This window comes from Bacillus proteolyticus, assembly GCF_001884065.1.
Lineage (GTDB): Bacteria > Bacillota > Bacilli > Bacillales > Bacillaceae_G > Bacillus_A > Bacillus_A proteolyticus.
In genome coordinates, this window is the sequence record NZ_MACH01000092.1 from 230,687 (window position 1) to 288,357 (window position 57,671).

55 protein-coding genes, 4 pseudogenes, 2 riboswitches and 1 other annotated feature (2 of these 62 running past the window's edge) are annotated in these 57,671 nt (G+C 33.0%); of the genes and pseudogenes, 12 read left to right on the plus strand and 47 right to left on the minus strand.

What is annotated here, in order from left to right; genetic code table 11:
* Together BAQ49_RS15685 and BAQ49_RS15690 are read right to left on the minus strand one after the other, a co-directional pair.
* Positions 1–1,062, minus strand: the 5' portion of a protein-coding gene (locus tag BAQ49_RS15685; RefSeq protein WP_071746083.1) for an ABC transporter ATP-binding protein. 639 nt of this gene lie to the left of the window's left edge; 1,062 of the gene's 1,701 nt are visible here — the first part of the coding sequence; its start codon is at positions 1,060–1,062; its stop codon lies off the left edge, out of view.
* Between the two features lie 10 nt (positions 1,063–1,072).
* Positions 1,073–1,621 (minus strand): ECF-type riboflavin transporter substrate-binding protein, encoded by a 549-nt coding sequence (locus tag BAQ49_RS15690; RefSeq protein ID WP_002013166.1) that lies wholly within the window; start codon positions 1,619–1,621, stop codon positions 1,073–1,075.
* 139 nt (positions 1,622–1,760) lie between these two features.
* Positions 1,761–1,876: riboswitch (SAM riboswitch) on the minus strand.
* A 151-nt stretch (positions 1,877–2,027) separates the two neighbouring features.
* Here BAQ49_RS15690 and BAQ49_RS15695 point away from each other — a divergent pair.
* Entirely contained in the window at positions 2,028–2,711 is a 684-nt protein-coding gene (locus tag BAQ49_RS15695) for an aspartate/glutamate racemase family protein (protein ID WP_116733463.1), read from the plus strand.
* Positions 2,712–2,760: 49 nt separating this feature from the next.
* Here the strand turns inward: BAQ49_RS15695 and BAQ49_RS15700 are convergent, their stop codons facing one another.
* The 7 genes and pseudogenes from BAQ49_RS15700 to BAQ49_RS15730 form a co-directional block, all read right to left on the minus strand.
* Positions 2,761–3,939 (minus strand): macrolide family glycosyltransferase, encoded by a 1,179-nt coding sequence (locus tag BAQ49_RS15700; RefSeq protein WP_071746084.1) that lies wholly within the window; start codon positions 3,937–3,939, stop codon positions 2,761–2,763.
* 253 nt (positions 3,940–4,192) lie between these two features.
* A pseudogene (lepB, locus tag BAQ49_RS15705) lies at positions 4,193–4,723 on the minus strand (signal peptidase I).
* Positions 4,724–4,799: 76 nt separating this feature from the next.
* Positions 4,800–6,926 carry a peptidoglycan D,D-transpeptidase FtsI family protein gene (locus tag BAQ49_RS15710; RefSeq protein WP_071746085.1) on the minus strand — a complete coding sequence of 709 codons (2,127 nt, stop codon included), beginning with the start codon at positions 6,924–6,926 and terminating at the stop codon, positions 4,800–4,802.
* A 219-nt stretch (positions 6,927–7,145) separates the two neighbouring features.
* A complete protein-coding gene (locus tag BAQ49_RS15715) occupies positions 7,146–8,933 on the minus strand; it encodes a PAS domain-containing sensor histidine kinase (RefSeq protein ID WP_071746086.1) in 1,788 nt (595 codons plus the stop codon).
* A gap of 479 nt (positions 8,934–9,412) precedes the next feature.
* Positions 9,413–10,264: a Cof-type HAD-IIB family hydrolase gene (locus BAQ49_RS15720; RefSeq protein WP_071746087.1), complete on the minus strand. Its 852-nt coding sequence runs from the start codon at positions 10,262–10,264 to the stop codon at positions 9,413–9,415.
* Between the two features lie 175 nt (positions 10,265–10,439).
* Complete coding sequence (locus BAQ49_RS15725) at positions 10,440–11,018, minus strand: cysteine dioxygenase family protein (RefSeq protein WP_071746088.1); 579 nt, start codon at positions 11,016–11,018, stop codon at positions 10,440–10,442.
* Positions 11,019–11,130: 112 nt separating this feature from the next.
* The gene (locus BAQ49_RS15730) at positions 11,131–12,345 is read right to left on the minus strand and encodes a cytochrome P450 (protein ID WP_071746089.1); all 1,215 of its coding nucleotides are present in this window, start codon (positions 12,343–12,345) and stop codon (positions 11,131–11,133) included.
* A gap of 140 nt (positions 12,346–12,485) precedes the next feature.
* Here BAQ49_RS15730 and BAQ49_RS15735 point away from each other — a divergent pair, with 140 nt between their 5' ends.
* On the plus strand, positions 12,486–12,983 hold the full coding sequence (locus BAQ49_RS15735) for a PadR family transcriptional regulator (protein WP_071746090.1): 498 nt from the start codon (positions 12,486–12,488) through the stop codon (positions 12,981–12,983).
* 101 nt (positions 12,984–13,084) lie between these two features.
* Here the strand turns inward: BAQ49_RS15735 and BAQ49_RS15740 are convergent, their stop codons facing one another.
* From BAQ49_RS15740 to BAQ49_RS32990, 10 genes and pseudogenes are all read right to left on the minus strand, one after another.
* Positions 13,085–13,240, minus strand: a complete 156-nt coding sequence (locus tag BAQ49_RS15740; RefSeq protein ID WP_071746091.1) for a DUF1540 domain-containing protein — start codon at positions 13,238–13,240, stop codon at positions 13,085–13,087.
* Positions 13,241–13,321: 81 nt separating this feature from the next.
* Positions 13,322–13,942 (minus strand): Vat family streptogramin A O-acetyltransferase, encoded by a 621-nt coding sequence (locus BAQ49_RS15745; protein WP_071746092.1) that lies wholly within the window; start codon positions 13,940–13,942, stop codon positions 13,322–13,324.
* The gene (locus tag BAQ49_RS15750) at positions 13,932–15,215 is read right to left on the minus strand and encodes an MFS transporter (protein WP_071746093.1); all 1,284 of its coding nucleotides are present in this window, start codon (positions 15,213–15,215) and stop codon (positions 13,932–13,934) included. Before BAQ49_RS15750 ends, BAQ49_RS15745 begins: the two co-directional genes overlap by 11 nt.
* A gap of 267 nt (positions 15,216–15,482) precedes the next feature.
* Positions 15,483–16,718, minus strand: a complete 1,236-nt coding sequence (locus tag BAQ49_RS15760; RefSeq protein ID WP_071746094.1) for a cytochrome P450 family protein — start codon at positions 16,716–16,718, stop codon at positions 15,483–15,485.
* A 159-nt stretch (positions 16,719–16,877) separates the two neighbouring features.
* Positions 16,878–17,282 (minus strand): hypothetical protein, encoded by a 405-nt coding sequence (locus BAQ49_RS15765; RefSeq protein ID WP_071746095.1) that lies wholly within the window; start codon positions 17,280–17,282, stop codon positions 16,878–16,880.
* A gap of 151 nt (positions 17,283–17,433) precedes the next feature.
* Entirely contained in the window at positions 17,434–18,438 is a 1,005-nt protein-coding gene (locus BAQ49_RS15770; protein ID WP_071746096.1) for a DUF1835 domain-containing protein, read from the minus strand.
* Between the two features lie 55 nt (positions 18,439–18,493).
* Positions 18,494–18,891, minus strand: a pseudogene (locus BAQ49_RS15775) (DUF3995 domain-containing protein).
* Positions 18,892–19,048: 157 nt separating this feature from the next.
* Positions 19,049–19,816 carry a DUF3959 family protein gene (locus BAQ49_RS15780; protein WP_071746097.1) on the minus strand — a complete coding sequence of 256 codons (768 nt, stop codon included), beginning with the start codon at positions 19,814–19,816 and terminating at the stop codon, positions 19,049–19,051.
* 208 nt (positions 19,817–20,024) lie between these two features.
* Positions 20,025–22,412 (minus strand): RNaseH domain-containing protein, encoded by a 2,388-nt coding sequence (locus BAQ49_RS15785; protein ID WP_071746098.1) that lies wholly within the window; start codon positions 22,410–22,412, stop codon positions 20,025–20,027.
* Positions 22,413–22,755: 343 nt separating this feature from the next.
* Positions 22,756–22,929 (minus strand): hypothetical protein, encoded by a 174-nt coding sequence (locus BAQ49_RS32990; protein WP_165616051.1) that lies wholly within the window; start codon positions 22,927–22,929, stop codon positions 22,756–22,758.
* Positions 22,930–22,982: 53 nt separating this feature from the next.
* Between BAQ49_RS32990 and BAQ49_RS34300 the strand changes: the two genes are divergently transcribed.
* Positions 22,983–23,183: an NTTRR-F1 domain gene (locus BAQ49_RS34300; RefSeq protein WP_071746099.1), complete on the plus strand. Its 201-nt coding sequence runs from the start codon at positions 22,983–22,985 to the stop codon at positions 23,181–23,183.
* Between the two features lie 59 nt (positions 23,184–23,242).
* Here the strand turns inward: BAQ49_RS34300 and BAQ49_RS33920 are convergent, their stop codons facing one another.
* A complete protein-coding gene (locus BAQ49_RS33920) occupies positions 23,243–23,377 on the minus strand; it encodes a hypothetical protein (protein WP_257208431.1) in 135 nt (44 codons plus the stop codon).
* Positions 23,378–23,688: 311 nt separating this feature from the next.
* On the opposite strand from BAQ49_RS33920, the gene BAQ49_RS15795 reads away from it, so the two are divergent.
* Complete coding sequence (locus tag BAQ49_RS15795) at positions 23,689–24,165, plus strand: hypothetical protein (RefSeq protein WP_071746100.1); 477 nt, start codon at positions 23,689–23,691, stop codon at positions 24,163–24,165.
* 300 nt (positions 24,166–24,465) lie between these two features.
* On the opposite strand, the pseudogene BAQ49_RS15800 reads toward BAQ49_RS15795, so the two are convergent.
* From BAQ49_RS15800 to BAQ49_RS15825, 6 genes and pseudogenes are all read right to left on the minus strand, one after another.
* A pseudogene (locus BAQ49_RS15800) lies at positions 24,466–24,852 on the minus strand (hypothetical protein).
* A 118-nt stretch (positions 24,853–24,970) separates the two neighbouring features.
* Complete coding sequence (tenA, locus tag BAQ49_RS15805; protein WP_071746101.1) at positions 24,971–25,660, minus strand: thiaminase II; 690 nt, start codon at positions 25,658–25,660, stop codon at positions 24,971–24,973.
* Between the two features lie 126 nt (positions 25,661–25,786).
* A riboswitch (TPP riboswitch) is annotated at positions 25,787–25,891 on the minus strand.
* 73 nt (positions 25,892–25,964) lie between these two features.
* Positions 25,965–26,879 (minus strand): D-alanine--D-alanine ligase, encoded by a 915-nt coding sequence (ddlB, locus tag BAQ49_RS15810; protein WP_071746276.1) that lies wholly within the window; start codon positions 26,877–26,879, stop codon positions 25,965–25,967.
* A gap of 4 nt (positions 26,880–26,883) precedes the next feature.
* Positions 26,884–28,332 carry a MocR-like pyridoxine biosynthesis transcription factor PdxR gene (pdxR, locus tag BAQ49_RS15815; protein WP_071746102.1) on the minus strand — a complete coding sequence of 483 codons (1,449 nt, stop codon included), beginning with the start codon at positions 28,330–28,332 and terminating at the stop codon, positions 26,884–26,886.
* 231 nt (positions 28,333–28,563) lie between these two features.
* A pseudogene (locus tag BAQ49_RS15820) lies at positions 28,564–29,595 on the minus strand (homoserine dehydrogenase).
* An 87-nt stretch (positions 29,596–29,682) separates the two neighbouring features.
* A complete protein-coding gene (locus BAQ49_RS15825; RefSeq protein ID WP_071746103.1) occupies positions 29,683–30,924 on the minus strand; it encodes an esterase/lipase family protein in 1,242 nt (413 codons plus the stop codon).
* A 246-nt stretch (positions 30,925–31,170) separates the two neighbouring features.
* On the opposite strand from BAQ49_RS15825, the gene BAQ49_RS15830 reads away from it, so the two are divergent.
* A complete protein-coding gene (locus BAQ49_RS15830) occupies positions 31,171–31,512 on the plus strand; it encodes a DUF3914 domain-containing protein (protein ID WP_071746104.1) in 342 nt (113 codons plus the stop codon).
* Between the two features lie 75 nt (positions 31,513–31,587).
* On the opposite strand, the gene BAQ49_RS15835 is transcribed toward BAQ49_RS15830, so the two are convergent.
* From BAQ49_RS15835 to abc-f, 6 genes are all read right to left on the minus strand, one after another.
* Positions 31,588–32,274 (minus strand): lipoprotein BA_5634 family protein, encoded by a 687-nt coding sequence (locus BAQ49_RS15835; RefSeq protein ID WP_083596208.1) that lies wholly within the window; start codon positions 32,272–32,274, stop codon positions 31,588–31,590.
* Positions 32,275–32,326: 52 nt separating this feature from the next.
* Positions 32,327–34,258 carry an ABC transporter permease gene (locus tag BAQ49_RS15840; protein ID WP_071746106.1) on the minus strand — a complete coding sequence of 644 codons (1,932 nt, stop codon included), beginning with the start codon at positions 34,256–34,258 and terminating at the stop codon, positions 32,327–32,329.
* Positions 34,233–35,003: an ABC transporter ATP-binding protein gene (locus BAQ49_RS15845; RefSeq protein ID WP_071746107.1), complete on the minus strand. Its 771-nt coding sequence runs from the start codon at positions 35,001–35,003 to the stop codon at positions 34,233–34,235. The genes BAQ49_RS15840 and BAQ49_RS15845 overlap by 26 nt, the downstream gene beginning before the upstream one ends.
* Before the next feature lie 317 nt (positions 35,004–35,320).
* On the minus strand, positions 35,321–35,815 hold the full coding sequence (locus tag BAQ49_RS15850) for a DUF3267 domain-containing protein (protein WP_071746277.1): 495 nt from the start codon (positions 35,813–35,815) through the stop codon (positions 35,321–35,323).
* A 471-nt stretch (positions 35,816–36,286) separates the two neighbouring features.
* Entirely contained in the window at positions 36,287–36,880 is a 594-nt protein-coding gene (locus BAQ49_RS15855) for a GNAT family N-acetyltransferase (RefSeq protein WP_071746108.1), read from the minus strand.
* 20 nt (positions 36,881–36,900) lie between these two features.
* Complete coding sequence (gene abc-f / locus BAQ49_RS15860) at positions 36,901–38,529, minus strand: ribosomal protection-like ABC-F family protein (RefSeq protein ID WP_071746278.1); 1,629 nt, start codon at positions 38,527–38,529, stop codon at positions 36,901–36,903.
* 499 nt (positions 38,530–39,028) lie between these two features.
* On the opposite strand from abc-f, the gene BAQ49_RS15865 reads away from it, so the two are divergent.
* Positions 39,029–40,018, plus strand: coding sequence for an aldo/keto reductase family protein (locus BAQ49_RS15865; RefSeq protein ID WP_071746109.1), 990 nt, complete (start codon positions 39,029–39,031; stop codon positions 40,016–40,018).
* Between the two features lie 74 nt (positions 40,019–40,092).
* Here BAQ49_RS15865 and BAQ49_RS15870 read toward each other — a convergent pair whose 3' ends face one another.
* From BAQ49_RS15870 to BAQ49_RS15885, 4 genes are all read right to left on the minus strand, one after another.
* Positions 40,093–40,992, minus strand: a complete 900-nt coding sequence (locus tag BAQ49_RS15870) for a LysR substrate-binding domain-containing protein (RefSeq protein ID WP_071746110.1) — start codon at positions 40,990–40,992, stop codon at positions 40,093–40,095.
* A gap of 141 nt (positions 40,993–41,133) precedes the next feature.
* Positions 41,134–42,117 carry a sensor histidine kinase gene (locus BAQ49_RS15875; RefSeq protein WP_071746111.1) on the minus strand — a complete coding sequence of 328 codons (984 nt, stop codon included), beginning with the start codon at positions 42,115–42,117 and terminating at the stop codon, positions 41,134–41,136.
* Positions 42,114–42,821, minus strand: a complete 708-nt coding sequence (locus tag BAQ49_RS15880) for a response regulator transcription factor (RefSeq protein WP_071746112.1) — start codon at positions 42,819–42,821, stop codon at positions 42,114–42,116. The genes BAQ49_RS15875 and BAQ49_RS15880 overlap by 4 nt, the downstream gene beginning before the upstream one ends.
* A 123-nt stretch (positions 42,822–42,944) precedes the next feature.
* Positions 42,945–43,859 (minus strand): acetamidase/formamidase family protein, encoded by a 915-nt coding sequence (locus BAQ49_RS15885; protein WP_071746113.1) that lies wholly within the window; start codon positions 43,857–43,859, stop codon positions 42,945–42,947.
* 159 nt (positions 43,860–44,018) lie between these two features.
* On the opposite strand from BAQ49_RS15885, the gene BAQ49_RS15890 reads away from it, so the two are divergent.
* Positions 44,019–44,447: a cell wall hydrolase gene (locus BAQ49_RS15890; RefSeq protein WP_071746114.1), complete on the plus strand. Its 429-nt coding sequence runs from the start codon at positions 44,019–44,021 to the stop codon at positions 44,445–44,447.
* A 61-nt stretch (positions 44,448–44,508) separates the two neighbouring features.
* On the opposite strand, the gene lysS is transcribed toward BAQ49_RS15890, so the two are convergent.
* Together lysS and BAQ49_RS15900 are read right to left on the minus strand one after the other, a co-directional pair.
* On the minus strand, positions 44,509–46,062 hold the full coding sequence (gene lysS, locus BAQ49_RS15895; RefSeq protein WP_071746115.1) for a lysine--tRNA ligase: 1,554 nt from the start codon (positions 46,060–46,062) through the stop codon (positions 44,509–44,511).
* A 79-nt stretch (positions 46,063–46,141) separates the two neighbouring features.
* Positions 46,142–46,399 (minus strand) — a binding site (T-box leader).
* Positions 46,400–46,477: 78 nt separating this feature from the next.
* Positions 46,478–46,648, minus strand: a complete 171-nt coding sequence (locus BAQ49_RS15900; protein WP_071746116.1) for a DUF2197 domain-containing protein — start codon at positions 46,646–46,648, stop codon at positions 46,478–46,480.
* A gap of 149 nt (positions 46,649–46,797) precedes the next feature.
* On the opposite strand from BAQ49_RS15900, the gene BAQ49_RS15905 reads away from it, so the two are divergent.
* Together BAQ49_RS15905 and BAQ49_RS15910 are read left to right on the plus strand one after the other, a co-directional pair.
* On the plus strand, positions 46,798–47,700 hold the full coding sequence (locus BAQ49_RS15905) for an SMP-30/gluconolactonase/LRE family protein (RefSeq protein WP_071746117.1): 903 nt from the start codon (positions 46,798–46,800) through the stop codon (positions 47,698–47,700).
* Positions 47,697–48,401 carry a class I SAM-dependent methyltransferase gene (locus BAQ49_RS15910; protein ID WP_071746118.1) on the plus strand — a complete coding sequence of 235 codons (705 nt, stop codon included), beginning with the start codon at positions 47,697–47,699 and terminating at the stop codon, positions 48,399–48,401. Before BAQ49_RS15905 ends, BAQ49_RS15910 begins: the two co-directional genes overlap by 4 nt.
* Before the next feature lie 58 nt (positions 48,402–48,459).
* Here the strand turns inward: BAQ49_RS15910 and BAQ49_RS15915 are convergent, their stop codons facing one another.
* Positions 48,460–49,386 (minus strand): NADP-dependent oxidoreductase, encoded by a 927-nt coding sequence (locus tag BAQ49_RS15915; RefSeq protein ID WP_071746119.1) that lies wholly within the window; start codon positions 49,384–49,386, stop codon positions 48,460–48,462.
* Between the two features lie 220 nt (positions 49,387–49,606).
* Between BAQ49_RS15915 and mleBCA the strand changes: the two genes are divergently transcribed.
* Positions 49,607–50,464 carry a BCA family alpha/beta fold macrolide esterase gene (gene mleBCA / locus BAQ49_RS15920; RefSeq protein WP_071746120.1) on the plus strand — a complete coding sequence of 286 codons (858 nt, stop codon included), beginning with the start codon at positions 49,607–49,609 and terminating at the stop codon, positions 50,462–50,464.
* 276 nt (positions 50,465–50,740) lie between these two features.
* On the opposite strand, the gene BAQ49_RS15925 is transcribed toward mleBCA, so the two are convergent.
* Both BAQ49_RS15925 and BAQ49_RS15930 read right to left on the minus strand, forming a co-directional pair.
* The gene (locus tag BAQ49_RS15925; protein WP_071746121.1) at positions 50,741–51,076 is read right to left on the minus strand and encodes a hypothetical protein; all 336 of its coding nucleotides are present in this window, start codon (positions 51,074–51,076) and stop codon (positions 50,741–50,743) included.
* An 11-nt stretch (positions 51,077–51,087) separates the two neighbouring features.
* Entirely contained in the window at positions 51,088–52,257 is a 1,170-nt protein-coding gene (locus tag BAQ49_RS15930; protein ID WP_071746122.1) for a ParM/StbA family protein, read from the minus strand.
* Between the two features lie 209 nt (positions 52,258–52,466).
* On the opposite strand from BAQ49_RS15930, the gene BAQ49_RS15935 reads away from it, so the two are divergent.
* The gene (locus tag BAQ49_RS15935) at positions 52,467–52,868 is read left to right on the plus strand and encodes a hypothetical protein (protein WP_071746123.1); all 402 of its coding nucleotides are present in this window, start codon (positions 52,467–52,469) and stop codon (positions 52,866–52,868) included.
* Between the two features lie 35 nt (positions 52,869–52,903).
* Here BAQ49_RS15935 and BAQ49_RS15940 read toward each other — a convergent pair whose 3' ends face one another.
* The 6 genes from BAQ49_RS15940 to sleB form a co-directional block, all read right to left on the minus strand.
* On the minus strand, positions 52,904–53,443 hold the full coding sequence (locus BAQ49_RS15940) for a DUF1697 domain-containing protein (protein WP_071746124.1): 540 nt from the start codon (positions 53,441–53,443) through the stop codon (positions 52,904–52,906).
* A gap of 149 nt (positions 53,444–53,592) precedes the next feature.
* Positions 53,593–54,090 carry a GNAT family N-acetyltransferase gene (locus BAQ49_RS15945; RefSeq protein ID WP_071746125.1) on the minus strand — a complete coding sequence of 166 codons (498 nt, stop codon included), beginning with the start codon at positions 54,088–54,090 and terminating at the stop codon, positions 53,593–53,595.
* A gap of 25 nt (positions 54,091–54,115) precedes the next feature.
* Positions 54,116–54,493, minus strand: a complete 378-nt coding sequence (locus BAQ49_RS15950; protein ID WP_199639312.1) for a hypothetical protein — start codon at positions 54,491–54,493, stop codon at positions 54,116–54,118.
* 83 nt (positions 54,494–54,576) lie between these two features.
* The gene (locus BAQ49_RS15955) at positions 54,577–55,173 is read right to left on the minus strand and encodes a YhcN/YlaJ family sporulation lipoprotein (protein ID WP_071746127.1); all 597 of its coding nucleotides are present in this window, start codon (positions 55,171–55,173) and stop codon (positions 54,577–54,579) included.
* A gap of 26 nt (positions 55,174–55,199) precedes the next feature.
* Entirely contained in the window at positions 55,200–56,540 is a 1,341-nt protein-coding gene (gene ypeB / locus BAQ49_RS15960) for a germination protein YpeB (RefSeq protein WP_071746128.1), read from the minus strand.
* Positions 56,541–56,555: 15 nt separating this feature from the next.
* Complete coding sequence (gene sleB, locus BAQ49_RS15965; protein ID WP_071746129.1) at positions 56,556–57,335, minus strand: spore cortex-lytic enzyme; 780 nt, start codon at positions 57,333–57,335, stop codon at positions 56,556–56,558.
* Between the two features lie 145 nt (positions 57,336–57,480).
* On the opposite strand from sleB, the gene BAQ49_RS15970 reads away from it, so the two are divergent.
* Positions 57,481–57,671: the 5' portion of a DUF3889 domain-containing protein gene (locus BAQ49_RS15970; RefSeq protein ID WP_002119887.1), read on the plus strand. The gene runs 142 nt beyond the window's last position; only the first 191 of its 333 coding nucleotides appear in the window; it begins with the start codon at positions 57,481–57,483; its stop codon lies beyond the right edge, outside the window.

Genomic DNA, 57,671 nt, shown 5'->3' on the forward strand with positions numbered 1-57,671 from the left:
ATTCTTTGTTTTATTTATTCCTATAAGAGTATGAGCTAATGTCGATTTCCCTGCTCCATTATGACCCAATAACGCTACTATTTCTCCCTCTCCTATTGAAAGGTTGATATCTTCTAAGGCTGTATGTTTGTTATTGTACGTAAATGATAAATTTTCTATCTTGCATAAAGCTTTTTTAATATATTTGTTTTTTGATGAAACTTGCTTCTGCATCCAGTTCTTTAATAGGCTATGAACGCCTGCATTACGAAGATTTTCAATTGGAAATACCCTAACATTATTACTGTCAAAATTTAATTTCTTTAGCGCCTCTATATAAATAGGTTCTCTTAGTCCGATATTTGGTAATATATTAGAATTTAAAATACTATCCGGTGAACCAATGGCAATAACTTCCCCCTCGTCTATTAAAATAATTTTATCTAAATCAAGGTTTAAAATTTCTTCTATTCGATGTTCAATAATTACAATTGTTTTATTATATTTCTCATGTATATTTTTAATGAGTTCTATTGTATTCAAACTACATGCAGGATCCAAATTAGCTAACGGTTCATCAAATAATAATATATCTGCATTTGTCGTTAGCAGACCTGCAAGAGAGACTGTCTGTTTTTGACCTCCTGATAATTCATGTGGACTTTGTGTATGAAAGTCCTGCATGCTTACCTTGTTTAAAGAATCCGTAACAATCTTTCTCATTTCTATTTGATTTACACAATCGTTTTCTAATGCAAATGCTACATCCTCTTCGACAGTAAGACCTATAAATTGTGAATCTTGATCTTGTAATATTGTCCCTACGTGTTTACTCTGCTCAAAAACACTACCTTTTCTCGGGTCCTTTCCAGCTATTAAAATGTTACCGGTACTTATCCCTTCGTAAGAAAATGGGATTAGCCCATTTATACAATGCGCTAATGTTGACTTACCTGAACCACTTCGTCCAGCGATAAGTACCTTTTCCCCAGGATATATTTGAAATGTAATATTTTTTAAAGTAGGCTGCGTGGCATGCCTATATTGAAAGGTAAATTGTTCAAAAGAAATAATTGGTTGCATGTATTCATCCCTACTTTTCAATTTTTAAATGTGTATGTTTCTTATTTGATTTCGCTAAGCCGATCGTGATTGGTAAGCCAAGAACTAAAAATACGATAACGTCTGCAATTGTTGCGCCTAGTACTTGTATAACTATTTTGTCAAACGGTTCTCCCATCACAATAATATCGAATGCCCCAGCAAATATAATAGCAATGACAATACCAATTAACCCTGCAATTGCAAAATAAGAAATATCACGGTTATTATACGTTCCATGTTTTACACTAAAACCAACTCTTTTTTGTATGAGTCCCATTGCAAAACCAATAATACCTGAACTAATAACCCATCCCCACCAAATACCCCAACCAGCGATCGTATCTGTAACGGTATGACCGATGAGTCCTATTAAAAGTCCTGCTACCGGGCCAAATAACGCTCCAAAAACTGTTAAAATAGCCAATGCGGGTTTAATAAATGTATTCGGTGCGATAGAAAATCCCCAAAGCCCTAATACCCCGTATAAAGCTGCTCCAATTCCAATAGCTACTACTAGCTTTGTCGTTAATTTGTTCATTACAATTCCCCTCTCGTATTATTCAACTTTTAATACTCTATATTTCTTTTGAAAATAAATTATGCATCGACACTTCCTTTCTATACAACAAAAAATGACCTCTTAAATAAGAGGTCATTTTCTTTCACGTACAAGAATCCCCTTATCTTTCAAAAGACACATAATGTCCTCTGCGGAATTAGCACCTTCCTATGTAATTACATAGGGGTTGCTGAGGCTTCATAGGGCCGTTCCCTCTACCTCTCTGGATAAGTATTAATTTGTAATTCGTATTATGGCACTAAGAAAGATAAATTTCAACACTTTTCTAATTATTTTTATTTTTTATTAAATAGTGCATTTAAATCATTGTATTCTTATCGGAATTACGAAATAATATATTCAAAATTGTTACAGGGGGGAATGTATGATGAAAGTAATTGGTTTAATTGGTGGGTTAAGCTGGGAATCTACATCACTATACTATAAACATATTAATACTCTAACAATCTCTCAATACGATCAAAATGCGAAGCTAGTTTTATATAGTATGGATTTTGGAGAAGTAACTACTTTATTACAAAACCATCAATATGAAGAAGTGAAAAACGAATTAGTCACAGTTGCTAAAAAGGTTGAAAAGTCCGGGGCGGAATGTTTACTAATGTGTTCAAATACGGTCCATTTATTTGCTGAGGAAGTAGAACAAGCAATATCAATCCCACTTCTTCATATCGGTGATGTAAGTGCTAAAGAAATGGTAGAACAGAATATAAAACGTATCGGACTATTAGGAACAAAACAAACGATGGAACAAGATTTCTATACATCACGACTAGCAAAATATAACATTGAGACAATTATCCCAAATGACGAAGAAAGAACTTTTATCCATCACGTCATATTAAACGAATTAAGTAGAGGCATTATTTCAGAAACTTCAAGAGAGAAACTAATACAAATTACCAATTCATTAATTCAAAACGGTGCGGAAGGTATATTACTAGGCTGTACTGAAATACCATTGCTTATTTCCCAAAATGACCTTACTGTTCCTGTTTTTGATACTGCTTTTTTACATGCAAATACTGCTGTACAATTTGCTGGATAATAATATAAAAGCATAAAGGTGGATCCTCTATGCTTTTATATTGTCCGAACTATTTATTTAAAAGAGCATCAATAACTGCAATGGCTCTTTTGGAACCACCACACTCTAAAAAACTTTCATTCAGTTTTCGAATGCCATGTCTATACTTTTTATTTGAAAGAACGTCTGTTACCGCCTCTTTTAAAGTTTGCACATTAACATGCTCTTTCAATAATCTATGTGCTGCCTCAAGCTCAGTTAATCTTTGCGCTATCATAGGTTGATCTTTATCATGCGGTATTATCACAAATGGGACATTGTAATAAATTGCATCGTGCACACTATTCATTCCACCATGTGTAATAAAAACATCTGCTTCACTTAATATTTCTGATTGAGGTACGTAAGGTGCTATAATAAAGTTGTCTGGCGCTTGCTTAATTTTTGAAATATCATTTCTATCACCGATCGCCATTACTACAATCCCTTCGAAATTTGAAAAAGCATCAATACAAGTATTAAAAAATGGTTCGAGCCCTTCAAGAAGTGTTCCCATTGAAATATAAATAACTTTCTTTTTTGAAAGCAATTCAAGTGGAAACTTTGCATTTGTTTTGCGCTTTATAATACTCGGTCCAATAAAAACATTGTTTTCTCCGAACGAATCGCTATTAGGCTGAAAATAACGACTTGTATACACGAGACTAATATCTCCCTTATTATGCATAAATTGAAGATTATTTTTGGGCTTTACTCCAAATTCATGTTCCATTTGATACAGTAACTTTTCAGAGAGTTCATCGGGTTGGAATTGTATTTCTGCATTTGGATGAAAAGGCAAGGTTTCCAATAATTCTGGTGGAATTAAAAATATAGGAGAGGAAACTATGCCTGGAACTTGTAAATATTCCTTTACTAACTCTCCGGCACCAAATATATCATAAACTACGAAATCAAAATTTATGCTTTTACATAATTCTTTCGTAATTTCTAATATATATAAAGAAGTTTGAACATGTACATGAAAGAAAGATTTTAATCCATATGAAGTTTCATTATCAATAGAAATCTCCTTTAATAAATCCGGATGAGTATGTACAATAGCCCCCAAAACTTCAAGCCTTTCCTTAAAGTTTTCCGTTGTAATATAGTGTACGTTATCTCCTCTTTCAGTAAAGGCCTTTACTAAACTTAATGTAGGATTTACATGTCCCTCTGCAGGAAAATTAATTATTAAAATATTCAACACGTATTTCTCACTCCTTACAATTCAATGTTCTTATTAATCGTACTGTTATTATTACAAGCAATCTTCCTCTAATAGTCCCAATATGCTTACTACTTTAGGTTGATAAATAATTATCAGTCATCGGAAAAGGCATCTACATAAGTAGATGCCTAACTGTGATAAGGAGTGTTCTCTGAGGTTAGGATAAGCTTTTCTGCTTGTCCTATGCTATCAATATATGAATTATTTTATAAAACGTGAATAGTTAATAGAATTATTTTAACCATTTTATTTGATCAAATGGATAATATACCATTTTCACTTTACCTATTACATGTGACTCATCGATAAGTCCAAGTGTATTCCTACTATCTTTACTATGATTTCGATTATCACCTAATACAAATAATTTATGCGAGGGAACTTTCATTTCTCTAAAGTTTGAAAAATGATTTGATACTTGTGACATATCTAACTGTATATACAACTCATCTCGCTTTTTACCGTTAATATATACCACATCGTTTCTTAATTGTATGTTATCCCCTGGTAATCCAATAATTCGTTTCACGTAGTATGTAGGCTCGTCTTCTTTTTTTATTATTACAACATCACCATGATGAAAAGAAGAAAAATAAGCACTAGCCTTATTAACTAGTATGCGATTATTTTCATTCAAAGTAGGTTACATCGAAATTCCTTCTACCACACAAAATAAAAATGACTTATTAATAATAATAATTCCTATTATAATTAAAATATACCTACATATTTTTCTCCAATCTTTTAGAATCAATTGCTTCATATATACCTTATTTCTAATCTATTCGTATGTAAAAACGTCTCTAGTTCATATAAATGCCAGAGACGTTTCGTATATTTTAATTCTCCTTAGAGTCATCTATTTTTGGTACTTCGCCAGTTAATCGCTTATTTTTTAAATCAAAATAAGCATCTAAAACTTCTTTTCCAATATCAGAGTTAATACCAGACTTATCATTTATAACCCATGGTACTACAACGGAAAATGCTACTTCTGGATCATCATATGGCGCATATCCTGCTAATGTTAAATTATAGCATTCTCTACGATTGCCTTTCTCATTTCTCCCAATATCACTTTCTCCACCGTATACAGTCTGTGCAGTTCCTGTTTTTCCAGCTGGTTTATAGGGTGCTTTTTGGAACGCCCTTACTCCCGTTCCATCCCCTTCTTGGAATACTTTCCTAAAGCCTTCTTTTACTTGATTGATATATTCTTCTTTCATATCAATTCTATTTAAAACAACGGGTTCTATTGATTGTACTACTTTACCGACCTCATCTTTTTGAACGGTTTGTTCTCTAATTTCTTGAAGAATTTGTGGTTTCATACGATACCCGCCATTTGCAATAGTTGAAATATATTGTGCAAGCTGAAGTGGTGTATACGTATCATACTGACCAATAGAAAAGTCTAATAAGAAACCTGGCTGATTATCTTTTCTCCCAATTTGCCCCGCTGTTTCATTCGGTAAATCAATACCTGTTGGAACACCTAAACCAAATTGTCTGAAATAATATCTCATCTTATCAAAGTATTCTTGTTTAATATCTAGTGAACTGTTCTTTACATAATCCACACCAGCAATTTTTAATGCTGTGTTAAACATATAAACGTTAGAGGAAACTTGTAAAGCTCTTAGGTCATCTATATCTCCAAAATCTTTCCATGACTTTTTCTCCTTAGTTCCTTTAAACTTCATAGGTGCATCATAAAAATGTGTTCCCGGTGTTATAGCTTTTGTTTCAAATCCGGTTAATACTGTAGCACCTTTAACAGTTGATCCAAGCTCGTATGAACTTGTCAGCGTACCTAAAGCGTAATCTTCTACTTCCATTTTCCCATCTTTTTCTACAAGTCTTTTCCCAGCCATCGATAATACTTGGCCGTTTTTCGGATTCATCATTACAACGAAAGCACGGTCTAACATTGATTCTGAACCTTTATATGCCTTTAATATTTTTTCTATACTCTCTTCTACTTTTTTCTGTAATTCCATATCAATTGTTAACGTTAAATTCTTGCCGCTTTTCCCTTCAGAAACTGTCTCCGTTCTAATTGTATTACCTTGTTTATCAGCAATACTTCTTACTTTTTCTTTCGTGCCATGAAGTACATCTTCGTATTGCTGTTCGATGTAACTTTTCCCGACCCGGTCATTCCGGCTATACTCCCGCACTAAATAATAATCTAATCGTTCACGTGGTAATCCCTCATCAGCATTCGAAACATTTCCAAGGACTGAACGGAATAAGCCATCATTTACATAGAGCCGTTCCCAATCAACTGATGCGTCAACCCCAGGGAGATTTGCTAAATTTTCGCTAACCACAGCATATTCCTTTTCACTAACATCTTTTTTTATAATTTGAGGTACCATTTGATAACCTGAAGTCATTTTACTTTTAATAGCTAACACTTCTATGTCTTTTGCTGTTAATTCTTGAAGATTTTTTTCTGTAACTCGCTTTCTTTTTAACTCTTCTATTTTTTTGTCTAACTCTTTTCCGTTAATATCCTTTACTCTAAACTTATCTATTTCTTTTTTAGATACTAAATCTTGAGTAAGTTTTGGATTTAACTGCATCCAAAAATCTTTCTTATCCGTCTCGGTTAACTTATCTATATCTTCTTGCGGCATTTCAATTATTTCTGCAAGTTGTCTTGCAGTTTTTAGCATTTCTTCCGATTTTACACCTTTCACCTTTGTATATGTAATCGTACGTAAAGACTTATTGTCCACCACTGAATTCCCTTCACGGTCATAAATTTTGCCGCGTGGTACTGTAAGACTAACAGTTGCATTCTCTCTTTTTTCTACTTCATTCTTGTATGTTTCTCCATCGAAAATTTGTACTTTACCTAACTGGATTATAATTCCAGAAAATAATAAAAATACGCAAAAGAATAAAATATTTAACCGTATAGGTAGTGCTCTACCACTCTTTTTCTCTTTCTTTTTCACCCTGTCATAATCTCCTCCTTACAACATTTTTAATATTTTTTAGCTCTCTATATTAAAAGTAATGTACAATTTCCACACATTACTTTGTACGTATATTAATATAACGTTTAAAACTTAATAGAAATTAAAACAAATATAAAGAAAAAGTAAAGTTTACTAAATTAAATATAAAAATACCCAAGAACAAAAGCTTAGCTTTGTTCTTGGGTATTAAGTATTTTAGGAGTTAATATTAGAACGTATTGAAATACATCTATCATCACAATTTGATAGAGATTGTTTACTCTGAATTTTCGGCAAGTAAATAGTTACAGTTGTCCCGACGCCAACCTCACTCATTATACTTATTGTTCCTTGATGACTTTCAATAATTTTATAACTTAACATCAATCCAATACCGGTACCCTTTTCTTTCGTACTATAAAAAGGTTCACCTAATCTTTTAATTCTTTCTTCAGGTATTCCTATTCCTTCATCTATTACACTAATAATGACACCATTTTTATGTATTTCTTTTATATGGATTGAAATTTTCCCACCATCTAGCATTGCTTCAATTGAATTTTGCAAAATATTAATAAATACTTGTTTCAATTGATTTTCTGAGCATTCAATGATTATCTCTTTGGAATCTGTAAATAGTTCAACTTGAATATTTGTCATGATTGCTTTTGTATTAATTAGTGATACGACATTTTTAAAAATTTGATAAATATTTTTCTTTTCTGTATTTATTTCATCAGTTTTAGCAATCGACAAAAACTCTTGGAGGATTGCTTCTATTCTTTCTATTTCGGAAAGCATAAGGTCAAAATATTTTTCTTGATCTTCTTTATTAATTTGGAATAACTGTATAAATCCTTTAATTACAGTTAATGGGTTTCTCACTTCATGAGCTACACCGGCTGCTAATTGACCAATTGCCGCAAGTGTATCTGATTTATTTAGCAATTCTTCTGCCTTTTTCCGCTCTGTAATATCACGTACAATAATCATAATTTTATCTTGTAATAATGGTAAACATCTAGCTTCAAAGAAATCGATACTTCCATTAAGTGTTAGAGGATATTCTACAATTACATTCTTTCCTTCTTCTTTCAATTGGCGAATTGCTTCTTGAAATTGCTGCGCTACTGCAGATGGTAATATTTCGTAAAACTTCTTTCCCATAAAAGCTTCTGCGGGTACGTAAAATTTTGTAGGAGATCCTGCTTTATAATCTATAATTGTCCCATCATCTTCTGTTAAAAAACATAAATCTGGTAAAGCTTTAAAAATTAATTCTAACTCAGAAGTTTGTTGTATTAATTGCTCTTCTATCGCTTTTAAATGTGTAATATCTACACCAACAGCCCAGTAACTAAATCCTTTTACAGGAAACTGCTCTGATATATTGGACCACATTATCGTTTTGATTTCTCCATTTTTACATGTTAAACGCATTTCCCAATCTCTAAAATTTTTTCCGCAAGTCAAAAATTTATTTTGTATTTGATTGCGATAATTATGGTCAGGATACAGTAATCGAAGTGCGTCTGGATTCCCAATTATTTCTTCAGAAGTATAGCCTGTTACAATCTCACATTCTCGATTCCACAAAACAAAATCTCCATTGTAGTCAAGCGCATCAACCATAACGGGCATATTTTGTAAGATCGTATGTAATTCTTCCTCTTTTCGAGAAAGTAACGATGTATTTTGGGTTTGAAATACTTTTTTTCCCCCGTCTATAATGAGGTTAGAAAGCATTTCGAAATATTTTTTACAATGGAAGATTTCGCTTTTTTCGGACCATACAGCAAAAGACCCTAAATATTGATTGTATAAGAAAATGGGGATTTCAATTTTGGGAAGTTTACATACTTTCATTTCATTAATTCCAAATGAAAATATACATTCGTTTTCAGCATCAAGAAGTTGATGTGATATGTTGGTTAAATTATAAAATTGTTCTGCCATGGTTTCTATTGTACTCACATCAATAAGTTCCATTAGCCGCGCATTCATCCCTTTTTCACCTCTATATGTAAAATTTATACAAATTTAAAATTCATACTTCTCCATTATACGAAGAAAGTGTGCATAGGTATATAGCTGTAGAATAATTATTCAAACAAATTCTATTTTTCAATTAAAAACAGAAAATTATATACGTATGAAGTGAAACTTAAATCAATAAGTGTTATTTATCCCTCATACATTATTAGCCACACGAATCGTGATTATATAAACAGTGCGAATCTCACTTAACCTCCTTACGTCCACCAAGTTTTCATATGTGAGTCTTACGCGCCACTAGTAGCGGTATTAAAACACAATAAAAGTAAAGTTCATAAAATTTTCACAATTAATATGAAAATTATAAACATTTATTCCAATATATTCTATATAATGGAGTGTAATAAGGCTTCTATGAATATCATAGAATACCTTACCCCTAATAAAAAGAAAAAAAGAATCCTACTTGGATTCTTTTTTTCTTTTTATTACATTACAAATTTATATAAAGCATGTGCAACACCATGTTCTTCATTTGATAACGTCTCGTACTGACAAATTGCCTTTATTTCATCTACTGCGTTTCCCATCGCAATTGATACATTTGCTTTTTCCATCATTGAAACATCGTTAAGTCCATCACCTATTGCTACAGTATTTTCAACTGGAATATTAAGATGTTTTGCTAAAGTATATAATCCATTTCCTTTTTGAGCATCTCGATGATTAATCTCTAAATTATGCCAATATGAAGATGTAATTGCTAAATCGGTATTATGCAGAAACGTTTCTTTTAATTTTTTTAATTTCTCTATGTCATAAGAAAACGGTAAAAGTTTATGCACATGTATATCCATTTCTACAATTGGTTTACAACTTTTCGCACTATGAAACGCTGTATGCTCAAGGTATAAGGCTGCGATTGTTTCTAACTCTTTCAAGTCGAAATTTCCTTTTGAATTCTTCACATACTCAATTTCATTACGTACACTCTCTACTCCATAATCCGGTACATACACACCTTTATCAGTATAAAGTTGATAATACAAGCCATTCTCTTCAAGATATTCTACAATCTCAAGTGCTTGCATATTTTGAATCGGATATCTCTTCATCATTTTTTTATCTTTATATATAAGTGCACCATTTTCCGCAATAATCGGACACTCTAAATCAACTTCTAACAATAGTCGTTCAATATCCACCATAGAACGTCCTGTACAAATTGCTACAACATGGCCAGCTTCCTGACATTTTCGAATTGCTTCTGCATTTTCTTTACTAATCATTTTATTTCCCGAAAGAAGAGTTCCATCTAAATCAATTGCGATTAACCTCATTATTTCTTCACCACTTTCTATAAATACACGAGTTCTAATTAAATAAAAGGTATCGTTTTCATACGGTACTCGTGAGCTACTCCTTATTTATAATTTATGAAAAGCGTTTCAGGTCAAGAAATAATTATAAATAAAATCCAAAGCTTTGGATTTAAAAAAAGCTTTGGATTTTAAACTATGAATTATAACTAGTATATTTTGTCTCACACATGTACACATTTTTTTCTTCAGTTGGAGTATATACTTTAAATTTTTCTAAACACTTTCCGTAAATATGAATCGTGATAACGTTTTCATTTTCGCTAATTTCAAGAATATGACAATCAGCTGGTGGTATTACTTTATCCGTTTCTCCTTCTCCCAAATACAGATTTCCTGTATGTGTTAAATAAAACAATGAACTTCCAAGTTGCTTCGTTTGTATAAAATTCTGTACCATTATCCTTCCTGAATAAACACCTTCTACTCCCCATGTGCCATCATGATCATGTAAAGGTGTAGCCTGCCCATCTTTCCATACGAGAGCTAATACTTCAAAACGTTTGAACGGATCTTCATACAGTAAGTGACGTGCATATTGAGTCGAATTCGCATTCTGTTTATCTAACGGAAGCCATGTTTTCTTTTCTAAAAGTTCTTCTAGTAATTTTTCAATTTCACACACGATTTGTTCTTCCAATAAATCACCATCTATTAAATCAGTTACAGCTTTAATAAATGTTTGAAACGTTTTACTCCCATTGCACGTTAACATAAGCACCCTCCTCTACTCTTTTTCCACACACCTCCATACTATAAAACACATTAAAATTTTACAATTGAGAAATAAAAAACAAGGTACAATACAATGTACCTTGTTGAACGTTTTATTGAGTTTTTAAGTGAATAGGTAAGTGTTTTAAGGTTTGTTCATTTTCCAATATACATTTTTCTAAATTGAAAGATGGAGCTAACTCTATTTTTTCAAAAGTATTTATAAAGGTACTTAATGCAATCTCAGCTTCTAAACGTGCAAGTGGTGCCCCTAAACAAAAGTGAGGCCCTTTACCAAAAGTTAAATGCTTTTCATTTCCTATTCGGTGTAAATTAAACTTAGAAGCTTGTGAGAATTTTTTCTCATCTAAATTTGCTGCACTAACCCACGCAACAATCATCTGATCCTTTTTCATTAAAGGTCCAAATATATTTGTATCTTCTGTAATCCTCCGAGCTAATGTAACAGGAAAGCGATAGCGTAATACTTCCTCAATCGCTTTTGCAACTAATTTAGGTTCTTCTCTTAATTCTTGATAAATTCCAGGTGAATCCACTAAAAAGCAATAAAAACTATTAATAATTAAATTTGTAGTCGTTTCATTACCAGCTGCTAATAAACCTAATGAAAAAGTTACAATTTCTTCATCAGTTAACCTTTCCTCTTCATACTCCGCTCGTATTAAATCTGAAATAATGTCATCCGTTAAGTGATATCGTTTTTCTTGGACAATCGGAAGAAGGTATGCTTTAAATTCATTTAACGCAATTCCTTTTTCCACATCCAAATCGTTAAATTTATCTTTACTATACGGCATAAATAAAATATCAGACCATGCTTTAATTTTTTTACGATCAGTTGTTGGCACTCCTAATAAATCGGATATGACGGTAACAGGTAAAGGTGCAGCAAACTCTTCAACGATATTAACCTCACTATATTTTCCAATATGTTGTACAAGTTCATTTGCGATAGCCTGTATTCGGGGTTTCCATTGCTCTAAACTTCTTGGAGTAAATGCTTTAGAAACAATAGAACGTACATTGCGATGTTCTGGTGGATCAGTAGCGTTTATATTTATTCTAGTTTCTAAAGGAGGGATTGCGAATTGTCTTCGCTCCCTTCTACTTGAAAACAAGCGATAATCCGATAAAACTCGATTTACATCATCGTATAAAAAAACATTCCATACATCCTGCTCCTCATCATAATGAACCGGATGATTCTCCCTCATAAATTGATACCACTCATACGGATTCCACAATTCTTCTTTTGTTTTCAGCTTTGAAATTTCATGAACTAAAATCACATTTTCAGGCGAAGCCATAGTTCTTTCCTCCCTTTTCTTTTACAATAAAAGTGTTAGGTCGGTAGTTCAAAGTTGTATAATCTAACATATGTTATTTTAACATATGTTAAAGAAGATTTTTTATTGGAGAACTTGAGAAATATATAAGGGGGATTTTTATGTACGTTGATATTTTACTACTAGCTGAATTAACGACAGGACCAAAATACGGCTATGAAATAAAGAAAAATATTCAAAATCGGTTAGGTGAGAATTTCGAATTAAATCATAACACACTTTATCCCGCTCTTCGGCGCTTCGAAAATATGGGTGCTATAACGAAAAAAATACATAAACAAGTCGGAAAGCCAAACCGAAATATGTACGACATAACTGAAACAGGGGAAGAAATTTTTTATGAAATACTAAGAGAGTTTCCTGAAAAAATTGCGACAAACAATACTGAATTCCTTGTGCGTATCGCGCTCTTCGAAAAACTTGATTACGAGGCTAGAAAAGAAATTTTGACTACGCGCCAAAACGTGCTTCGAGAACAACTTACAGCCATCCAATCCCTTGACGTTGTCTCACCTTTTATTACAGAAGTTGTTGAATTTACTAAATCACGTATTGAACATGAATTACATTGGATTATATCTCTTATGAAGAAAATATAAAAAATAACAAGAAAAGTAAAAAATAATGAATGAAAATGAGATTTATTATCAATACTATAATTAATAAAAGGGCAACCTCGAGTTGGCTACCCTTCAAAAATTTATATTTCTGGATCGAAAGTTTTGCAATCTGTTTCTTCCGTTGTAGATGCGTGTTTACCTTTATGACTTACTACATAAATTGCATCTGCACTACATTTATTACCGTTAGCCCAAAATTTACAGTTGTTTACTTCACATAAAACGTCTTGTGCCATAGTATCACACCTCCTTGTTCTATTATCATTAACAAAATTCGGAGGTATGATACTCTTTGCCATGCATTTTTTATTACCTTTTTAGCTTCTTAATAATTCTATATCTCCTCGTACAATAGCATCGATATTTTCTGTTATCTTCTCAATGTCAAAATGCCACCATTGTATTTGCAATAATTTTTCTATTATTGCATTTGAAAATCTCTCTTTTATTTTATTTGCAGGGTTTCCGCCAACAATTGTATATGGTGCGACGTCTCTAGTCACAACAGATTTAGCTGCAATTATTGCACCATCCCCTATTTTTATTCCGGGCATAATAGTTGTATCCATGCCAATCCAAACGTCATTTCCTATAACTGTATCTCCTTTATACGGTAATTCAGACAAGTTCGGTGTGAATTTCTCCCAGCCATTCCCAAAAATATTAAAAGGATATGCCGAAAATCCATCCATTCGATGATTCGCTCCGTTCATAATAAAGGTAACTCCAGATGCAATACAACAAAACTTTCCAATAACGAGACGATCCCCGATGAATTCATAATGATATAACACTCGATCTTCTAATGTTTCCCCATGTTTTGCATCATAATAAGAATAGTCACCAACAAGTATATTAGATTTCGTTATTGTATTTTTTATAAAATGAACGCTTTGATTTCCTTCAATTGGGTATTTAACATTTGGATTAGGATTCATGTTGCACAGCACTTCCTTTACCATTCATTTCACTTTCTACTGCTATTACTGGCTTTAAATTGTATATAGGTAAGATAAATAATAATCCAATAACAAATAGTAGAGCCGTCCCCTCATACATCGTACCTAATGAGAACATCTCCTTTAATGAACCAGCTATACTCATCGTTACTACCATTGAACCGGTGAATAGTGGACTTAAAATGCCATTTACTCTACCAATAAAATCTGTATCACTATTTTGTATAATAAGTGTATTTATCCCTATTTGAATACACGGTAGGGCTAAACCACTAAAAAGTTGTGCTGTAAGTGTCACCCATAAATTTGTAGAGTAGCCTATAATACCAATTCCAATTGCCTGACCGAGCATACCTACAATTAACATTTTTTGCGGGGCAACGTTTTTCGCAAACATCATCGCTAAAGCTCCGCCAACAATCATTCCCGCACCATTGACTGTTAATAACCATTGTAAGCTTTCTTTTGATAAACCTAATTGCTCTGTCACAATAAATATGCCTAGTGGCTGAATTAAACCTATACCTAGTCCTGCTGCCATAAAACAAAACCCTAGCAAAGTTAATGCTTTTTTCTTTTTTACATATTTAATACCATCCAGCATTTCCTGCATTAGTGTGATTTCTTTCTTCTCATTTTCATTCTCGAGATCTTTCGGAAGAAATAACAAAACAACTGCCGCAAGTAAAAATGCGATACCTGTTATGACGATTGAAATATAAATTCCAAAACTATGAAAAATAAATGTTCCGAGAATTGGTCCTAATACCATAAATATTGCAAATATCGTTTGATATATAGACATTGCTAATTGAATTTGTTCCGTCGATAAATGTTGTTTAAACAACTTCATTCCAGATGGTTGAGAAAACTGCGAAAGGATTGCAGAGATTAGCGTCACAAAAAACACGATTTTCCACGTTCCAAACATAAGAGTAATTAATACAGCGAATACTGAAATCGCACTTAACGTTTCACACCATATCATTGTCCTCTTCGGCCTCCACCTATCAGCAAAAGTTCCACCAATGAATGAAAAAATAAAAATTGGGGCGAATTCAGCAACTGAAATCATTGATATAGCGAAAGCATCACCTTTCGTCATTTCCATAACATACAATAATACCGCAAAGTTTCGAACCCATATTCCTATTTGTAAAAATAATGCTGATGCAAGAATTCCCTGTACAAACCGATTTTTTAAAACTTGTGATACCCCATGATTTTGTTTCGGTTCTATAGTCGTCGACATAAAAAAGCCTCCTATTTCATGTTCTGAACAGGAGGCAGCACAAATCATATAAAAAGACTATATATTCGCAGAGCGAAATACATCCCTTTTCTATACATGTACAGACTAATCCTATTCAGAAGAATATTTCGTTTTTTAACGAAGATCTCTTAAAAATAGAATTAGTTGATCATTGGGATGTTTTCACCCTTCCGTTTCGAATTTAAATAACACATACATACTCTATGTAAAACATTTTCAATGTATGCATGTCTCAATTTAACTATTCTAGAAAGTCAAAGGCAATTCCTCTAAAGAACGCATTAAATAATTGCCTTGCCATTTAATGTCTTCACGATCGCCTTTTATTTGTAGTTCAGGCATCCGCTTTAACAAAGTAGTAATAGCAATCTTTGCTTCCAACCTAGCAAGTGGTGCACCTAGGCAGAAATGACTACCATGCCCAAAGGCAATATGACGGTTATTTTCTCGTGTAATATCAAATACTTCTGGGTTTTCAAATACTGTTTCATCACGGTTTGCTGAAGCTAATGCGATAATAACCATATCTCCTTTTTGGATTGTTTGTTCGTGAATTTGAAACGGCTCAGCCGCCCATCTTGCAGTCGTAATCTCTACTGGAGAATAATATCGTAATCCTTCCTCAATAGCTGAATCAATTAGTTTTGGATTTTCTTTTAATAACTGTAATTGTTCTGGATTTTCAAGAAGTGCTAATACTGTATTTGTAATTAAATTCACAGTTGTCTCGTGTCCAGCTACGATAAGTAACATAATCATTGAATATAGCTCCGGAGCACTAAGTTTATGCCCTTCGCTTTCTGCAAGTATTAAAGCACTGACCAAATCTTCTTTTGGATTTTGTCGTTTTACATCAACTAAATATTGAAGATATGTAATAAATTCAGATAGTTTCTTTTCAATATCTTTTATTTCTTCAGGTGTTTCTGGCGATGCAATGACAGCATGCGACCAAATTCTAAATTTCGCTTGATCCTCTTTTGGAATTCCTAGCATCTCGCTTATTACAATAATCGGTAATGGGAATGAATAATCATCCACAAGATTTAATGTACCTTTTCGCTCTATCTCACTTATTAAATTATCCGCTATTCTCTGAATTCTTCCGTCTAATTGTGTAATCATCTTCGGTGTAAAAGCTTTTTGAACTAAAGATCGTAAACGACTGTGGTTAGGTGGATCTGAATTTAACATGTGCGTAGTTAAATGATCACTATTGTCAACGGAAAGATACATGTTCTTTGTATCTTGAGGAAACACATTTGCTAGATCTTTTTTTAAGCGATTATCTTTTAAAAGTGGCAGAGCATCTTCATATCTTGTAATAAGCCACTCCGCACCTAATTCATTTTTATTTACAAATAGGACAGGTTGCACTTTTCTTGATTCTTTATAAATTTCATAAGCATCTTCTTTAAAATGAGCTGAAGCTAAATTAATACCATCTTCTATTCTTAGTCCAACTTTATTTTTCATTGACATTGTATTCCCTCACTCTCATTTTTTTTTGAAAACCAGCCAACATTTGCATTATACTCTAATAAAAACGTGAAAATTGTAAATTTTTAATCAAAATCTTACTTCGTATATTGAAAAATAAAAAAGTGAGAAAGTATAATCTTTCTACTCTCTCACTCTTCTTTATGCAAAGCACATAAAATTACTAATTTGTTGATATCGGTAACTTACTTTACGACGTCGGCCACCTTGCCAAGTGTATCCTGAGACTCCGTTTCTTCTAACTTCTGTCGGAAAGAACCATAAGTCTCTTCCGAAAGGCCCAGGACGATGTAAACGTAAATATCCCCATCTTCCTAAGCAATTACACATCCATGATTTCATATTGCCAGCTTGTGCAGGAGAAGCAAATGTTGACGGTAAAGATGGAGCTTGTGATGGTGGTGGTGACGTTGGAGCATCTTCCGCATCATCTGGTCTGTAATCTTCTTGTTCAATATCTCTCGCTTCATTTACAGATTCATATCCGTAGTTTTGCGGATTATAATACATTCCTTGATCATATGGATAATTTTGTTGGTTATACATATTAACATATCACCTTCTTTTCATTCATTTCCATTAACATACATATGTTGTAGGCCAACTGTAGGAAGCTTATGTATAGCCCAAATTCAACTAAAAAAATAAAGCTTGTAGTTTTAAAACTACAAGCTTTTTCATAAACGGAATGTATTTTTTATTTACTCAACTTCACACTATAAAAACGCATTTCTTCTAGTGAACCTTTAAATTCAAATAAATCTTGATTAATTAATGCTTTCAATCGGTATTCTAAAAAGGTATCCCCTACAAGTTGTTCGACATGACCAAGCACTTCCCCAATTACTCTCGGAGCTTTAAGGAAGTCTTTATCAGCACCTATTCTTTTTGCGCATTCAATAATAAAAGGATCAAAATAGTCTTCTTTCACCGAATGTACTTCATTGTCTTTCCAAATTCTTAATAACTCTGTACTATTCGATAAACTATCCCATTCATGTTCAAACTTTTCTCTAGTCTCTTTAGTTAAATATGATAACTCTACAGAATTCCTTATGAAAGTAGCTAAACTTTCGGGCGGCAATTCACCCGTTCCACGTATATCATACTCTTGTTTTAATATTTCTCTGCTCGCTTCAGATGTATTAATTATACGAATATTTTTCTTATCTTTTAATTGAGCCATTACAAAACAAAGGCCTACATGTTCATGTGCGTTATTCGCCTTCCAGATGGTAATTGGTGTTTCATTTGGAATAGAATGTAGTTCTTCTAAAGTTTCCATAAAATTCATTAGATATTCTTCTTCAAAATAACCATCATAAGTAGTTAGATTGTTTAATAACCATTGCTGTCTTACTAGTTGCCCTTTATTCGTATGTAATTGGTGTATCGGTCCAATTGAAAAGAATTCAGAGAATGAAACAACACTCTCCTCAAATAGTTCTTCTTGACTTAACATATGTTTTAAACAACCACCTGTTGATTCATCGAAAGTGATATGAATATGTGTACTTTCTTTTACATTTCTTTTATAGGATATATCATTCGTCAGCTGCTTAGGTATACTCATCAAGTGTTTAATCGTATCTTCACTATAGTTCTCTTCTAATAAATCTAATTGTATAAGGAGACTTTGCAGTAAATGTTTTGCTTCATCCTCATACATTTCATCGACAACATTTTTAATTTTATCTATCATGTAAATCCCTCTATTCATTACTAAAATAACGTAAGTTATAGTGTATCATATATTTTCACTTGATTATTACTAATAAAAACGTAAGAGATAAAAAAAGACAAAGAGGAATATATAAAATAGTATCCATTCTAGCAAAGTGCGTATCTTTTTTCGTTTAAAGATACCCAAATAATGAAACTCACCAATTACTCTAATGAAAAATACAATCATACAAATCCAGGAACCCGTTTGAACTATTATATGAGGAACTGCAAAATGAACAACATTTGCTTGATGTAATAAAATTATTGCTGCCATACTTAATAGTAACACAATGAATAATGTCATTCCTCCACGAGGCAAAAATGCTTTTTTTCCAGATTTAGTTGGAATAACACTACTTGTCCTCCACTTACCTCCGAAGTCCCAATAAACATGTAAAAAGCTAACTAAGAATAATATACAAGCAGATATATAATAACAAGTATTTTTTCTCCCATTATTTTATTGAAGTCCCTATCTTAAAAAAATGCTTTAAATCCCTCATTAGCAACCTATATATAATTACATAAAAAAACCCTTAATGATTAATCGATTTTAAGATAAATCATTAAGAGGTTACTAAATTTCATTATGCATTATACCTACTTCTGCGGCGTTCCATCCTTGTTTGCCCTTGAACAGTGCCTTCATTGTATTGATCTATTTGCTCTGTCATTTCATATTTCGCAACTGGTTCTTCGTAATTATGCTCATGGACTCTTTCTGGTGCTTTATGTTTAGATGCTTTTCCGCGAAACTTAAATAATTTCATTTTAAGTTTCGGTAATCTTGGAAGGCGAATATTAAATGATAGCCTTTTACGTTTCTTTTTTTGTTTAAATAAATTAGTATTTTCTTTATTAGTGTCTTTCTCTTTACGGTGTAATAACATCGCAAGTAATCCACCTAATATAAGTCCTCCAACTAAAAGAAGAATATATAAATAATGGCTTGTCATTAAATTCATCATACGCTCAAGTATGACTAACGACTGTACTTCTTTTATATCCCATAGTAAAGCAGCCCATAACGAGAATAAGCCCAAAGTAAGTCCATATGTACGAAAACGGAATAAACACGGAATTAACGCGACACAAGCGGCAATTTTTGCGTTCGTAATTATTGAACTTGTTGATATATCCTGGTTCCATATGACTAACAGTAATGTTATAAATGGTGCATACGCTATCCAGCTACATATACGTGAATATACTTTTTTCGCAAAATAACTACCGAAACTAGTAAAAAATAATAGTCCTCCAATATATAAAGATTGTTCTAGAGGGATTTGCTTTATAATTCCTGCAATTGGAAAGAGGCCGCTTAGTAACATTAATAGCACATCTAATTTCTTCACAATTCCCCATTCCTTTCAAATTTCTTTTCACTAAATAAAAATCACTTTTCCAAATGATGTAGATTTTGTATTTCTAAAAAACATCTTAATCCTGTATGTGAATAAAGTAAATACGTAAAAGAAAAGATACATGACAAAGGATAGCATTATTTACATAGAAAAATGACAAATCCTGATCGCTATAACGAGCAGGATTTGTTTACTTTATTTAAAGTAGAATCACTGAATCTTTCTTTTCCATTTTTATTATATCTACATCTAATTCATCTTCAAACTCTTTAAACTCTCTTGCATCTATATCTGTGATGTAACTTTTTATCACTTTAACCATATGCATGGAATACGTCATATGGAGATTTTTTTCCAAGAGCATACTGGAATTACAGCACATGTAATGTATCATTTTAACGATATAATCCCTTTCTACAGATTTTACACCTAATGGTAGAATTTCAAGGATATATCGCTGCAATATTTCACTACAATTTAATGTGTATTCACCAGTGCTGTAATACATACCTTTTTGATCTGCATATAAACCTGTGCCATCCGTAACATTATCATGTTCTATCACATCGTAGCTTGGCACATCAAAAGCTGAATTTATTCTTATGACATTTATATTTGGAATCTTTTGCATAGCCGGAACAATCTCAGGTAAAATATCTATATCAATTTTTTCATTTTGTAACTCTTTTATCCAATATTTTCTCAAATCCGCATCTACAATGAAATAAACTTGTTCAGTTCGCTCTTTCGCATGTTGTAAAATTCCCATTAATGTTTCGGAAACAAATTGTTTAAAAAGAGCCCCCATATCATTTCTTTTTGATGGTTGTGGCAAAAATGCATTATGTTCATTTATATTTAATAATACGCAGTCAATCGTTTGCCACTCTGTATTCCCATATAATTTATATGAAATTTCTCTACCTTGTATTTTCGAAAAAATAGGTAGGAAATCAAATTTCGAGATTCTTTCAATTGATAAATTAACATATGTACAAGGTAAATGTATCTTATTCCAACTACGCTTCAAAAATCCTTTTTGTTCTAGTAAGCTTAGAATACTATTCACAATTGTTTCACGAGATACACTTTGGCCTATAAATAAATTAATAAAGGCTGAAATACGTTTTGTTCGTGCAAATCCTTCTCGGACGATTTGTTTTGGGTCAATTTTCTCTCGCCCATCACAATTTTCCATTGCGATTAACGCTAACGTTGCATCATTTCGCTCACCTGCAGTGGCATATACAGCTTTCATTACATCATCTACAAGATTTGTTTTATATTTCTGGCAATATTGCATTTTATATGGATTTTGCAACACTTTTTCTATATTAAATCTCACTACCTTTAGCAATACTGGAGAATCTGCATTTAATACATAAGATGCCTCACCAATCTTAGCTAAAACAATTTCACTTTCAATTAATGCTTGTTCTATTTCCATTAATATATTGTCGGACCAAACTTCTAACGTTAAAGTCTCTAACCCTTTTGGTGCAATTAAAGGAAATAATTCATTTTCATTATTTGTTACTACCTTTATGCATTTTGGAAGTAATGTAAAATAAGAGAATTTCCGCTGAAATTCTTTAAATAAATACTCTCTATCCTTTACTTTTATACCAGATTTTATTTTAGTACCTTGAACTTTATATATTCTCTCATTATATGGAAGTAACACTGTTTTATTTGTCCCCATAATATAGTCTTTTGGATATTGAAGAATATGATCTAATTCAACTTCTCCACCTATATGAAAATCATCTTTTAAATTTCTAAATAACTTAATCCATTTTATACCGTTTGTCGCTTGCTGTACTTTTAGCTTTACAAACCGCAATTTTTTATTATTCAATGTAAACTCTGAGGTAGAAATTAATATCATGCCCCGTTTTCGTCTCAAAAGTAAAGGGATATCTGGATGGTTATATTCTTGATAGAACCTTCGAATTCCTACTGAAACATTTAATAATGGGATATTCCCTCCTGCGCGAGTTATGCATTCAAACCGATATACATAAGCGAAAAAATCTTGTGTTTTTTCATCTTTAATTGGTTCTGACATGGACTCACAAATATTTTGTGAACGTAGTGGGGAAAAATAGATTTCTTCTTCAATTTTATCGTTCATTTTTACAGGTTGTTCACAAAAAACATGCGAAATTAAAGCGGGGATCCACTTAGAATACGTTTCATTATCATGTAATACTGGCAAATTAGAAATTAATTCGTTATGCCATTCATATTTGGGTGGTTCTAGTAATTGATTTGGTTTCCAATCATGAATAACCTTATACCAACTTTGGAAAATATAATCAAGCTGTTCTTGCCTAATCGGTTCTTTTGATATAATCCATGGTGTATTTTCATTTAATACATACGGATTATGCTGAATAAACAATATATCAGAAAACATATCATACAATCTTTCATTCAAGCGTTTCAACTTACTTGTTAATAAAAACGTCTTATAATGTATCTCTACAATATCCAGCCATTCAATAGGAAAATATATGAATGATACACTTTCGTTTAAAAGGGGTTCCACTATATTTTCAAATGTTAATAACCGTAATTTTTCCATGAAATGAGTACTTCCTTTCTTCATTTATCTTGATCATCAAAAACTAGAAAAACAATTACTTAATCTAATCAATTTAAACAAATTCCTTAAATTACATTTATCAATTTGAATAATACAATTAAAATGAAACACTAATGAAAGTAATATTTACTTATTATCTGTATTTTATTAAACGTAGCACATACATCACACCTCTCACACCATTAATACGTTACATTCAAATTATAAAATATAAACCCATGTATTACAATTCCCCTTTTTAACATTACCTCTATTACATGCCTAGAAGGTTGATTCATACGGTACGGTTCCCCTCCGTTCGATCTGATTACTCTTTAGGACATTACTTCATTTCTTTTTGGCATTCTTTTAAATAATCGATAGCCTCTTGAACCTGTTCTTTTGTTGAAAGTAATTCCATCACATTACCTTCCGTGTTATATACACGAATTTTTCTTTCCTTGTACTCCATCCCTAACATTCCTTCATCAGCCAAAAGCTTTATGTTATCTTCCATCTTCACCCTCCTTTCTACTAAAATAGCGTTTTTATTTACTAGAGTGGATTTTATTGAATAGCCATTCTAGTGTTTACAGCGCTAAATTATCTGGAGGTTTAACTAACGCTATTATTGCTCAAGCAGTTCCAGTATCCCAAAATGAAACGTTCGAACTTTTTGTGTCCCTTACTAAAACCGGACCATTTCCTAGCCCTTTGATAGCTATCAATGTTCAATATTATAATGAAAATACTTTTTTGGAAGACGGCTGAGTTACTTTTATACTTTTCAATCGTATCCCCGATAACAACGAAAAAGATTGGTTAGAAGTTTATGAGACTGCTTCTCCAGTGCCGGCTACAGCTAATACAGCATCAATAGTTATCGCTAAGTTCCCCGAATTTGGAAGTTCAGATGTATTTATTGATGATATATCCCTTCTATCCGTCGGACCCACTGGGAACACCAGAATCACCCTCTTGTATCATTAACTCAAAATCATAGATCAATTTTTCCATTTAGTTCTCTTCCTTCTCAAATAAAGATTTTGTATTAAATCCACAAACCCCTAAGAAGCATACATACGATAACATGTGGTATTCTTTTTCAATATAAATTTTGGTCAGAGAACGCATTGGAAAGCGCTCTTTTATATTTAAATAAGGATTCTGTTCTATTTTTTTATTTACGCTGTTTTCGTAAGAATTGTTGCTATCTTGACCATACTGATAAAAGGTTGACTTTCAACTAGTAAATTGGATTTAAAGGAGGGTTAACATGAAAGATGAATTAAGTATAAATATCTATTTAGATGAAACTGATACTCCGTTTTCAAGATATTATAGCTCAGATGATGTTCACCTAAGCTCTGACCTTGAAGATTTTATTTTGTCAAAACTGCACAGTGGCAAAAGAAAAGAAGTAGAAATATTTTTTTTAAGTCAGAATGATTTTGACGAAAAGTCATTGAAGACTGCCACATTTAACACTTTTTCTAACCTCTTGAACGAAGAGGAATATACATATTCGAGAAATGTCAAAAAGGCTATTGTTTTGTTTGTGCTTGGTATTATTGTTGGGTTAATATTCTTGAAACTTTCAAGCACTCATGCCTATGTTGCAGGAGTATTAAGCATTGTGTGTTGGGTTTTTATTTGGGCAGGTACAGAGGTTTATTTTTTTGAAAATCAGCAAATCAAACGAAATATTAGAAAATGCAAGAATATTCTAAATGGTAATGTGCACAAAAAATAGAATTTTAGTAAATATTTATAAAGCTGATTTTCGGATTCTACCTTGTGCATTTATTTAGGTGATTGTTTGGACTTGGAAATCGTGTTGAAGATTAATATCGCCATACGAAGAAAGCTTTCATAAATACTTAAGACCTGGATTTAATCTAAGGTCTTATTTTCATCGCAAAAAAACAACAATCTATACGAAAAGGGCCTTTATTTAAAACATATAAATATGCGGGAAGTAATTATCTCGATCATTACGCACGCCCTATCATGTCACCTATACAAAGTGCTCTTTTTTTGTTTGTATAATTAATTAATGCTTGTTTAAACTATAAATAGTTAGTCCTTTCCAAACACCAGCTTGCTTCCATTGTTGTTTCATTTTCTCTACATAAGAGGGGCTACGATTATACATAATGCTAATATCTTTATCTGGGATGCCTTGTTAATTCAATTCGCGTACACGCTCCGGAGTAAGCCCAATGGGTATATCTTTTCGTTTTCCACCACGATTTCTCGGCTGCGTATCAAGGTATCTACCCAACTGGCGTAATTCTTCACCAGTCGGGCACTCCTTACATTCATTGATACTGAAACATTCGTTAGATGTACGGTTATAATAACAACGTCTACATTTCTGTTCGATAATATCGCCAATTTGGTATGTGAGCTCTTTGCGTTCTTCTTTTGTCAGTTTCATACCATCCACCTACAAGCCTGCCTTGAGCGCCATACCAAGCGCTTGTGTTGTATTTATGATTTACAAAAACCAAAAAAAAGTATTGTCCATACATACGTATTAGCAATACCTCTTTTCTTTATCTTATTACATCTTTTACATCTGTATCCACTGGCCACTTTTCTAAAGTATAAGCCATTTCCCAAAATGAATATTCATATTGACTACTAATAATGAAATGCTGTTTCATACGCTTGCGGTCAGACTCTGTCACTTGTTCAGCGATAGTATCTAACCGTGTAATTTGCTCTTCAACTAATGTACGGAACCAATCAGATCCATAAGCAGAAATCCATTCGTTATAAATTGGTTCTTCTGGCTGACACTCTTTTAAACGCTCACCAATTTCATAATATAACCAGTAGCAAGGTAAAATAGCTGCAATAATATCTCCTAAATGCCCTTCATAAGCTGCACGATACATATGAGATGTATATGCATATGCAGTTGGCGCAGGGATAAAATTATCTTTTTCTTCTTTTGTAATCCCTAATTTCTTAGCAAAATTCTCATGTAATGATAATTCTGCCTCGTATGTATTTTGAGCATGGTGTGCCATACGAGCTGTCGTTTCTAATTCCAGTGCCTTTGCCGCTCCTAAAGTTTGTACTCTAGCAAAATGACTTAAATAATATGAATCTTGAAGCACATAATAGCGAAAACTAGCTAAATCTAACGTTCCTTCGCCAAGTTTTTTTACAAAAGGATGATTAAAACTAGCTTCCCAAATTGAATCTACTTCTTTACGTAATGATTGTGAAAAAGTCATTTATATCCCTCCAATAATTTATAAACCATACGTGTTTACCCACAATTATTATAGCTGTAAAATAAAAAAACTTTCTTTACAGGCGTAAAGAAAGTGAAATAGACAATGTTTATTTATTCGTTAATTATGATTGTCTTCCCACTTCCCTACGCTGGTATTAACCAGATCAGGTACTAAGAGTCTCAAATCCCCATTTGATCTCAGCCTATAAAGGCCCCCCTAGTGGATAAATATTGGGTTGTCGTATTGCAATTATCATAGCATACTTCGTAGAACTATCAAAAGTTTTAATTGTACAAATATCTTAAAAACCTTCTTCTTTCCTTACTTTTAATGAAGTTTCAATTATCATATCTAATAGTTTACTATAATTAATTCCAGCCGCATCTGCACTTTTTGGTAGTAAACTTGATTGTGTCATCCCTGGTAATGTATTAACCTCCATTACATATGGAATTCCATCCTTCACCATCATATCAACCCTTGCATAAACACTACATTTTAATGCTTTATAACATGCCAATGACGCTTTATTTACACGTTCCTGTACTTCAGCTGGAAGTTCTATAACTTCTTCAATTGTACTAACATCATCGTATTTTGCATTGTAGTCAAAAAACTCAGCTGCATGTCGAATTGAAACGATAGGTAACTGTTTACCATCAAAAATTGAACATGTAATCTCGTCACCTTTTATATACTTCTCAATTACTACTTCAGAATCCCATTCGAATACAGTTTCCAGCATTGAGATTAATTCATTTTTATCATTGACGATCTTTACGCCAACACTCGAGCCGCCAGAGTTTGGTTTTACCACTAACGGAAATCCTAACTTATCTAAATCATCAAGCTTTAGGTCCTCCATTTTTGTAAGTTCAATCCAATCTGGTGTTTCTACTCCTTCATAACGCAAAATCTTTTTCGAAATATTTTTGTCCATACATATACCGCTAGATAACATATTGCTACCGCTATATGGAATACCTAAACTCTCAAGTGTTCCTTGAACTGTACCATCTTCTCCGTATTTTCCGTGTAATGCTAGCAATGCAAAATCAATGTCTTTCGCTTTTTCAATTAAATCCATTTTTTCATTTAACGTAATTGGAACGATTTCATACTTATTTTTATCTAAATGTGCAATCATTTCATTCCCAGTCATAATTGATACTTGTTTTTCAGAGGATACTCCTCCCATAATAACGCCAATTCTCATTTTCTCAACTCCAAGTTTCATTTTTTAAAGTTTCACCAATTATTTGAATCCCACTAACTATTTCTTTTTCCTTCAATCGTGAAAAGCCTAAGCGGAATGTGTTCTCTCCTCCTCCATCAGAGTAAAAAACATCTCCAGGAGAAAACGTAACTCCTTTCTCATAACACTTTTGTAAAAGTGCGCGGGCTTGAATTTTTTCTTCCAACTCTATAAATAAATGAAGTCCACCATCTCCAGTCATTCTTTTAAACGGAATGTACTGATTACACGCCCCAACAGTTAACTCATATTTTTTCTTATAAACAGATCTTGCTTTTTTTAAATATTTTTCAAAATATCCTTCATGTAAATATTGAAACAAAACAGCTTGATCTAACGTTGATGTGTGAATGGTTCGTGCTCTTTTTACACTTTCTAAATAATGAATGAGTTCTTTATCTGCGATGATCCAACCTACACGTAAACCAGGGAAAAGTACCTTTGAAAAGCTACTAATATAAATCACATTATTACCAGCCCCAGCAAAAGTTAATAATGGCGCTAAATGTGAACCTGAATAACGTAATTCCTCATTAAATCCATCCTCTATAATAGGAATCTTATATTTTGAAAATAATCTCATCAATTCCGTTCTTTTCTCCGAACTCGTAACAATACCAGTTGGATTATGATAAGAAGGGATTAAATACGCGAAATCAAAATCCTTTTCACGCAAACTTTTTTCTACTTCATTCGTATCAATACCATCATCATTCATATTAATCCCATGAACTTCAAGTCCATGTAAACGAAAAAGTTTCAATGCAGCATGGTGAGTTGGGTTTTCACAAATAACACGCCCTGATTTTTTCGATAAAGAAGATAATACAATATCTAATCCTTCTGTAAATCCATTTGTAATTAAAATATCTTTGTTCGAAATATCTACACCTTTCATTTCCATGTAATGGAGTAAATAATTCATTAACGGTCTATAACCTTTTGCATATCCGTAGTTCAGTACGATATCCCCTTCAATGGACATGCGAGTAAGAAAAGCTCTTTTGAAATTTTCAACATCAAATAGCTTTTCATCCGGTGCTATACTATTAAAAACAATCATTCCTTTTTCCCAGCGAACACCATGTTTCATTAAATCTAATTCATCCGCTAATGCGGTAACTGTATTGAGTTTATTTTTCCAATCTATTTCAACAGACGAAGTGTTAGAAATATCAACCTTCGCAACAAAATTTCCTTTTCCTTTAACTGCATAAATGAGTCCTTCTTGCTCTAAATCCGCATAAGCAGCGAGTACTGTATTTCTGCTCACAGATAGTAATTCACTCAGTTCCCTTGTTGATGGGATCTTTTGGTTCCCTAACAAATGTCCTTTCATAATCATCTTTTTTAAATAATCTTTCAGTTGAATATAAACAGGACGATCTTTCACAACTTTAAAATCTTTAAACAAATCCTTACCCCCTGCAATCATTTTTGCATATTTATTTCATTTTCAAAAGGTCCACTACATATGTATTTTTTATTAATAGCGGTACGGTCTAATAAAGTGAAACTTTAATCAGTGGGGATTTTGTTCATCCCCCACCGATTATTAGCCCGCATCAATCGGATATATATGGGCAATAAGGATCCCACCTAACTTTTTTGCTCCATTCGAATTTTGAAGGTATAAGTTTTACTGCTATAAATCTCTACGATATAAGTTAATTACATCTTTTAAAGCAGCTGCTGCGGCTCCGCGTGGATTAGAAGCTCCACCAATTGTAGTAACTTGTCCCATTGTATCTGTAAAGAATGTTATTCCTTTTTCAGTTCCATTTACTTTTGCTAGTGAATGGTCTTTTTCTATTTCAAGCGATTCTACATTAAGATTCACTTTACCATCCTTATCCTTATCCTTATATGCTGAAGCTATTAATTTAATATATTTGTTTTGCTCCTTAGCATTTCGAATTTGTTGTTTTGTAACACTTTCGATTCCTTTTATATGTATATCTGTAAGCGTATTCTAAACACCCATCAAGCTGTTTGCCAAAAGTAACAATTTACACGCACTATCTGAACCACTTACATCTAGTATTGGGTTCGTCTCAGCAATTCCTTTATTTTGCGCTTCTTTCAGTGCTTCTTCAAAAGTAACATCTTCTTCATACATTTTTGTAAGTATATAATTAGTTGTCCCGTTTAATATTCCTTCTATTTTTTCAATATTGCAGCCAGCTAAACTAAATTGTCCAATATCTAATGTCGGTAGTGCTGCGGCAGTTGCGCCACTATATCGAATTCGTACATTCGCTTCTTTTGCTGCTTCCTTCATTTCTCTCCAGTGAGTAACAAGTGCACCTTTCGAAATTGCTACAATATCCATATGTTTCTCCATCGCTTGTTTTATATATTGTTTTCCTGGATTTCCATCTTTAAGATTTGTAACAGTTGATTCTACCAATACAGTACCACTTATCCCACTTGTTGCACGTTCGCCTGGATGATGTTCTATATATTTTTCAATCGCAGCAGTACCGCCACCATACATTAGTAAATGATGAATAGACAAACCTTCCTCATTATGTATTGCAATATTTCTACCTAATACGCCACTTACAACTAAATGGATTCCATATGTTTCGTATATATATAAATATTTTTCGTTTACTAATTTTATAAACTCTCTTCCTACAGTCCCGTATCCTGATAAAACAACTTGTATTTTCATAATATCCCCCCATATTTTTCTTCCATATCCCTCTTTCAATATAATATAAAGCGCCCCCGAATTCCATCGAGAGCGCTTTATTATTAACTATTGCGGTAGCCGTGATAACTTTTCTGCAATTGTTCTATAAAACTCTTGAATATTAGAAAAACCTAACGTGTCTGAAACACTTAATCCTACCATATCGAGATGATCCCAATTTACTTTCGTTTCAATATGATTCCATTTTCCAGCCTGTAAAAACTCATTATTATATACAGCAATATTAGACGAAGGCGCAATCATAGAATTTGTATTTACTACACCGTCATTTTGCCACCAAGATGTATCAATTAATGGGCGATTTTCTTCAAATCTTGCATAGGAACCTAAGAAAACTGCATTCCCCATTAACACTTTGTTCATTGTAATATGAGGTAGTTGTAAACCCGTTATAGGTGCTGCTTGTGATGCATGTCCACTATACGATAAGTAATATACATCCGATTGTGTCTTTACCCAACTATTTAACTCCTTTGCTCCATCAGTACTTAAATCCCATTGACTAATATCTTTTGTATTTTTCCAAATTGCACTATTTAATATCCGATCAGTATATTGGAAGAAGGACTCTCCAGCATTTTTTTTCATACCCCATTGATCCAATTTAAAATCATATAACGATAAATTATTGTTTCCTCCTAAACTCGCAGCTGTAATGAGTAAATCTTTAACAAACGGAAGCAATAGACTACCATCCGCAAGTGTTGTCCCGTTGTGAGGAGTTGCTAAAGTTGTAACACTATGAACATACGATTTACCACCTTCAAATAGTGGTGATATCTTTGTGTTCGGATGATTTTTCACATAATTTTTTTCTTCATAACTTCCTTCTTTTAATAGCTGTACTAATGTTCTCGTCGTTTGTCCTCCCATACTATGCCCAACTAAATGAACTTTATTTGTTTCACTCCAATTCGTTGCAAAACCACTATATGTTCTACCAAAACGATTATGTCCATGTTTCTCAGCGTGTGCCGCACCATAATCTACTGTTCCACCGTTAATTTGCGCGTATAATTCACATGCACGGTCCCAATTACTAGAAACAGGGCCAACAGCAGCAGTATGTACTGTGTAACCATTTCTTTTTAAATCTTCCTGTATATCATGAACACCACCCCAATATTTTACCTCTAACATTTCTTCCCTACCCCATCCAGCAAATCCATTCACTAAAATGATAGGATAATTATTTTGTTGTCTCTCTTCAGCGTAAGTTGTTTTCGCTGCGAATGAACAAACAGTTACTAATGTGAAAAAACATACTTTTAAAAATAACTTCCCCATACTTTCTCCCCCTAATTAAACACTTTCATTTTTCTGTGAAAAAGATTGACACAATCAGTTTTTAACTTAAACATAATGTAAAGTATTTTATATACGTTGTATATATAGAAAACATATATAAATGTTGATAAATATTAATTCAAGTTAATATTTATTTTTTACAATATTAGCTATAGTTTCCTCATGTTCAACGGATTAAAAGATCATAAGAAAACTAATTTCGCTGCTTGAAAAGAAGGAAAAAGCATGCAAATCGGATCAAACATTCATACATTATCTCAACCTACTAAAATAACTCCATCTAATCTTGAGCATAATACTATCTCTTCTACTAAACTTGAAGGTAAGAAAGCGAATGATCCTATCAAGTTCGATATTTGTTCATCTGAAAAAGAAATGAAACAGCCTAAGCATAAATTTAACGAATTAGATTTATGGAAGATGTTGAAAGATAAAGGTGTTCCATTATGGATCATCCTTGAAATGCTACAAAAAGTCCGTAAAGAAAAAGAAGCTCAAAATAGTTCGGCTCAAAATCCAAATTCGATTGAAGAAACGAACGAGACTCGATTAAATGAAGTAATGTAGTTTATGTTCTCTAAATGATCTATACATAAAAAGAGTTCAAGATCGATAAAGTTTCTATCAACCTCGAACTCTTTTTTAAGATTTTTCTCCAATCGTTACAAACTGAAAAGATACTTCTCCTTCTAAACCTTTAATTAGCTTTCTTACTTTTACATTTTCATTAATCAATGTATTATCTGTCGACATTTTAGGTTTTTCGTCACCTAAAGATTTTTTCAGATGAAGAAGTTGCATTTTCGTTTCATTTGCTTTTATTTCTTTATATACACTATTTTTCGCTACAATCACATACCATTGAAACCCATAATTACGAGTGTTACCAATCCAAGCATTACTATCATATTTAACAGGAATCTCTCTTCCTTCTATTTCAATACTTTGTATAGTCTTTTCGTCTTCATGTGTAAATAATAATGAGCCTTCTTTTGGAAAATTCGGTAATGTGTCTATAGGCATAGAACTGGATACATTATCCCGTTTACAAAAAATCTTTTCTTTAATCATCGCTTGCGCAGTAGATTCATTTAATATTAGTACCTTCCCTTTTCCAAATTCACCTGTTTTCACTGAATAAACTTCATTTTCTTTCGTATTTTCCTTATAACGATTAATAATTGGTGAAGCATTATTCTCATCTCCAATTATTAGTACACCGTTAGCTGGGAATAAGTCTTCATTTTTAGAACATGCGCTTAAGCTTATTAAAATTATTATAGTTAACATGAAGATAGTTAGTGTTCTTTTCATCACGGTTCCTTTCATAATTCAATTTGTTTTTCACATGATTTCCTGTAATCTTAATAGTTGATATCCTCTATTGTTCCATAGTTTTATACAGCTTTTGTAGGTACCGCCAACGAGTTATAAAGAAATATAAAACTTGTATACATATAAATGAAATTAAAATAACGATAGAGCTATTTAAAATAGAAAAATCGACTAATTGTTGTAATGCCGTATAAGCGACTACAGTATGAATTACTGCAACGACAATCGGTAAGAAGAACATTAATAATAATTGTCTCGTTACAACTTTTTTTAACTCTCGTTTACTTAATCCCATTTTCGAAATCATTTTATATTGCTGTTGATCGCGATCCAAATCAGTATATAATCGAAAATAGATAAAACTAGCAGCGAATGTGAAGAAGACGATTCCGACTAAAACACTTGCCATAAGTAATAATCCATTCGTTTGCTTTGCACTTAACAAATCTAATGTTAAAGCTTGAAAGTAGAAATTATCTTTGCTAACATCTTTTTCAAATATACTATTTAATTGGTTTGAAATCTCTTTCGTTTTCATCCAATCATCTACAACAAATCCGTAAGTACGATTTTGATCACCTATATCATCTTGGTCAGGAGAAACAGGAATTCCATCATACACATGATCTTGAACAGCAATATAAATACTTCTAGTATCATGCGGTAAAACTAAATTTTCTACAGCTTTTTTCACACGAAATGTCTTTGTCCAATCTCCTTGAATGACTTCAATATTCTTTTTATAGTCACCATTTCTAAATTCTTGTTTTTGGGATACCATTCCAGGAATTAGTAAAATTTCATCTTCTTTTTCAATCGTTTCTTGTTGATACCCGAGTGCTCTCGCAAGTTCGTTATATTCACTTAACTTTATTACATATACGTTACTTTCTGTATATTTATTTGAAGACGAAGCCATTCGATAAGGAATATTAGCATCATCAAGATGTTTTTTTATAGTAGAGAGATTTTTATCTACCTCTTTGTCTGTTTCAAAACTTACATACAGAAATGTATACGGATTTGTCATTCTTACTAAATCCCTATTACCGAGAGCAGCTGTCGTACCAATTGCTGTAAATGCAACTGCTGAAATAATAGATACTATAAAAAACATGGTTGCATTATCTTTCATACGATAAATCAATTCTGAGAATGTTAATATATTCGTTCTCTTTAAAAAGAAAGATTCACTTCTTTTTGCCAGATACAATATATAAACGCTACATTGCGTATATAAAAAGTACGTTCCTATAATTACTAAAAGTACACCCGTTCCGAGCGTAATAAAACTATGATTTGAAATAAAATGAAATACTGATAAATACCCACATCCTATACTAATTAAAGAAAGTAGCGATAATAAAATTGAAGATTTCGGTTCAGGTTTTGGTTTTTCTTCTGCTTGAATGAGTTCTACAAGTTCTGTTACTTTTACCATTTTAAAAGTAACAAGCGAAACAATTAAAAATAAGAAAAGAAACGTGATGACTGTTAATAATACCGCCTGCACTGGTATATAAAAAGGTAGGCCATTGTTAATCATTAATACACTTGCGCTTATCAATAACACTAGCTTAGAGAATACGAGTCCAATGAGAATCCCTATACAAATTGAACCAAATCCAATTAACATATTTTCAATTAATAATAATTTCTTAAGCTGTCGCATTGACATACCTTGCATCATTAATATGCCAAATTCTTTCTTACGCGTTTTTAAAAATGAACTGACTGAATATAGAATGAAGAAAAATGAAAATACAAAAATTAATCCTTGCGAAACGGTAAATCCTAACGTACCAAATGCACTTATTGTTGCACTTGTCGATTTTAACTCCCCTTGTAAATCAGGATGAAATAATAATAGGGCATACGTAAAGAAAATCATAATAGAAAATGCACAACTTAAAAAATGGGCAGCGTATGTACGCTTATTACGAAAAATATTATTAAATGCGAACTGACAAAAAGTCATGCCTTTTTCCTCCTAACAAAGAAAGGACATCCATAATCTTTTGATAAAAGGCTTGCCTACTTTCACCACAATAAATTTCGTTATATAATTGACCATCTTTAATAAATATAACTCTGCTGCAAAAACTCGCTGCATAAGGATCATGTGTAACTAACATCATCGTGGCTTTTTCTTCTTTATTAAGAGTATCTAGCATCTCCATTACATCATTTGAAGATTTAGAGTCTAAATTCCCAGTTGGTTCATCGGCAAGTAATAATTGTGGTTTATGAACGATTGCACGAGCGATTGCAGTTCTTTGAGCTTGCCCCCCTGATATTTCAAACGTTCTTTTACTCAATATATCTGCAATATTTAATTTCTCTGCAATTTCTTCCACTCGTTTGTTCATTTCTTGTACAGATACACCATCTAATGTCATCGGCAATACGATATTTTCCTTTACTGTAAGTGTGCTAAGTAAATTAAATGATTGAAAAACAAATCCTAATTGTTTCCTACGAAATAAAGCTAAACTGTCTGATGATAACTGGAAAGGATTTGTACCATTTATTAACATTTCTCCTGATGATGGAGAATCGATAGTAGATACCATATTTAATAATGTTGTTTTCCCGCTACCTGATGGTCCCATAATTCCTACAAATTCACCTTCTTGAATTGATAAATCAATATCTACCAATGCTTTAAAAGGTATTTTCCCTTTATATACTTTACTAATACTTTTTGCATGTAAAATTTCCATTTATATTCTCCCTTCATTTCCACTGCTCACTATAAAGTGTAAATGAATTGTCTTATAGCACATATTGATTCATCTTTCATTTATCTTACACGCTTGTAAGATTTCTAAAAAAACTGATAACAAACTTATTTTCAATCTATAATCAGTGTATATCCATCTTATAATATTTGCATTGTGGTATGAAATACAATGCTATTTATTTCTAATTTTTATTAATATAAGAAAAAAGACCGATTGTTTTATCGGTCTTTTACTTTCAAGTATCATATTTTAACTAATGCTTTTAGTTAAAATATATTTGAGTAACCCTATTAATACTATTTCACTTGATAATAACCCCTGCAAAAAACTGAGTTTTTCGGTTTAATTGCAATAAAAAATGAATTGTAGATATCTGAGGCAGAGATAAATGTGTTTATCCAACATATAAATAACATGATTGATTTCATATTTCCTGATACATAAAACGACATAACAGCAGGAAATATTGATAATACAATAATAGGCAAGCTCATAAAGACCCAAAATCTCGCTTTGGATAGTATTACATTTGTATTTAACCAAAAAAATATTCCACTACACGTTAAGCTAATATCACCTTTTTTATTTATGACCAAAATGTGTAGACATTCGTGAATAATAAAGACAAAAATACCAATTATGATAAGATAAAATATATTAATATGAGTGAAACCTATTTCAAAGAAATAGGGTATTAGAAAAATGATTATCTGAAGTAGATATACAAACTTCATATAATGTTTTCGATACCAATTATTCTGTATAAAAGGAGTCCATTCTGAAAAATCCATACTTATTTGTGGCAAGTGACGAAACCAAATTATGATATGTGTTCCCCTCCCTTATTTAAACTATTTCATAACTTAAACATTTAATCCACTAGCACTCAACCGTAAGTTTTATATGTACCCCCTCACTAGACTTACCAACACTTTTTGTTGACTAAGACCAAACTCTTATCCCACTTTTCCCGTGCATTCTTCTACTTGAGCTTAAAGTAATTCATTTGTAGGGTGATTTGAGTAAGAAATTTGCGTTTTCATAGATACATGCATTCGATAAAATCTTCCAAATCCCTTTTCGTAAATGATTTTTTAAAATGGTTATCACATGTACAGCTTGATGCTCCTGCTTTGGTGAAAAGCAATTCCATCAAGAAGTCATCCGAATTGCACCTTTCATATGTTAACAGATATAAAGTGAATGTAAAAAAACTTAGAGTTTTAGCTCTAAGTTTTTTAATGATTTCGTGTTAATTCCTTTTACAGGGCAATATTTTTTATCCATTCGGATTTACTCAATTGATAATGATTATATAGTTGATTTTCTATCGTCTGTTGTCTCATATAAGTAAACCCGCATTTTTCAATTACTTTATTTGATGGTACGTTGTTAATTAATGCAATTGCGTTAAGGGCATCAACATTTGTATTTTCAAACAAATAGCCGATCAAGCCTTTTGTCGCTTGAGTTGCGTAACCTTTATGTTGATACTCACTTGAAATAGCATACATAATTTCTCTATTTGGTGAAGGGAGTTCTTCTTTAATACCCGTACAACACCAACCAATAAACTCATTTGTACTTGTAATAAATACCCCTAACTTTAAAGAATACTCTTCAACGTTTGATGTAAGTTTCACGGCATCAAAAAATGCTTTATTTTCTGGTACCTCATAATTTGTAACCCAATTAACTCGTTGTTCTTTTGTTGATTTCCAGTCTGGTAAAAACTTTTCTATTTCCGGTTGATTTGATATTTTATAAATGCTCTCCGCATCTTTCATAGTAAACTCTTGCAAGTATATATCTCCACAGTCTATTCTAAATAAATTAGTCGAACTATCTTCTCCCATGTTAATCCCCCTTAATTACATTAAAGCGCCTTAATCTGCTTCGTAAGTTCTATAAATCGTTCATCAAGTTCTTTATATTCTTTATCGTTAGAAGTTAAAAAGCTTAATTTACCTAATACTTCTTGTCTCTCTGTTTCTAACGTTAAACGTAGCTCTTCAATATCATCTCTTGTTTTAGTAGGTTCTTCTAGCTGCTTTTGTATCGTATTATTTGAAAACACAAGTTTCGTATTAGTTGTTTTCTCTATAAAATATCGATCGTGAGAAACGATAACTAGTGTTCCATTATACTCCGCTAATGTATTTTCCAGCTGTTCACGTGAAGGGAGGTCAAGGTGATTCGTCGGTTCATCTAGAATAAGTACATCTTTTTCATCTAAAATATAAGCCATTAACTTACATTTCACTCGTTCTCCCATGCTCATATGTTCAATCGGCTCTTTCCATTGAGAAGCTTGGAATCCTAAATGTTTCATTAAATTTTGGACTTTTCCTCTTTCTTCAAATGTCTCTTTAAAAAATAAATCTTCTGGTGTTTTATCCAGTGGTAAATCAAATACTTCTTGTGTTAAATAACCGATGTTTGCAGATGGTGAAATCCATACTTCTCCTTGTACAGTTTCCGTTCCCATAATCATCTTCAGTAATGTTGTTTTCCCGCTACCGTTTGGTCCAACAATTGCAACCTTCTCACCGTGCTGAATTGTAAAATTAACGTTTTCAAATAATATTTGTCTATTAAATTCTTTCCTCAATTGTTTCACTTCTAAGAAGCGTTTTCCTACTTTTTTATTCGCTTGAATAGAAAACTCGACTGAATACTCTTCTTTCACACGTTCTACTTTCGTTTTCTCCAGCTCTTTTTCGAGACGTTTTCGTTTTGACTTCACTTGCGCATCCATTCGCTTCGCTTTTACACGATAAAACTCTTTAACTCCTTCTTGTTTTGTAGACTGTGCGTGTGCCTTTTGTGACCATGAACTTAATTCTTTTATATGTGTTTCAACTTGTTCTATCTTTTTTTGCTGCTTTTCATATTCACGTTGCTGCGTCAATCTTCTTTGCTCACGCGCTTTCATATAACGCGTATAATTACCGCTATGCTCAATTAATTTTTTATCCTCAATTGACCATATTTTTGTTGCGACAACATCTAAAAAATATCGATCATGTGATACAACGATAACTGTACCTTTCATATTTTTTATTTGTTTAATGAGAAATTCCGTACTCATCTCATCTAAATGATTTGTCGGTTCGTCTAATATTAAGACATTAGGATTTCCCGCAAATCCTTTCGCTAACCGAACTTTCAGCTTTTCACCACCACTTAAAGTGTGAAAATCGTTCGTTGGCACGCCCCATTTTGCAAGAAGCTCTGCTTCTTTTGCAATCACATCATTACTAATAAAAGATTCTATTTCTTGTTCAACATATGCGGTTGTCATATTTATTTGCTGCCATTCAACAGTACCTTTTGATGGTTCAATCTTCCCATTTATTAATTGAAGCAACGTTGATTTACCAGCACCATTTTTACCAATTAATCCGATAACATCTCCTTGTTTTACTACTACATTCATTTTTTCTAACAAAGTATTTTCCTTTATTTCAACATACACATCATTTAATTTTAAAAGCTCTTTCATATTACCGATCCCTTTCATTAAGGGAGAACAAAAAAATCCTCCCAAAGTAATTTTGGCAGGATTAGTCATTACATTATTTATACCCAAATAAGCTATTACGCAAATCAAATAGCAATACCGTTGAATGGAATTGGGCAGACTAATCCTATTTTTTATAAATTGAAATTTATTGAATTTCAACGTTTAAAAATAAGATTAGTTAATCATCGTCCACCCATCATTCCTTTCCGTCGTTAGTAACCATATTGTACCATAGTGGTATTGTATGCGTAAATATCATTGTTTGTACGTAAAAAAGTTTATTTTCCCTCATTGCACTTCATATCAATAAAATACAAACTACATTTTCATGTTCTTCTTACTTTAGATTTCCCTATCTATAAACTTCTATATACTCCTCCTTATATAATTTTTATATAAATTTATGATCAATTATATATTATACATATTGAATTTCAGTTCTTATAATAAAGGTATCATTTTAAAGGGGGACACTATAATGGAATTTAGCAGACTAGGAAACAGTGGATTAACAGTTAGCAAGATTGCATATGGGAACTGGATAAACCATGGTGGAAAAGTAGATGAGGATACTGCAAATGATTGTGTGAAAGCAGCACTAGATGTCGGAATTACAACGTTCGATACTGCTGATGTTTATTCAGACACTATAGCCGAAGAAGTACTTGGCCGATCTTTGAACGGTATACGCCGAGAAAGTATAGAACTCTGTACAAAAGTTTGCCATCCGACTGGACCCGGAAAAAATGATCGAGGCTTATCACGAAAGCATATTTTAGAAAATTGTAATGCATCTTTACGTCGATTGCAGACAGACTACATCGATGTCTATTATGCACATAGATATGATACAACCACTCCCCTTGAGGAAACGATGTTAGCTTTTGCTGATCTTGTACGACAAGGTAAAGTCCTTTATTTAGGCGTAAGCGAGTGGACATCAGAACAAATCACCCGCGGTGCAGCACTCGCACGAGAATTGAACATTCCACTTATCGCTAACCAACCTCAATATTCGATGTTGTGGCGAGTTATTGAAACTGATGTAATACCAACATGTCAACGTGAGGGACTTGGTCAAATCGTATGGTCCCCCCTTGCACAAGGTATTCTCACAGGAAAATATCAACCTGGTAAACCATTGCCGAATCAATCACGTGCTAACTCTGATGCTGGTAAACCATTTTTCCAAAAACTCGTGCAACGTTGGATGAGTGATGATGTACTCACTGCAATTCAGAAACTTAATCCCATCGCGCAAGAAACTAATCTTACCTTATCTCAACTCGCAATTGCTTGGGTGCTACAAAATCCAGCTGTTTCCTCTGCAATTATTGGCGCATCAAATCCGGAGCAAATAAGAGAAAACGTAATTGCCTCTAGTGTTAAATTGCAACCTGAAATTATGGATCAAATTGATGGTGTACTAAAAGGTTTCATTGAGTACGATCCGAGCAAAACAGGTTAAAACATCAGTGAATTCTCCCTATAAAGAAGCTTTCCTTTCCAAATCCACACTGCCCATCCTATAAAGATGGGTTTTTATCTTTTACATTCACATTGTGAGATCGTATAAACCTCTCTAACAACTGTTAAAAAGTTCTCTAACACAACAGATTTTTCATCTAGTCTCCATCCAGCATATAAATTTATTTTCGGGGTATTTTCTTGAATTTCTTTATATATAACTCCCGGTTTTTTATAACTTTCCACTGATGATGGAACGACAGAAATCCCCATTCCTGCTGCAACTAAATTCACAATCGTTTGCATCTGAATTGCTTCTTGAACAATATTTAAACTTACTCCATGTTCCCAAAAGTAACTAATAATTAAATCATAAAAGTTTGTACCAAAATGACGTGGAAATAAAATAAATGGTTCATCTACTAATGATTTGATTGAAATGTTAGGTAACGAAACGAAAGGGTGCTCTTCATACAAAACTAATTTTAAACATTCTTCAGAACAAACTTCGGAAGCTAATATTTCATTATTCTGCTTGGAACGAATAAATCCAATATGAATTTGTTTTTCATATAGCGCTTTTATTTGCTGGTCTGTTGTCATCTCGCGTAATATAAGCTGTATTCTAGGAAAACGTTCTCGAAATTTTTTTAATATCTCTATTACAGTTTCTGTAGAATCGACAAAACCGATTATTAAATGGCCTATCTTCCCTTCATCCGCAAGCTGTGTTTCTTTAATGGTTCTATCTACTTGAAGTAATGTTTGCCGCGCACCTTCTAAAAATATTTTTCCAGCATCCGTAAGTTCAACCATTCTTTTTGTTCGATGAAAAAGTTGAACTCCTAACTCTTCTTCTAATTTACGAATTTCTTGACTTAAAGGAGGTTGTGCCATCATAAGACGCTCTGCTGCACGACTAAAGTTTAATTCTTCTGCCACTGTTATGAAATATCTCATTTTCCGAATATCCATTACAATCCCCCTACCATAAACGAATAATAAACAATTCGCTTTTACTTCTCTTAGGTAAATAATTCTTTATTCCCAAGTGGTACAAAACAAGGCTAAAAAACTTATCTTCAAAGTTCTTTAGCCTTTAGCCTTGATCACTTGTTACACATTAAAAAATATTATTCGTACAACGGTACCTTTACCAACCTCTGAATGGATCTCTACATTATGTCCCAATTGTTTCGTAATTTCATATACAAGATATAGACCCATTCCCGTTGATTCTTTAAAATCTCTACCATTTTCTCCGGTAAAGAAAGGTTTAAATACTCTTGGTAAATCTTGCTTCGGTATCCCTACGCCACTATCGATAATTTCAAGTACAACTGTATTACCTTCCTTATATGCTTTCACTTTAATCTTTTCTCTACTACCTGATGAATATTTAATCGCATTCGATATAACTTGTCCAATTAAAAATTGCAACCATTTCGCATCACTTTCTACCGTAATACCTTTATCAATTTCAAGCTCTGGATATACAAAATTTCGGATAAAGAAGCGTTTATGTTCATGTACAGAATCATTCACTATTTTATGTAGTTGTACTCTTTCTACATAAAAATCTTGTGTGAATGCTTCTAAACGTGCGACATATAATGCCATCTCTAATCCCTTTTTCAATCGATCTGTTTCCTCGTTAATACTTTCAAAACGCGAATCCACTTCATCCTGTGTAATTAATTCTATTACAGAAAGAGGTGTTTTCATTTGATGAATCCACTGATTCATAAAGGTTAAATGATCATTATTTTTTCTCTCTTGTAATTGCAGCTGATTTTGATAATGACGATATTGTGCATCAAGCAAATCTTGGAGAGCGGTAGATAAAACTGCAAAATCAGATTTTTGAACGGATTCATCCAAAGATTGCAATGGATTTGCTAAGCGCTCATAAAAAGAACGATGTGTAAAATAACGAAATACTAAGTAGCTTACCATAAAAAAAGCACCTAAAAACATTGCATATAATGCTGTAGTAATATGATTATGTCCATCAAACCAATAAACTAAGAATATGGCTAGTAGTTGGATCGCAGTAAAACAAATAAGTGGTATATGATCACGTATAAACAACCTTATCATTTTTCCATACCATTATCCCAAGTAATATGTAATCTATACCCAACACTACGAATTGTTTCAATTGCTCCTTCAATTTGTAACGTTTTTAACTTTTTACGCACACGTGTTGTATTTACACTTAATGTATTATCATCAACATAAGATTCACTATCCCATAATTTATTTAATAATACTTCCCTACTCACAACACGCGGATAGTTTTTCATTAACATTTCTAATAAAATGGCTTCATTTCTCGTTATATCAATCTCTTGGTTCCGCAACTTCAAAACAAGTCTTTCAGGATATAAACAAAGACCTTGTTGCTCAACCATTCGTTCTTCTATTTTCGGTGCATAGTCTCCATAAGCACGTCTTAAATGACTACGAATTTTCGCCATTACAACTTCATAATGAAAAGGCTTCGGAATAAAATCATCGCCACCATTTTCTAACGCCATAACTTGATCCATCGTACCTTCACGGGCCGAGATAAATAAAATTGGACATGTGGAAACTCCGCGAATTTGACGACACCAATAGTAGCCGTCAAAGCTTGGTAAATTAATATCTAATAAAACTAACTCTGGCTGTTCTTCTAAAAATATGTCTAACACATTTTGAAAATCCGATATAACTATTCCTTGGTAACCGTATTTCGCAACATAAGTTGATAATAGCTCCGCAATTTTCATATCATCTTCAACAATCATAATTTTGACCATTCTTAAACTCCTTTTAATTCACAATCTCAAATATACTTATACAAAATAAATACTACCTCTTTTTATTTAATCCGTAAATTATAAAAGGATACTAAAAAAAACAGCATCCTTCTTCTATTATTCTTATTTAATATTAAATTTACTCCAATTAAAACCCAGCTTCTCCACATATTCCATTCCTAGTTCCATCCGCGTCGTTTTTAGTGGATCCACAACTTGACAAATTTTCAAATTACCCGCTGCTGATAATAAAAGAGTTGCATCTGCTTTAGACATTTCTAATTCTTCATGTAAAAATGTCACCATATTACGTACAGCACGATTCGCTGCATCGTCTAACAATTTCTCTGAAGCAATCGTCATTATTTTTTCTTTTTGGATAGCCATTGGTAATGGCCATTTTTTTTCTTTTATAATTTGAACAGTTACAGTTACCTCTCCAGCAACTTCCACCCCACTAACACCAATTTCACCATCACCCATTGCAGCGTGTAAATCTCCTAATGCCAAAAGAGCGCCAGGAACATTTACAGGTAATAATAATGTAGTGCCTTCTTTTATCTCTTTACAATCCATATTTCCGCCGTGGTCATGCGGTGTTCCACAGGAAATACTCTCCTCTTTCGGGGCCGTACCAATTACACCAATCATGGGGTTAATTGCAATATGTATTTCATTGGAAAATATAACATGTTCATTATGTATTGGGACAATTTTCACTGTATTTTCATTTAGCTCATCCCCCATTACACCGAGGTTCGCACCTGTAGTTAAAACACCCTGCTCTGCAATTTTAATCTTTTCAATCGTTACGGCTAATATATCACCAGATTCTGCACCTTTAATATATACAGGTCCAGTCGCTGGATTAATTCGGTTCCAATCTAATTCTTGAAACACAACATCTTCAGAATCAATTTGATTTTCAAAGCAATCATATGTTTCAAATACAAGACGGCTCCCAATTTCCACTTCCATACAGGGCTTATTTTCTGGTGACATTGCGTAAATGATATGTTCTTTATGAATACGATGCATAGTACCTCTCCTTTTTCGTTTTTATCTTCTATATAATAATTAGCTTTTATCTGTATAAGCTCCTTTTTAAAATTAGTAGTTATTTTAAAGAAAAATGCACTTAGCTCATTTTGAAACATACACTTTTTACTATAACAGGTAAAGAAAGGTGGTATTACAATGCCCCTTATTCCATACAACGAAAGCGACGTTGATTTACTCGCTCGATTAATTCGTGCTGAAGCTGAGGGCGAAGGACGACAAGGTGAACAACTTGTTGGATGTGTTGTCGTAAATCGTGTGTTTTGTGATTGTTTAGATTTTAAAGAGCTTCGATCTGTGCGTGATGCAGTATATCAAAGCCCTGGCGGATTCGAAGCGGTTCAATACGGATACTTTTATCAACGTGCCCGTGAATCAGAAAAAGAAATCGCAAGAAAAGTTTTACAAGGTGAATGGCGCTGGCCAGCACGATGGGCTCTTTGGTATTTTCGTCCAGTTGGAGCTTGTCCATCCGAGTGGTATAATCAGCCGTTTGCAGGACAATTTAAAAGTCATTGCTTTTACGAACCAAGTGGTGATGAATGTCCAAAAATGTATTCAAGATAGTAAAAATTAAGCAACGCAAGTACTTATTCTATTGAGTACTTGCGTTGCTTTTAACTATCTTTTAGAAATCTAATAATGTGACGAATTTTCTGGCGCCTACTACATGTATTAATAACGGTATACGTGGACCACTTGATTGATTCATAATGAGCCTATATATAACGGTAAATAATTGTTTTTGATTTTCTTTCATTATTTTTTTATTTTCATGATGACAAATCGTATACAATTGCTCCATTAGTTTAGAATGATCGTTATTAGAACGAAGTATTTTACAAACTTCTACTAGCCATTTTTTCTGCCTTTCATCTAATGTGTTATAAAACTCCGTATTTTTCTCTTTATTTACCGCAATTATTTTTTTAGATTGAAAGTTTCTTATCCAATACTCTGCACGATTACTTATCGCTATCATTTCAGGTAATCCATAGCACCTATCTATTTTCTCTAATATATCTTGTAAAATAGACGAATCAAAATTTAATAACGGTAAAGTTCCTGCTACTTGATTAAACTTTGGATACTCTTTAAATCGGCTATCAAGTCTAGAAAGTTTAATTGCATCAAATAAATCTTCATTTTTGATTGTTTTATTTTCATAACTGTCCTTCAATCTCTCATACTCTGTATAATTGCGAATCACATCTTCATCAAGTCCAATATGAAAAGCTGCATCAGGCTTATATTTTGCAAACATAAACAGAATTACTTCTGGTACATACACTTTTAATAAGTCGCTAGGTGTAATTCTATTCCCTGAAGAACTGGACATTTTTTCATGATGCCCTTTAATTCCAATGAAATCATAAGCAACGTATTGAGGGGCTTCACAACTGAATATTTTCCTTGCAATTTCTTTTGATACATTATAACTACCTGTTTCCGATGAATGATCTCTCCCACCCGGTTCGAAAATTACATCCTCTATCATCCATCTCATCGGCCAATCGATTTTCCAATTCAGTTTCATTTGATTTGTATTTAATACGGATAATTTATTTTGATTTCCACATTCACAGTCATATCGAACTGTTTTTAGTACTTCATCAAAATGTGTAATAGTTGTTGCATCTTTCCCGCAGCTCTCACAATATAACGTAACGGGATAAAAGTTTTCTCTATCCTCTTCTCGGTGTATTCCTGTTTTAAAACCCATTAAAATATCATATATTTCTTTTCTTTTATACAAAGACTCTATTATGTTTTCGTTATACCTTCCGCTTCTATATTCAGCATGTTGATAAATAAATTCTACTTCAATTCCAAATGCTTGAAGCGATTCCTCAAACTCTTTTTCAAAATGCTCTGCGTACGAATTATGACACCCATACGGATCAGGAATATCACAGTATGGCATACCAATATATTTTGCAAAAGAAGGATCAATATTTTTGGGAACTTTTCTAAACCTGTCATAATCATCCCATGAAAATATAAAACGAGTCTTTTTCCCTAAATCTTGAAGCGACCTTACAACAAAATAAGTCGTTACTATTTCACGAAAGTTACCAATATGAACCGAACCAGATGGACTAATTCCAGATGCGCAAACAAAAGTTTCTTTGTTGGGATGTTTTCTAATTAATTTATGTGCCACTTCATACGCCCAATGCATATACTCACCTCAATTGTATTTTTGTTTTCACATTTTCAGTTTTATACAATAAAAAACTCCCACCCCCAAGATTATTAATCTTGAGGACGAGAGTTATTAGCTTCGCGGTACCACCTCAGTTTGTTAATACGTCACCATATTAACCTTTTCAGGTACGGCAAAATATGCTTATACCCTATCTCTATAACGGGAGAACCCGTCGCACCATCCCTAAACAAATTAGTTCCTTGCGCAGCTCCAAGTCTTTTTTCGTTAAGATGTTTAACCGCTCTTTCTCAGCTACCAGAGCTCTCTGTATGTATTCATTCTTAACTACTCTTCTCTTCAATGCCATTTTGAATATTAGTTTTTACATATGATAATTTATAACGAATACATTGTCAAATTTTTCTGAACGAAAACAAATAGCATATAACTATCTAAAAAAATGTTTTATCGCTTCCAGTTGAATTTTATGACTACATTCATTACAACAATATTTCCCCTCCGGATTTCTCTTGAATTCCCTATATTTTCCGCTTCCTTCGTATACGCGAAATACATTTTTACATGAAAAACAGACAATTTCATAAAACATCATATGCATTTCCCTCCCCATGGCTATACGCTATTTTCGAATTACGTGATAAGGCCCTCTTTTCTTACACTGGAAATCTTAATTTCATTTCAGTGAAAGGTTTACCTCTCGTCTTATCGAACTTTATATATAGCTTTAATGAATAGAGGTGAAACATATTGCTCAGAAATATAGAATTAGTCGTTGATGCTAAGGCGAATTTAGGGGAAGGTCCTTGCTGGGATGAGAAGAAACAATTATTATACTGGGTTGATATTATCGAGAAAAAATTATGTCTTTATAATCCTGTTAAAAAAACAAACCGAGCAATCACTCTCGACCAACAAATCGGTTGTGTTGTTCCATATACGAACGATGAAGTTTTAGTAGCAATGGAACAAGGCTTTTATTCTCTTAATCTTGACACAAAAATACTTACACATATTTATGACCCTGAACCAGATTTATTAGAAAATCGCTTTAACGATGGAAAATGCGATCCAGCTGGCCGCTTTTGGGCGGGCACTACAGACTTATACGGTATTAATGCTGCTGGTTCCTTGTATTGTTTAAACAATAATTTCAACGTAGATAAAAAAGTTGCACATGTAAATACGTCAAATGGTATAGCTTGGTCCCCTGATCATACATTTCTTTATTTCATTGATACACCTACAAAAAAAGTAGTCCGTTTTCATTATGATATACATACTGGTGTAATTAGCAATCCAACAGATGTTATCATCTTCCCTGAAAATGAAGGTATACCCGATGGCATGACAATTGATGTAGAAGGTTGTTTATGGATTGCACATTGGGGAGGCTCGAAGATTACTAGATGGAATCCCTTTACTGGAAAACAGATTTTAAGTATTCCGATTCCTGCTTTATATGTTACGTCGTGTACTTTTGGAGGACCTAATTTGACCGATTTATATATCACAACAGCCCGAACAAGAATGACGGATGCGGAATTAAAACAGTACCCACATGCTGGTGGTATATTTCGAATTCAAATGAATGTCAAAGGTTGTCCAACCTATTCATTTCGCCATGAAACTATTGGAGCTGAAACACTATGAACAGAATCGATTACATAAGACAAGAAGAGAAAAAATATCACGATCTTTGCTATGATCAATATAAATTATTCGAAGCTGGATCTTGGCTTTATAAACCCGTTAAAACAGTTTTGGACATGCTGAACTATTTTGAAGGACAGAAAGAGCTACAAATACTTGACCTTGGCTCTGGTGTCGGTAGAAACGGTATTCCGATTGCACAAAAAATCACGAATAGTGGCGGCACTGTTACTTGTGTTGATCTACTCGATTCGGCTTTAACGAAGTTACAAGTTTATAGCAAAGAATATGGTGTATTTGAATACATAAAAACGGAACAAGCAGCAATTGAAGACTACTATATTGCTCCTAATACTTATGACTACATCGTTGCAGTATCAAGTTTAGAACATGTCAGATCAATAGACGATTTTAAAAAAGTACTTCACTCTATGGAAAATGGGACAAAGAGTGGTGGTATCAATTGTTTAATAGTTAACTCTAACATTCAAGAAATTGACTTGGAAACGAATCAAGAATTAGATGCTTTAATTGAAATTGACCTTTCTACGGAAGAAATGATACGTACACTAAAATGCGTTTATACCGAATGGCAAAAAGTAAAAGTTGAAATAAAAAGTTTAGCGTATGATATTCTACGAAACGGTACACACATTCAATTAAATACGAATGCGATTACTTTTGTCATGCAAAAATTGTAGTTTATATGAGTGGTGACAATTTTCTTTTTAAGTCACCACTCGTATATTTATGTAAACATCATTCCATTGTAATTACAATTTTCCCTCTAGTATGCTGACTTTCACTCAAAATATGAGCTTCTCTAATTCCTTTTTCATTAAACGGAACAACCTTACTAATGATTGGTTTAATTTTTTCAGCTTGAATCAAACCTGATAATTCGTATAATTGCTTTCCGCTTGGTTTTAACCATAAAAATCCTGATTTTATTCCTTGTACTTCATGTACCGGTTCATGAACGATAGAAACTAGAACACCACTAGGCTTAATAATTTGAAAACTTTTCTCTTGTACTTCTCCGCCGATTGTATCTAACACAATATCATAATCCGATAGTAGCTCTTCAAATTTATCTTTTTTATAATCAATGATGAGGTCAGCACCTAAAGACTTTAAAAACTCTTCATTTTTACTACTTGCAGTTGTAGCGACAAAGGCCCCAAATGATTTCGCGATTTGAATTGCAAAACTACCTACTCCACCAGCTCCAGCATGAATTAATACTCGATCATTTTCTTTTATTAGTGCGTAATCAACAAGACTTTGCCAAGCTGTTAGTCCTGCAAGAGGTATAGACGCAGCTTCTTCAAAACTAATATTATTTGGCATGTAAGCTACTAAATCTGATTTTACTGTAATGTATTCAGCATAGGAGCCTTTCCCTATATTTTCTGGTTTCGTAAACACTTTATCTCCTATTTTGAAATGGTCCACATCTTCTCCAACTTCTTCAATTACTCCAGCAACATCTAAACCTAATATTATTGGAAATGAAAATAGCAGCTTCTCTTGTAATTCTCCCTTTCTTATTTTCCAATCAACAGGATTAACAGATGTTGCGTGTATGCGTATTAATACTTCATTACACTTAATAACCGGATTTGGAACTTGTCTTTCTTGTAATTTTTCAACACTACCATATTGATCAATAATAATTGCTTTCATTTCCTCTCCTCCTTTCTGTTAATTTTAATAACTAACAATTATTTTTCAAAATTTTTCGTCTCAAATGATAATAAATATGTTTGGAGGTGATATTTATCTCTACTAATTAAGTATTATGAGTGCAAAAAGCATGTACCTAACTTTAATACAATTTAGTTTCCGGATAAGAAACAACAAAAGTTATATTTTCTTTAATTTTTAATGAAACGGAGAGTGTACTATGAATGAACAAGTTTTCAAAGTAAACGGTATTGATTTATGTACAGAAAGCTTTGGCAACCCTAATAACCCAGCAATATTATTAATTATGGGAGCTACGTGTTCAATGGTTTATTGGGATGAAGAATTTTGTGAAAGGTTAGCTAGCACAGGGAGATTTGTCATTCGCTATGATAACCGTGATGTTGGGCGCTCTATTACATATGAGCCTGGGACTTCCAATTACACTGTAGCAGACATGGCTGAAGATGCAATCGGGGTGCTCGATGCGTATCATATTGACAAGGCACACCTTCTGGGCATGTCATTAGGAGGTATGATTGCTCAAATTGCTGCAATAAAACACCCAGGAAGAATATTAACCTTAACATTACTAGCAACAAGCGTTATTGGATCTGATAACAATACTCGTGATTTGCCTCCAATGGATGAAAGAATTTTGACACATCATGCTAATGGTGTGAATTTAGATTGGACAAATAAAGATGTTATAGCGAAATATTTAGTTACAGGATCACGTCTACTCTGTGGATCAAAGCGTATATTTAATGAAGCAAGAACTTTGAAACAAGTAAAACAAGAAATAGAACGTGCTAACAATCTATTAAGTATGTTTAATCACGCCCTCCTAACAGGTGATGATTCTTATGAGGGTATACTTAAATCAATTCTGGTACCAACTTTAGTAATTCATGGTACGGACGATAGAGCTCTTCCACTTGAACATGGACTCGCACTTATTGAAGAAATTCCGAACTCAAAGCTATTAACCCTTGAAGGTACAGGACATGAGAATCACCCCGATGACTGGGATAAAATTATTGAAGCAGTTTCAGAACATATATCCTATATAAGATAAGGATAACTTTTAGAAGGGGCACAAATTGTTTTGTCCCCTTCTATTTATCCCGCTATTTGTGGGCAGTAAAACTCCCACCTCAAAATTCGGCTGAAACAAAGAAGTTAGGTGGAAGCCCTGCTGCCCATAAACACCCAATTCGTGAGGGCTAATAATCAGTGGGGATGAACCCCCCCACTGATTATAGTTTCACTTTATAGATATTACGATACAATAACAAAAGCCCATCACTGCATTCCTATGTATAGTGATGGGCTCTACCTATTTTTTCTATGTTTAAAAAAATGGACAATCTAACTGATCAACAGATTCCCACGATTTTTTTTTTACATTTTCGGTGGATTTACTAGTTTCTAATGGTACGTTTTTAAATGGATTCATTTCAACTTTTAATAGAGATGAAGGTTCTACATATAAAGAAAAAACATGGCTACTTGGCAAGGTTTTTGATACATCAATATCTCCTACTTGTTTAAATAATTGCTGGGCTGCAAAGAAAAAGAAATTAGTTGGATTAGATTGTTTATTAAGCCAAGCAATCATTTCAGGCGATACTGATTTATTAATATTAATTTTCACTCGATCACCACGTTTATATCGCCTAGATCGCATACTTCCACCAACTAACTTATCGTTAAGTTTGTAAACCCTAACTCTTTTTGCTTATGCTCTCTGTATTTTGGCGAGCATGTGTATACTAATAACCCACGAGCATTTGTAAATAACGGGTTATCTACAAAAATCACATTTTTCAAGCGTCCTTTTTGTTTTAAAATCATTTTCAAGCTATTTTTAATAATAACTGCGCCCCCACCATAAATAAATACATATGGATCGTCTTTCATATCATCAATTTTGTTAATAATATCTGTTGCGACACGTGCAGCTAAACCTAAAAACGCTGGTTGCGATTCCTCAACTAACAATGCATTTCTCGGGTGTTTTTCATTTAAATAAATTTGGTTAAATTCTGTAATGCTATCAATTGTTTTCGTAGGATATTTCCGATTCCATCTTGTAATAATTTGTAGTAACGTTTCTTTTACACCGTACGATAACCCTTTACTTAATTGCGGACGGAAATTTACCCCTAACGAAACAACTTCTTCGGTTGTCCCTGCACCAATATCAAAAGATAATAATGTTTTATCAACAAAATCAATTTCTGAAACTTGATTTTGTTCACATTCTATTTTATGTTTCACAACATTTCCTTCTTCATCATATACAATGCCCCACGTCCCAGAAGCGCCTTCAGGTAGGCATTTACAAAACTCAATAGAAACATTAATCGTAACATCCCGTCCGTTCGGATAATGGAAAACAACCTTATGATTTCCCATATAACGTTTTGCATTTTCAGCAGCGATTTCCTGTGTAATAAGCTGCATAGGAAGAGCGACCGATAAATCATAACGAATATTAATATGACTTGAAGTTGGACTTTGACGCATAGCACTTATCGCTAAACCAGAAAGGATTGTAATAACCATTAATTCATCAGTAGACTTATTTGATTTCTTCTCCACCTCAGTACCTTTTAATTGATCTTGAATCACTTTTTCTCCAACGATGTATCGTACATTATTTAACATTAGCGATGGAGAACTAATGGTCACATCAATGTGATTCTCTAATTCTGATAATGATACATCTCCCTCATCTAACAGTCCTGTAGGCTCTCCTATATATAAAGAATAAATACTCGGGATAAAAATAGGGTCCTGCCCTTTCACCATTAACTTCAAACCATTATTTCCTGCATCTGCACCAGCTTTTAAAAGTATAGACATAACTACCCCCTAAATTAATCTGACATCCCTTCCAAATATATGCGAGCCTATTCTTTTACATTCAAATGTAATGTAATTTTTTATTTATCTTTAAAACAAAATACTATATACCTTCACCTTTTGTGTAAAAAGTATTGGACACGAAACCTTTCCAATTTTATACTATGGATGTAAAGAGTTTTTTACAAAAGTGGAGGTGCAATTATATATTGAATACTAAAAAAACTATTTTTGTAATCATAATTTTTTCTTTAATCGCTATACTTGTACATGGCACATACAAATACATAACTGAAGGTTCAATTTTGGGCGGGACGATTTTCACTGGTTCTTTAATACTTGGTAATTTAATTAATCATATTACATGGGGAGATCCAAACGGAGTATCGGAAGAAAGTCAAGATGAGATGGGACAACAAATTACATATAAAAGCTTTAAAATTTCTTATTTTGTACTTATGTGTATGATGTTTCTTATATTAATATTTTCAGAAGGATTTTCATCCCTATTACTCGATGAAATAAAGAACCTTCCTCTATTTATAGCACTTTGCTCTTCATTCTTTATTTATCCTATCGTTGAACTTATTGTCGCAAAACAATATAAATAAAAAAAGTGGTTTTCTGTAAATAGAAAACCACTTTTTTAATACATATCTTCCACTATTGCTTTTAACTTATTTACAGTCCGCCAATTCCTTACTGTAGCTGGTGTATGTAATTTTTGAAACTGGTTCATTAATTTAGAATTCCGGATACTTTTTTTGAAAAACAAATACACTACTTTTCCTTCAATATGGCAATCTTCTATTTCACTTTTAATCGTAAACAACTGATTACTGTCTTCTTCAGAAAGTACATTGGCTAAAAAGGCAACATGTATGCTTTCTCCTTCTAACAATAAACCGGCTTCATAAGGACACGTTTTTATAATATTTATAAATTCATCTTTTGTTCTTAACATGACTGGAACATCGAAATCAAAAACATTCTTAATTTCACATTCAATTCGTTCCTTTAAAAAACTCATCCCTTTTTCTGACTCAAACACTACATTTCCACTTTGAATATATGTTTTCACTTTTTTTAACCCTATTGATTCAAAGACTTTTCTCAAATCCGCCATTTTGACTACATTATGTCCACCTACATTAATTCCCCGTAGTAGTGCAATATAAATTGTCATAACAATACACCTCACATTTTAACAGTCCTAAAAATCAGATATATTTACATCTTCATATTCCTCAGATATTTGCATAGATTTTTCTAACAAATCATGTAATAAAAAAACTTACTACATGGTTTTCTTCAAGAGTAAGCTTTGTTATCTCATTATTTGGTTATAGGTAAATGTAATATGACTTGTTGTCCGATTGATCCCATTCTTCTAAACCCTTTATCTTGAAATCCAACTTTCTCATATAACTTTTGTGCCGGAATATTTTTTTCATTTACAGCAAGAATCACTTCATTTTTTATTGGGTAATAACATTTTACAAATTCTTGTAATAAAGCCAATGATTTTTTAGCATATCCCTTCCTTTGTTTATTGTGATTAATAGAAAAAGAAGTTAAAAGTATGGCATCTTTATTTTCTGTAAACTCCTGTACTCTGTCACCCGTTTGTAATGCAAAAACACCGACAGGTACTCCGCTAAAGTCCAAAATAACAACTACATTTTTAGTTCGATCATTTTTCGCTTTCTCCAGTAATTCACCTGGATTCGCTGTGAATCGCACTTGTTCACTTGGTAAACTAAATGATTCTATTCTCTCTTTATACTGCTCCTTATACGGAACTAATTGTATTTCCCCTGTATGTATGTTCATGCTTAACTCTCCCATTTTTAACTTATTAACTTAAACCTTGCTGCGCTTTAGACTGCACTTTTCCATCCAAAAATGTTATTTCAGCAAATGATTTTGGATTGCTTCCTTTCCAAGCAAAAATTTGTTTAATTTGTGTAGAATGTTCTACCCCTTCTTCTATGAGTAAATCCCCTTCAAAACCGATTAATTCTTTCACTTCTAAATAAGTCATTCCTTCATTAATATTTGAGAAATGATTTATATTAATGGACTCTTGCTTTTTATTTTCCGTTATTGTAGAAGACGTAGCCGTTTTCTTCTTCACTTCTTTCTTCTGATCACACGCTGTCATACTGAAACATATGCATAAACTACCTAATATGAGTGCGCTTTTTTTCATCATAACGGTTGTCCCTCCCCTCATTATTAAACCATATATTCCCTTAAAAATAAACTGAATATTTAATCTTACAGGAAAATCCCGTACAATTTAGTACGGGATTTTCACTATTTTTTCAAATGGTTATTTGACTGATCTTCTTGTTCTTTTCGTAGTTCTTGTTCTTCATCTTTTGGTAATTGTTTATCATTATCTTTAATTGGATTCGTTTCTCTATTTTCAATCATATCATTTGGAACTTGTGGCATTACTCGGCCAACAATTGCTGCTAATTCATCAAGTATACCTTCACCAGTTTTACCATTTTTAATTTGCTTTCCTATTTGTTTTAATCTTTCATACGTATCAACATCTGCTACAACGACTGCATTAGCACCATTGGGATCATTCTTCAAACTTTCTGCAACAGAATACTTAATTGACTCCACGCGAGTTCGATCAAGTTTCGCTTTTACATCAATACCTACAACAGCATATTTCCCAACTACTACTGCTGTCGCATCGTTTACACCAGGTATACTTGCAGCTAAAGATGCTAAATGATCAGCAGCTTTTTCGTTTGGCTTATTTGATTTATTCGTATACGTAACATTTTTCATCGAGACATTTTTTTGTTCTGGCTTTTCATTAGGATTGTCTTTTTTCCCAATACTACATCCAGTAATAACGAAACAAAGCATTAACATATATATAATGATTTTCATTATTTTCACCACTTTATCATTGATGTTTAATCATAAATTTTTTCAACAGCTTGCATCTTCTTCACTTTTTCTTCTGCTCCATTATTTGCGTTAATGAAAATTTGGTACGTATCTTTCCCTAAAGTACCAATAAATTCATAACAAAGTACTTCATTATGCAAGTCATTTACTACTACAGCTTTACGTTCTTCCATAACTTTTACATCGGGGTTAATTTTCTTTCTCGCCTCAGCAGCAGTTAGTTTCGCACTCGGAATTGTTCGTTTTTGATGCGATGCTAAATATTCCTTTGCGGAAAAACCAACAATCGATCCATCATCTAAAGCAATTTTCATTTGGATTGCTTCTGGATAAATACGCATTCCATTTTCATTTACAACGTACGTAAACACACCGATATTATCATATTGAGAGCTATCAAACAGCTCCATATTTGTAAACTTATGATCCTTTAAAAATGCCAATCCTTTACTTCCTGCATCATTTAAACTAATTTTTTGCTCTTTAATTTCTCGGTTATTCATTACCCAAATTGGATATCCACCTTTTCCGGTAATATCCATATAATACTCATTGTTCGTTGCTGGATCTTGAATTTTCACACTGTAGAATGATTCTTTCGCACCTTTTCCACTTTTCTCGACTTCTACTTTTTCATTCCCTTTTAAGTTTAAAAATGATTTCGCGATTTTTTCCGCTTCCTCTTTTGAAATAGCCTTTCCTTCTGCTTCAAATCCACCTTTTTTATTCTTTTGTGCACTTGTAAAAGTCGGTCCGAAGTTTGTAGAAGAGTATGACGTTACATTCTTCTCAACTGTTTTTAATCCATCAATAATTGTGTTATCTGCTGGATCTCGATTTGAAGCAAGTGCCATCTCTACGTCCATCCAGCGTAAATTGTTTTTCAACACCAGATGCTGCACTTTTCTCAGTTCATCTTGTATATTTCCTGCATTTGAATATAAACCTTGTAACGTTTTATATTCTTGATCATTTAACGGTTCTTTTTCTAAATCACGAACCGCTGCACGATAACTAAAATCACCGATATTCGCTAAAAATTCTTCCGTTTTATTAAACGGCATTAATGTTAATGGTAGTTGCCCTACATCTGAACGGGCTTCGGATGTTAAACGCCAAACATCTGCTAATGCTGGTGATAAAGATGAACGTGAATTCATCGCAAGCGTTGTTCCGATTTTATCGTGTAATAGGTCAACCTCATACGCTAAATCATGAAACGCGCGCTGATAACTATTTTCCGCTCTAATTAATACCGCATTCTTCTCTTGATGCTCTTTATAGCCCCAATATCCTGTTCCAACTACACCTACTGTTAATAGTACAATGATAATACCTCGTAACATGTTTCCACCTCCGCTCTATTTACAGAAAATATGTTTACCGATTTTTTTAATTTGTGGACGACTCCAAATCCATTTACTTGTCGCAGTATCTGGATTGAAATAATAAAGTGCATTCCCTGTTGGATCCCATCCATTAATCGCATCTAATACAGCCTTTTTCGCTGTTTCATTTGGCGTTAAATAGATTTGTCCATCCGCTACTGCTGTAAAGGCTCTCGGTTCAAAGATTACACCTGAAACAGTATTTGGAAACGATGCGCTTGTAACACGATTTAAAATAACCGCAGCCACTGCTACTTGTCCTAAATATGGCTCACCACGTGACTCTCCGTAAACAGCGTTTGCCATTAGCTGAATATCATTTTGAGAATAACCGTTTGGAACATTTGTCCCTTTACTTTGTGGTGGTTTATTTTCTTGTGCAGTACCGCCGCTATTCCCTTTATTCGTTGTAGTACCTTTATTAGCAGTCGACTTATCATACTTCGTTGCCTTAACAAGTTTCTGCTTCGTTGTAGCACCCGCTAAACCATCAACAGGTAGTCCAAATTTCTCCTGAAAATTCCGAAGTGCCCAGTATGTACCCCATCCGAAAACACCATCTACTTTTCCCGTATAAAATCCGTTATATTTCAAACGAGATTGCAGTTCAATAACATCTTCACCAGATGCTCCTCTTTGAATAACTTGATTCGAAAAGGCTTCTACATTTTTCATTTGTATACTACTTACCATTAAAGATAGCCCGATAAAGACGAGTAAAATCGCTATCTTAAAGACAGTCTTTTGATGCATGTATTTCCCTCCTTAATTACGGAAATGATTTCATGGTTATGTTTTGTAAAACCTTCGCTTTTATGTAAAGAAGTCAAAAAAATCCAAACTTATATGCTTAAAGAAATATGTAAACAATATACGAAAAGAATAAAAGGAGCTCATTATGAAGCAATTCATTACACGTACAGCATTTATAATTTTTTTAATAACAACATGTTCAAATATATATACGGGGCCATCTATAGTTCACGCACAGCCACCCTATGCAAAATGGGGTAAACTGGCCGTTGAAAAAACGAAAGAACAATATCCGAAAGCAGAGATTATTGATTACCTTCATATAGGTAGAAAACC

Excerpts from the sequence above, each read along its gene's own strand:
- BAQ49_RS15690 (WP_002013166.1), bottom strand. The coding sequence starts at position 1,621 with ATGAACAAATTAACGACAAAGCTAGTAGTAGCTATTGGAATTGGAGCA.
- BAQ49_RS15695 (WP_116733463.1), top strand. The coding sequence starts at position 2,028 with ATGATGAAAGTAATTGGTTTAATTGGTGGGTTAAGCTGGGAATCTACA.
- BAQ49_RS15715 (WP_071746086.1), bottom strand. The coding sequence starts at position 8,933 with ATGAATGCGCGGCTAATGGAACTTATTGATGTGAGTACAATAGAAACC.
- BAQ49_RS15720 (WP_071746087.1), bottom strand. The coding sequence starts at position 10,264 with ATGAGGTTAATCGCAATTGATTTAGATGGAACTCTTCTTTCGGGAAAT.
- BAQ49_RS15725 (WP_071746088.1), bottom strand. The coding sequence starts at position 11,018 with ATGTTAACGTGCAATGGGAGTAAAACGTTTCAAACATTTATTAAAGCT.
- BAQ49_RS15730 (WP_071746089.1), bottom strand. The coding sequence starts at position 12,345 with ATGGCTTCGCCTGAAAATGTGATTTTAGTTCATGAAATTTCAAAGCTG.
- BAQ49_RS15735 (WP_071746090.1), top strand. The coding sequence starts at position 12,486 with ATGTACGTTGATATTTTACTACTAGCTGAATTAACGACAGGACCAAAA.
- BAQ49_RS15740 (WP_071746091.1), bottom strand. The coding sequence starts at position 13,240 with ATGGCACAAGACGTTTTATGTGAAGTAAACAACTGTAAATTTTGGGCT.
- BAQ49_RS15745 (WP_071746092.1), bottom strand. The coding sequence starts at position 13,942 with ATGAATCCTAATCCAAATGTTAAATACCCAATTGAAGGAAATCAAAGC.
- BAQ49_RS15750 (WP_071746093.1), bottom strand. The coding sequence starts at position 15,215 with ATGTCGACGACTATAGAACCGAAACAAAATCATGGGGTATCACAAGTT.
- BAQ49_RS15760 (WP_071746094.1), bottom strand. The coding sequence starts at position 16,718 with ATGTCAATGAAAAATAAAGTTGGACTAAGAATAGAAGATGGTATTAAT.
- BAQ49_RS15765 (WP_071746095.1), bottom strand. The coding sequence starts at position 17,282 with ATGTATAACCAACAAAATTATCCATATGATCAAGGAATGTATTATAAT.
- BAQ49_RS15770 (WP_071746096.1), bottom strand. The coding sequence starts at position 18,438 with ATGATAGATAAAATTAAAAATGTTGTCGATGAAATGTATGAGGATGAA.
- BAQ49_RS15785 (WP_071746098.1), bottom strand. The coding sequence starts at position 22,412 with ATGGAAAAATTACGGTTATTAACATTTGAAAATATAGTGGAACCCCTT.
- BAQ49_RS32990 (WP_165616051.1), bottom strand. The coding sequence starts at position 22,929 with ATGGAAGATAACATAAAGCTTTTGGCTGATGAAGGAATGTTAGGGATG.
- BAQ49_RS15795 (WP_071746100.1), top strand. The coding sequence starts at position 23,689 with ATGAAAGATGAATTAAGTATAAATATCTATTTAGATGAAACTGATACT.
- tenA (WP_071746101.1), bottom strand. The coding sequence starts at position 25,660 with ATGACTTTTTCACAATCATTACGTAAAGAAGTAGATTCAATTTGGGAA.
- ddlB (WP_071746276.1), bottom strand. The coding sequence starts at position 26,879 with ATGAGAATTGGCGTTATTATGGGAGGAGTATCCTCTGAAAAACAAGTA.
- BAQ49_RS15825 (WP_071746103.1), bottom strand. The coding sequence starts at position 30,924 with ATGGGGAAGTTATTTTTAAAAGTATGTTTTTTCACATTAGTAACTGTT.
- BAQ49_RS15830 (WP_071746104.1), top strand. The coding sequence starts at position 31,171 with ATGCAAATCGGATCAAACATTCATACATTATCTCAACCTACTAAAATA.
- BAQ49_RS15835 (WP_083596208.1), bottom strand. The coding sequence starts at position 32,274 with ATGAAAGGAACCGTGATGAAAAGAACACTAACTATCTTCATGTTAACT.
- BAQ49_RS15840 (WP_071746106.1), bottom strand. The coding sequence starts at position 34,258 with ATGACTTTTTGTCAGTTCGCATTTAATAATATTTTTCGTAATAAGCGT.
- BAQ49_RS15845 (WP_071746107.1), bottom strand. The coding sequence starts at position 35,003 with ATGGAAATTTTACATGCAAAAAGTATTAGTAAAGTATATAAAGGGAAA.
- BAQ49_RS15850 (WP_071746277.1), bottom strand. The coding sequence starts at position 35,815 with ATGGATTTTTCAGAATGGACTCCTTTTATACAGAATAATTGGTATCGA.
- BAQ49_RS15855 (WP_071746108.1), bottom strand. The coding sequence starts at position 36,880 with ATGGGAGAAGATAGTTCGACTAATTTATTTAGAATAGACTGTGGAGAT.
- abc-f (WP_071746278.1), bottom strand. The coding sequence starts at position 38,529 with ATGAAAGAGCTTTTAAAATTAAATGATGTGTATGTTGAAATAAAGGAA.
- BAQ49_RS15865 (WP_071746109.1), top strand. The coding sequence starts at position 39,029 with ATGGAATTTAGCAGACTAGGAAACAGTGGATTAACAGTTAGCAAGATT.
- BAQ49_RS15870 (WP_071746110.1), bottom strand. The coding sequence starts at position 40,992 with ATGGATATTCGGAAAATGAGATATTTCATAACAGTGGCAGAAGAATTA.
- BAQ49_RS15875 (WP_071746111.1), bottom strand. The coding sequence starts at position 42,117 with ATGATAAGGTTGTTTATACGTGATCATATACCACTTATTTGTTTTACT.
- BAQ49_RS15880 (WP_071746112.1), bottom strand. The coding sequence starts at position 42,821 with ATGGTCAAAATTATGATTGTTGAAGATGATATGAAAATTGCGGAGCTA.
- BAQ49_RS15885 (WP_071746113.1), bottom strand. The coding sequence starts at position 43,859 with ATGCATCGTATTCATAAAGAACATATCATTTACGCAATGTCACCAGAA.
- BAQ49_RS15890 (WP_071746114.1), top strand. The coding sequence starts at position 44,019 with ATGCCCCTTATTCCATACAACGAAAGCGACGTTGATTTACTCGCTCGA.
- lysS (WP_071746115.1), bottom strand. The coding sequence starts at position 46,062 with ATGCATTGGGCGTATGAAGTGGCACATAAATTAATTAGAAAACATCCC.
- BAQ49_RS15900 (WP_071746116.1), bottom strand. The coding sequence starts at position 46,648 with ATGCATATGATGTTTTATGAAATTGTCTGTTTTTCATGTAAAAATGTA.
- BAQ49_RS15910 (WP_071746118.1), top strand. The coding sequence starts at position 47,697 with ATGAACAGAATCGATTACATAAGACAAGAAGAGAAAAAATATCACGAT.
- BAQ49_RS15915 (WP_071746119.1), bottom strand. The coding sequence starts at position 49,386 with ATGAAAGCAATTATTATTGATCAATATGGTAGTGTTGAAAAATTACAA.
- mleBCA (WP_071746120.1), top strand. The coding sequence starts at position 49,607 with ATGAATGAACAAGTTTTCAAAGTAAACGGTATTGATTTATGTACAGAA.
- BAQ49_RS15925 (WP_071746121.1), bottom strand. The coding sequence starts at position 51,076 with ATGCGATCTAGGCGATATAAACGTGGTGATCGAGTGAAAATTAATATT.
- BAQ49_RS15930 (WP_071746122.1), bottom strand. The coding sequence starts at position 52,257 with ATGTCTATACTTTTAAAAGCTGGTGCAGATGCAGGAAATAATGGTTTG.
- BAQ49_RS15940 (WP_071746124.1), bottom strand. The coding sequence starts at position 53,443 with ATGACAATTTATATTGCACTACTACGGGGAATTAATGTAGGTGGACAT.
- BAQ49_RS15945 (WP_071746125.1), bottom strand. The coding sequence starts at position 54,090 with ATGAACATACATACAGGGGAAATACAATTAGTTCCGTATAAGGAGCAG.
- BAQ49_RS15950 (WP_199639312.1), bottom strand. The coding sequence starts at position 54,493 with ATGAGGGGAGGGACAACCGTTATGATGAAAAAAAGCGCACTCATATTA.
- BAQ49_RS15955 (WP_071746127.1), bottom strand. The coding sequence starts at position 55,173 with ATGAAAATCATTATATATATGTTAATGCTTTGTTTCGTTATTACTGGA.
- ypeB (WP_071746128.1), bottom strand. The coding sequence starts at position 56,540 with ATGTTACGAGGTATTATCATTGTACTATTAACAGTAGGTGTAGTTGGA.
- sleB (WP_071746129.1), bottom strand. The coding sequence starts at position 57,335 with ATGCATCAAAAGACTGTCTTTAAGATAGCGATTTTACTCGTCTTTATC.